A 57,671-nucleotide genomic window follows, 5' to 3' on the forward strand; every position below is an offset into this window, starting at 1 on the left:
TTGTGAATGCCGGGCTACTTGGCGCTGGAGATGCTGAACGCGTCCGCCAGGAAGTCCTTAGAGCACCTATCAGGTTCGGTTGCGGAGTCTTCGCCAGCAGATGAGGGCGGCGGCGAGGTCGAGGAGTCCTTGGTGGATGTCGGTGCGTCGTTCCCAGCGGGTGGCGAGGCGGCGATACTGGTGCAGCAGGGCCAGGGATTGTTCGACGATCCATCGCCCTGTCACCTTGTCGTGGGTGCCGCGGCGGGGGATGTAGCCCGGTGATACGCCGTTGCCGCAGTTCGTCATACACGCGCGGATAGTCGTAGCCCTTGTCCGCGATCAGTGCCTTGATCCGGTGGCGAGGCCGACCCGTTCTGCCGCGCAGCGGCCGGACCCGGTCGAGCAACTCCGGCAGCATCAGGTGGTCGTTGACGTTGGCGCCCGACAGCGCGACCGCGAGAGGTAGCCCGTTTCCGCAGGTCAGGATGTGGTGTTTCGATCCTGTCTTGCGGCGGTCGACTGGGCTCGGGCCGGTCGCGGCGCCCCTTTTTTCGCCCGCACGTGCGAGGCGTCGGCGATGACCCGGTCGAAATCGATCAACCCGGCGCTGTTGGCGTGGGCGAGCATCGCCTGGTGTATCGCCTCGAACACCCCGGCCGCTTGCCAGTCCCGCACCCGCCGCCAGCAGGTCATGCCGGACCCGAAGCCCAGCTCCTGGGGCAGGTCTTCCCACCCGATCCCGGTGAACAGCACGAACAAGATCCCCTGGAACACCAGCCGGTCGTCCATCCGCGCCGGCCCCGGCGTACCCGGCGCCCGGACCGGCAGTAGCGGTTCGATCACTGCCCACAACTCGTCATCCACGACCCACGGTGCCGCCACGACGAAACATACTGCACTGCAACAGGAGTCAACGCCACCCGGCCGAACCTGTTAGGAGCTCTTAGGCTGCTCGTGCCCGGCGCGGGTTCCGACTATGTCGGTCCTCGGTCGTAGGCTCACTGGTGCGTCGGCAACCCACAACCGGTTCGGCTCGGTGGCGGTGAAGTCGCGTTCGACCAGGTCCGGCGCCGGCATCGCCCGTGGGTCCTGCCGTGTCGATCCGAGCCGCCATTTCTTGCGCAGGAACGCGCCCTGCAGCCGCGACCGCCGCATCAACCTCTCGACCCGCTTGCGGCCGAAGTGTATGCCTCTGCGCCGCAATGTGGCATGTACTCGTGGTGACCCGTAGGTTCCGCCGGAACTGGTATGAATATCGACGATCTCGGCCAGCAATTCCTGGTCGGCGACCTGGCGGTCAGACGGCTGCTGCGCTCGCTTCTTCCACCCGTAATAGGTCGAGGGCGCGATGCCCAGGACCCGTAGCAGGAGCTCGACCGGGTGCTGACTGTTCTGTTCGACGAACCGCATGATCACCGCCGGGTCTGGCCGAGCTCCGAGGCGAAATACGCACTCGCGGAACGCAATATGTCATTGACTCGCTCCAGCTCCGCGACCTTCTTCTTCAGGGCCCGGTTCTCGGCCAGCATGTCGGTCGTCGGCTTGTCGTCGCGTTCGCCGGCATCGGCCTCGGCCTGGCGGATCCATAGCCGCAACGCCTCGTGATGCACTCCGAGCTGAGCGGCCAGTTTCCGGATCGTCGGCTTCGGGTCGGACTCCCGATACAGCCGCACTGCCCGCGCCTTCAGCTCGTCCGGGTACTTCTTCGGTGCTGCCACGAATGACTCCTTCCGGTCCTATCGGACCACAGTCAGAGCCCTCCGAGAAAGCGGGGGTTCCTCTGTGTTTGTCAAGCCGCTGGAGCGGGTTTGGTCGTAGCCTGGTCGATGGCGGGTTCCGGAAGTGACTTGTCCGAAGAGCTGGCGTGCGGGGTTGAGCTGGCCGCGCAGGATTTCGTAGTCGCCCCCGAGTGTCCTCCGGAACCCGCCCCGCTCGTGTGGCGGCGTTCGCCGGCGATCATGATGCGCCAAACATGGTCGCAGAGACGGCGTTTGAGGCAGCGCATCGCTTCCTTGTGGCTCTTGCCTTCGGCGATCTTGCCGTCGTAGTAGATCCGTCCTCTGGTGCCTGGCATGCGCACTTGGGTCAAGGCGATGGTGTGCAGGGCGTTGTTGAGCTGGCGATCGCCGTGGCGGGACAGTCGATGACGAGCTTTGTCGGCGCTGGCGATTTCGATCGGTGCGGTGCCGGTGTGGACTGCGAAGGCTCCCGCGGTGCGGAACCGTGACGCGCGGCCGGTGCGGCCCAGCAGCCGAGCCGCGACCACCGGTCCGACGCCGATCACGTCGAGAAGGCTGCTGCCGGAATCGGTGACGGTGTCTTGCATGCGCTGCTGGTTGGCCTTGAGCCGGGCGTCCAGAATCCGCACGTCGGCGACGAGGTCGCGGGCGAGTTCCTTGCGGGCGCGTTCCACCGGTGAGGACGGGCGGACCCGCAGCAACGCATCGGCGGCCTGGTTCGCGGTCAGATCGGTGGACACGCCACCGGGCAGCAACTCCCGCATCACCGCGTGCAGTTGGTTGACCGTGCGGGTGCGCTGCCTGGTCAGATTCGTGCGCCGCTCATCAAGCATGCGCAGCACGGTGCTCGCTCCCTCGGCCTCGACGGGCACCGCATCGCCGTGCAACGCCGCCACACTGGCAGCCGCGGCCGCGTCGATATTGTCGTTCTTGCGCCGCCCGCCCCGCGACAATTCCCGCACCCGTGCAGTGGCCGTGGACGGCACGTCGGTGACCTTCTCACCGTGGGCGATCAGCCATTGGGCCAGATGCCGACCCAGACCCCACGCGTTCTCCACGGCCCAGTACCGTTCGGGAAAACGTTTCGCCCACACCAGAAGCCGCCGATACTCCGGCAAGGCGGCGTCGATCCGGATCGTCTCGAGCGTCTTGTTGGTTCCCGCATTCAGCGCTGCCGCCGTATGGGTGGACTTGTGCGGGTCGACCCCGATCACCACCGTCAACCACGTCTCCTGATCCCTCGTCGGATATAGGAAGCCGCGGGCGACATTCCGGCTTTCGGCCTGTGTGTCTCACACCTCTGTTGAGTCAGGCCCGCGGCCGGTGTCGGGCCGGGGCGCAAACCCCCGGTGAGCCAGCCCGAACGGGCGGCAGGAACCTCACGAGCCAGCCCCGACTCGACACCTCCGGCAGACTACGGCCGGTGATCATCCAGCCTGCCGACCGGTGACATCCATATAAGCCGGAACCTCAGGTCTTGCGTCGCCGGTTTCTCATGGCCGTGATCCATTGGGGCTGAAGCGGTCCGGGTATTCCGAGTTCTGCGAGCTTGCGGATGTGGTGGACTTCGACGTTGCCCACGGTGCCGCAGAGTTCGCAGGTGTCCGCGAGGAGCCGGGTGAGGATCTCCTTGTGCGGGTAGTCGGCCCGGATCGGCTGGGAGTCGATGACTCTCACCGTTTTCTGCCGGTGCAGTGGTATCTCTCCGAACCGAGCGACCAGTGGTTTCCTGTTGTCGCGTTCGATGCGTGCTTCGAAGCAGGTGCGTGGCCCGTGCGGTGTCGTGATTTTGGTTTTGTGCTTGGCCGCCATCTTCGACACGGTCGAGCGGTGCTTGCCTGCCAGGGTCTTGAGCATGGAGGTCTCCATGACCCAGCGCAGTCGGTGCAGCCGATAGACGTCACCGGCGAGCAGGTAATACTGGACGATGCCCCGGTAGATGGCCCCGTAGGTGGCGACGATGGTGTGGTCGCTGCCGTTGGTCAGGGCCGCCTGTTTGGCGGGTTCGCCGCGGCGCAGGTAGGGACGGATTTGGCCTTGATCACCGCGCGTGGGACGCGAAGGGTGATCTGGCCGTTGACTCTTCGGTAACGGCCGGTCTTCTTCGTGTCGTTGTGCTGGACGGTGATCTCGTAGCCGAGGAATCGGGCCGCGCCTGTTCGGGAGTGGGTGATCAGCGTTTTCTCCTGGGACAGTTCCAGTTTGAGGTCATCACGCAGGAACTGCGCCAGGCGCTGTTTTGATTTCCTCGGCTTCGGCCTTGGGTCCGGCGAACCCGAGCAGATGATCATCTGCGTATCTGCAGTAGCGCAGCCGCCGATATCCTGGGTCGTCCGGATCGGCGATGGGCAGGCTCACCATTTGCTGTCGCAGTGTCCGGGCAGCGGCCCGGTCACCCCGTCGGCGAGCAGGTGCCAGTTGTGTCTGCAGTTTCAGGTAGGCAGGGTTTCGTGCCCGGCGGTCCCCTCGGGTGTATTCCGGGATGAGTTGCGTTTCAACGAATCTGTCCAGCTTGTGCAGGTAGAGGTTGGACAGGATCGGCGACGCGACCCCGCCCTGAGGAGCTCCCGACAGGGTGGCACCCCAATTCCAGTCCTCCAGATCTCCGGCCGTCAGCATGTTGCGCAGCAGCCGCAGGAAACGGTTGTCGTGGATCTTCTCCGACACGATCCCGATCAATATGTCGTGATCGAGCGAGCCGAAGCAGTCGGCGATGTCGCCCTCGATGAACCACGCGGTCCCGGTCCAGGTGTTGTCGATCTCCCGCAGCGCGGTGTGACAGCCTCGACCCGGACGGAACCCGTGGGACCGGTCGGAGAACGTCGGTTCGTAGTACGCCTCCAACAGCAGGCGCATCACCTCGCCGACAAGCTTGTCCGACCAGGTCGGCAGCCCCAACGGGCGGGTCTTGCCGTTCCTCTTCGGGATGTGAACTCGCCGGACCGGACGAAATCGGTAGCGCTCGTGGCGCATCGCATAGATGATGCGGTCGATCTTCGCCCGCGACATGCCGTCCACGGTTTCCGGTGTGACCCCGGCCGTCATCGCGCCCCGGTTGGCGTAGATGCGGCCGTAGGCCAGCAGATACAACTGCGGGTTGAACAGTTGCCGATACAACTCCTCGCACGGCAGATTCCGCTTGCCGCGTTCACGCAGGACACCCAGCACCGTTGCAGCGCTTTGCATTTCGCATACCTCCCGATCATCGAGTGTCCGATTCACCTGGCCCCCTTCGCCCTGCGGACGGCTTTCCCGTCCTCCCTGGCCGGGCGTTACTCCGGCGACTACTACGAGGCCTCCGTCGCCATAGGACTCGCGTCCCGTAGGCGATCCCGCGTTCGTGCGTGTCGTACGTGACAGCGTGACGTAGGCACCCCACTCATCTCCTTCAATGCCCTCGCTGGGCATCGCCCCGCACCCTGGAGGTTGCATCGGCCAACACTTCGACTCCGACACAGAGCGCGGCACCGGTTTCAGCGGTCGGTTCCGGTGGATGGGAACTTGCATCGACTGGAGATTGGGATTCAGGCAATCCAGCTTTCGCCTTATCACGCGGGTCCCTCCAAGTTCTTCCCGGCTGAACCGGGGATACGACACGCCGCTTGCGCGGCGCACATCGTCCGCTCGATCACCCAACGGTGACGGCCGAGACGTTCCCCGGACTCGATTCCCCTGCGAGCGATCCGCACCGCGATCCCACGCCGTCGGACCCACCGTCGCAGTTCCGGCTGGTCATAGGCTTTGTCCGCATGCAACTTGTCCGGTCGCCGTCGTCGCGGGCCGCGCCGCGACCGTACGGCAGGGATCGCCTTCACCAACGGCTTCAACGCCTGGGAGTCGTGAACATTCGCGCCCGACACCGCCACCGACAGCGGGATGCCCGCCCGATGGGTCAACACGTGCAACTTCGACCCCGACTTGCCACGATCCGTCGGATTCGGGCCGGTCAGATCGCCCCCTTTTTCGCTCGAACACTCGCCCCGTCGGCCACCGCCCTCGACCAGTCGATCAACCCCTGAGCCCCCAACTCGTCGAGCACCGCCCGATGCAACCGCCTCCACACCCCCGCCCGCGTCCACACCGTGAACCGGCGATGCGCCGTCGGCACCGTGACACCGAACGACGGTGGCAACATCCGCCACGCGCAACCGCTGGTCAACACGTACACCACCGCCGTGAAGACCATTCGCTGATCTACCGCGGGCACCCCGCCACCCTGTGGACGAGCAGTGAATTCCGGTAGCAGAGGCTCGACCAACTCCCTCAACTCGTCCGGCACCAACCGCAACGACAACGCATCCACAACCGACCATCATGCAGCACAACCGATCTCGGCACGCAGGCAACGAATCAGTCCCATGTGAGACACGGTCTTAGCCGGATAATGCGACGACAACGCGGTCATCGAATCCTTCTGGGGCAGAATGCAAACCGAGCTACTCAACCGGAAACGCTGGCGAACCAGGATCGAGCTGGCGAACGCAATTTTCGAGTACCTCGAGATCTTCCACAACCGTCATCGGCGCCACTCGGCCCTCGGTATGCGGACACCGATCGAATACGAGATGATGCAACCATCCGTTCAACCCGTGGCCTGAAGTCCAGAATTCTGACTCCACGAAACCGTTGGCACATCACTCGGGCAACGACGACGACCTGACCGAACTGGCGACCGAGAACGCAACCGCCGCCGTCGGCGCGGGCCGCTGCTTCATCGCCTTCCTGCTCGAGGGGCTATCCGGTCAACGTTCTGAACGCCATCCGCCGGGTCCCGAAGGCCTGCGGAATCTATTGCGCCACAGCCAATCCGGTGGAGGTCCTGATCGCCGAGACCGCCCTCGGCCGCGGCATCGTCGGCGTGGTGGACGGCCAGCCGCCCCTCGGTGTGGAGTCCGCCCAGGATCAGGCCGACCGCAGACAACTGCTCCGCACCATCGGCTACAAGCTGTGAGTCCGCCGCACCGCGCGAACCACCAGCCGCCGAGCGGAATCCCGCAATACCACGAAACCGAGCCGCCCCAAGGCCTCTCGTACTCTGACGGCGGCCTCGCTGTTGCCGGTCTTGATAATGTCCCAGATATTGTCGTTGATGCGGGCCTTCAACGCGGTCGGCGAGAGGCCGCCCGGATTCTTGATCTTGCCCACCGCCTCGTCGAAGATGGCACGCATCTCCACGATCTCACCGAACGTGCGGGTCACCAACGCGTTCGGGTTTTCCGCGACGGAGACCAGGCTGCCCCCGGTGGCGCCCGGGCGGGTTTCGGCGCCCAGATATTTGGTGCTCCGGTTGGTCGCCGGGTCCAGAAATTGATGGTTGTACACATCGAGGGCCCGGGCCCGGGCCTCCTGTGGTGAAATGCCCTTCTCCCCTACCGGACGAATCTCGTCGATGTCCTTGGTGACGGGCTTGCGCTGCAACCCGGACTTACCGTGTGGCCGGAACGGCTGGTCCGATTTGTCCAGCTGATCGATCGCCTCGTCCAGTACCTCCTGGAGATTCGGCGGCTCGCCGCCCTGGGTACCGCCCCCCGGGTGCTCCGAGATCTCCTTGTCGGTGATCCGGCTCGGGGTTTCAGGTGCGCGCGGGCTGGTGGTCGTGGGTGCTCCGGCCTTGGATGGATGCACCTTCGGCGGGGTCAGTTGGGCGACCTTGTGTGGGTCGCGGACGGCCCGCGACTCCAGCACCGCCGCGCCCTTGGTCTCCGGCACCGCCATCTTGAAGCCGCCGATATTGGTCTCGGCGACCTCCGGCAGCATCTCCGCCATGACGGTGCGCAGCTTGCCGAGCAGGACCTTGAATTTCTCGAAGATCTCGGCGGCCTTGCCGCTCATAATCTTTCCGATGGTCGCCAGCCAGTCCAGGGCCTTGCCGAGCAATCGGCCCACGGCGCGCACCATATCCACGACGCCCTCGACGGCGCGGGCGGCGATCTTGCCCGCGATCTCGGCCGCACCCTTGACGATGTTGCCGATGGCATCCGAGGCGACCAGCAGGGCGATCTCGAACAGCACCCGCCCCACGACCTTGCCGATGTCTCGGCCGAACGAGTACCAATCCTCTTCCAGGAGGGCGAGGATGTCCTTGGCGGCACCGCGCCCGAACGGCCGCACCTTCGCCAGTGCCGCCGCCTTGACCAGGTCGGCGATCCCGCTCAGCGCCTGCCAGGTCTCGCGCGGATTCTTCAGCAGGTCCGCGACGATCCCCTTCAGACCGCCGCCCTCGTCCACGATCTGCTGGATGCGCGGAACGTATTTCGCGGCCAGCTCCGGCAACGTCTGGTAGGTGAACGCGGCGACCTTGTACGGCAACGTGATCAGGGTCCACAGCGCCTCGACCAGACCCCACAGGCCCTGACCCAGACCGATGACGATGCCGACCAGATAGCCACCGGCGTACTTCGCGGCGTTCAGCGGGCCGCAGTCGTCGAACTTCTTGTCGATCCGCGCCTGCTGGTCCGGGCTCACCGAAGCCAGCCCGCCGCGCAGGCCGCGCAGGAATTCCCGCGCGATCGTCCACGACGCCGGGCCGACGACCGCCTCACCGACCCGGGTCACCAGGGCGCTGTCGAGTGCGCCGAGCGATACGTTCTTATCGGGGTCGTCCTGGTTGGCGGGCTGGCGGGCCAGCACCACCCGCCCGGAATGGGCCTGCTGCGCGACGTGGGTGAGTTCATGGGTGAGCACCTGCCGCCCCGCCCGGGTCTCCGGCGCGAATCGGCCCGCGCCGAAGACGATGTGCGGGCCGACGGTGTAGGCCGCGGCGTCGACCGCCCGCGCCGACGATTCGGCGCGCGGGCCGGTGTGCACGCGCACGCCGCTGAAGTCCGAGCCGAGCCGCGCCTGCGCATCGTGCCGCAGCCTCGCGGGCAGCGCCGCGCCCGGCTCGGAGAGCACCGCACGGACCGCGCTGTCGTCCTCCGGCCGCAGGGCCCGATGTCCGCCCTCGGATCCGTGACCGCGCGGCGATCCGTGCCCGGCGGCGGCCGTGGACGCCGCCTCGATTTCCAGCGGATCCGACGGCGTCGTCATGGTGAGCGGCACCTCCGCCAAATTCATTCCGTACCAGCCGTTCCCGTTCACCGGACCCGTCGCGGTGCGTGGATGTTCCGGCTCGGCAGCGTTTTTCGGCGACGCGCTCTTCGAGCGCCTCGCTGCGGAATAGTGCGCGTGCTCAGGCATCGGGCACATGGGGCAGTCGGTCGAACACTCGTCGGCGATCGGTGGGCGGGCCCTGGCCGAGGTCAAGGGCCAGCGCGGCGTAGTGATACCGCACGCCGTCGGGCAGGCGCGGGATCGGTCCGTCGGCGTCGTGCGGCCATTCGACATCGCCGGTCACGGTGCGCGCCGGGAAAATCCAGTGGTCGCCGGGCCGGTAGGTGGCGGTGACCTCGTTCGGGCCGACGCTCTCCCCGGGCGGCGGGGGTTCCGGAGCGGTGAACATGATCTCGACGCCGTCTTCCAGTGCGATCCAGACGTTTTCGATGATGGGCAGCGCGCCGTCCACCGCGATGGCCTGTTTGCTGGTGCCGCTGTCGGACTCGTAGCGGGTGGGTGCGCGATGATCCCAGCGGCGCAGCATCGGGTGGCGGCTCTGGTGCATTCCGCAGTCGCCGGGCGTCCGGCCGGATAGTGTGACCGTGCGGGTATCGGGGTCGATGGCGGTCACTTCCAACAGCGCGGGCATCTCCTGCACCGTGGTGAGATCGCGATCGTCGGCGACGCGAGCGGCGACGGCGTCGTCGGTGAGTTCGACCCAGTCGCCGATCTCGAGGCCCAGCTTGCCGTCGCGCCCGAGCGTCGCCAGCTGCACTTGGTTGCCGCTGACGGAGGTGATCAGGAAGACCACCGAGCCGTTCTCCCGCGACCATCTAAAGGTGGCCCCGGCCAGCGTCTTTTGTCGCCCCCGCCCGCTCGCGGTGAGCGTGGTGGCGGGCCATGCGGGCCCGCCGCTGTGCACCTCGACCCGGTAGAGCTGGTTCTCGGGGCCGCGGAACCTGGCCTCCGGAGGCAGCTGGCACGGATCGGCGTCACTGTAGACCGGTCGGCGGGCACGGGCGGTGAGCAGGCCCGGATCGGGATGCAACGCCGCGAGCCGATCCCGCAGGGCCTCATCCAGTGCCGCCGCTCGCTTGGCCGGATCATCCAGCTCCGCGCCCGGAACGCCGGGCAGCGGCAGCGGCGCCAGCTGCCACACCACCCTTGCCCGCGTCGCCGTATCCGGGCCCGGGTCGCCCAGGGCAACCTCCCGGATACGTGGCCGCTGCAGGGCGGTGACCAGCTGCTCCCAGACACGCAGATAGGCTACGAATATGCCCTCTGGAAGTTGATCTTCGGTGACGCTGGGATCGAGATAGCCGTCGGGTTGGTTCCAGTAGCTCGTCCAGGTCGTGGCGACGTCCGGATCACCGATCTCGTTCTCGACGAGCAGGCCGTCGACGTACATCCGGCCAGGACCGATCAGCAGATCGGCGGGCGTGCCGACAACCGGGGGCGCGGCACGCACATCGAATCCGGCGTGATCCTTCGGCGCGGCGGCACGGCCGACCAGATCTTCGACGACCGTGCGCAGATAGTGCAGCAGGATCTCGGCGTTCTCGTTGAAATCGGCGTCCAGCTGCACGCGGCCCTGCTGGAACAGCACCGCGGCGAAGTGGTCGGCCGCCTGGAAGGTGCGGCGGGAGAAGTCACCGTGCATCGTGGTCTCCTAGGTGACGATGAGGATGGCGGAATCGGTTCCGGCCGGGGTGTATTCGTCCAGCCGCAGGCGCAGGGTGTCCTCGCGCTGCGGCTGGAACAGGTCATGGAAGACGCCCATCTCGGAGCCGTCATCTGCGCCGCGGCGGATCTCGTCGGGACACCAGGTCGCGAGTTGGCAGTACCCGGGCGTGCCGTAGCGGATGCTGGTGAACCGCGGCACGACACGCTCGGGATCACCGGAATGCGCTGGCTCGCAATGGAACTGCGCGGACGTGCGGGAGCCCGGCGGGAGCCAGCAGAAGCGCAAGCACCCGGTCTGCCGTCGCGCGATGCGGACGTCGCCGGTGACGATCGTGTTCTCCAACAGCTCGGCCGAGTGGGCGCGCACCTCGCCGAGGATCGTGCAGCGGCGGGCGCTCACTTCGGCGAAGGCGAAACCGTCCCCGGCGCCGACGAGGGCGGGCAGGCAGTCCTCGGTGGCGTCGATGATGCTGTCGGACAACCAGATTCGATTCGGCTCGCGCCGCGCCTGGTCGGCGTCCACCACGATGGTGCCCACGATGCTGCGATCGATCTCCACGCACGCGGTGGTGTCGACGAGCTCGAGGCTGGGCTCCTCCCGATTCTCCGGGCGGCAGCGCTCGTCGAGCGTCCAGCCGGGGACCAGGGTGGTGTGCCGGACGGCGAGGGTGCCGATGCGGCCTTGCACGCGCACGCTGCGGCCGGTGACGAGCAGGCCGTCGAGGATCACCGTGGGCGGCGACTCGCAGTCGGAATCACCGGTGGGGCCGATGATCCGCAGCGCGTCGGGGCGGTTGCTGTACCAGTCGAGCAGCCGGATCACCGGGCGCGCGCCCTGCGCGGCACGCAGCGTGAGATGGTCGCCGTCGTCGAGGCGGATCTCCAGTTGCTCCTGATACGCGCCGCTGCCGACCAGTTCGATCACCGCCACGTGCGCGGCCGGGTGCTCGTCCTTGTCGGTCTGCCATTGCCGCAGCGCCTCGGTGATCTGGGCGAACCTCTGTCCCGGACCCACTCGGTACAGGTAGTCGGTCACGCGTGGACGCACCGGCCGGCGGTATTCGCCGCCGCCCAGATCGTCGGAGAAGCCGTAATGGTAGTCCACCCACACGCCGGTGCCGGGCGCGCGCCGGGCGGGAAAGGCTATGCGGCCCAGGACCGGATCGATCGCGACCTGCCCGGGCCGCGGCCGGTAGCGCCAGCCGGACAGGTCGGCGGGCACTATCGCGGACAACGGCACGACCCGGTGCTCGGTGGCCTCGTCGCCGGCCGCGGTGTAGAGGCACAGGCTCTTGCCCGGTCCGTAGTAGTCGGCCAATCGTTCGGCGAACGCGTGGCGCCGGATGAAGGCGGGCACATTCGTCTCGTCGGCGATATGGGTGGGGGCCGGTTCGCGCTCGGGCAGGGTGATCAGCGGGGTGTCGTTGCCGAGGATGCTGAAGGTGAAATGGGCGCGGGCGCGGTCCTCGCAGTAGGCCGGTGCGCCGGTGATCGCGTAGGCGCGCAGGCGCCACACGAACAGGCCGATCTCGGGAATGTTGTACCGCCCGTGTCCGCGTGGGGAATTGATGCGGCGCACATCGACGGTGTGGGCAAGGGAGTCGAACGGCCCGTCGACGCGGTCCAGGGCGTCGACCCGGTGCACATCGACCATCGTGCCCCGACCCAGCCGCCGGGCGTCGGCGCGACGGTCGCGCCCGTACAACCGGATTGCCTGCGTGACGCCCAGCAGCCGCCGGAATTCCACGGCGCGGGCAGGCCATCCGGCGGCGTCGGCCGCCAGCTCCTCCAGGAGCGCCAGGGTGCCCTTGCGCCGCCGGTTGCCGACGGCGTGGCCGACGTCGCGGCGAGCGGCGATGACGGCCAGCAGCTTGCGCGCCTCGTCCGTCGCCGTCGCCAGCGCCTCGGACAAGCCGGGCGCGGATCGGAACCCGATCAGCTCACCGAGATAGGGCAGCACCCAGTCCTGGCACGTCTCCACGAACCAGTCCTCACCCAGCTGCTCGATATCGGCCTCGAGGAGGTCGGCCTGTTCGGTGATGACGCCCAGCAGCGCGCGCAGGGCGTCGCCCTCGTCCTCGTCGCGGGATTGATAGACGCGCGGTAGCAGTTCGAACAGCCGGTCGGGTGCTCTGGTCACGAGATCCTCCGCAGGGTCAGGGCTTCCGGAACGTCGCCGGGAAGCACGGCGATCCGGGCGGGCCGAATGCCCCGGAAGACGGTCAGCGACTCGCCGCCGCCCATGTCGATGTCGTCCAGGCCCGGATTGAGGTCGGCGATCTCGGCGAGGCTCAGGCCGGACCGCAGGGCGAAATCGGTCAGCGACTCGTCGTCGCGCACCTCGACGGCGATCTCCTGGAATTCGGCCGGGGCGGCGGTGACGCGGTGCTCGACGCCGGTGAGTTCGGCGGCCAGGGCGAGCAGTTCCAGCGGGGTGACGGTACCGGGGACGCCGTGGAAGACCTCCATGTCGACGTAGTCGACGCCCGGCACGGCCTGCATGGCCGCGATCGCGCGGCTCAGACAGGCGGGCTCGCCGAAATGCCTGCGGGCGAAGGAGAATTCGTCGAGCACCGCGGCACGCACGGCCGGTTCGACCAGATCCCAGGAGTAGTCGGGCAGCACCGCGATACCCGCCCGCAGAATGAGCAGTACCAGCTCCCGCACGGCCACCCGCACCGGGACGCCGATGTCGCCGAACTCGCGCAGCGACCGCTCCAGGCTGACGATCAGCTGCGCCGACGGATCGATCGGGCCGTCGCCGATGGCCGCGACCGTCACGTGCACGACCTCGGTCCGTCCGTCGAACAGCTTGCGGGCGGCGGCCTTCGCGATGCCGGCGCGGGCCCGGGTGAAGTCCTCGTAGTCGCGCACCGACACCAGCCGATCCAGCGCCAGCATGCGCAGCGGCATGGTCGCGCGCATGTCGTCGGGGCCGTCGCCGTCGGTGCCGCCCACCGCCGCAACGGGATTGGTGACCGCGTTCACCCCGAGTGGGCGGCCGGCCAGCTGGGCGATTTGCTCGGCCGCCGCATTGCCGGAGCGGCCCGCGCCGACCCGGAAGGTCGCGGTGACGTTGTCGACGCCGGTCGCGGGACGGGCCCCGTGCACGCCGCCGCCGAAGCGGACGGTGACCGATTTGTCGACGGCGATGTCGGTGGCGTACACGCGGTCGGTCGCCGCGCTGGTGATCAGCGATTCCGTTGCGTGCCAGCGCAGTCCGCCGACCGATACCGACAGCGTGTCGTCGAAGCCCGCCGGATTGTTCGCGGGCTGCGCGGTGAGCGGGGTGGCGGCCGAGATCTGCCGGATCGGGAAGGACTGCCCCGCCACGGTCGCATCGCCCGCGCCGAGCACCTCGCGGCGGGTCTCACCCTGATTCGCCTCGGCCACATTGCCGTAGACGGTGACGGTGTCGCGGCGGTACCGGTAGGCCAGCTCTCCCGACAGTTCCAGCACCGTGCGCAGGGCCGCGCCGGGCTGGTTCGGGTTCACCCGCTGCCGGGCACCCGCCAGCATGGTCACCTCCGCGGCGCGGACACCGCTGGTGTAGGGCACATCGGTGCGCTCACCCGCGACGATGAGCAGGCGGCCGGGTTGCAGGCCCTGATAGACCTGTCCCAGTTCGATTTCCGCGCCCGCGATGTCGTGGGTGATGGGGTCGCCGAGCGGTGTGAGCGCCTCGCCCTGCGCCCACACCGCGGTACCAGGGATCGGACCGTCGACCAGATCGACGCACTTGTCCTTCCACGAATCGGTGCCCGCCACGGTCAACACCGTGCACGGAATCGACACCGGCGCCACAGCATTGCCGGGCACGGGCTCGGTGCGCACCGTTTGCACCACGTCGGTGACCTGGTGTGCTTCGGTCCGTAACCCGATCAGCCTACCGTTCGGGTCGCAGTCCGCCAGCGTGACGACCACCCAGCTGCCCACCAGGATCTGGTCGTAGACCGTGTCCAGCCACACCTCGGCGACCGGATGTTCGGCGGGTCCCGTCGCCACGGTCGCCTTCGTGCGCAGCACCTGCAGTCCGACCAGTTCGGTTGGGGCCGTGAGTTGTTGACGCGCCCAGGCGCGGTGCAGATTCGGGGCCAAGCGGCGATCCGCGGCGATCAGCAGCTTGGAATGTAGGTCCGCATCCGGCCGGAACTGATCGGCGGTCGCGGCGGCGACGTCGCGGGGCTTACGCGGCGGCCGTGACGGATCGCGGCGCAGCCACGGCAGCACCGGGGTGAGCGCGGCCAGCGCCGCACCCGCGTCACAGTCTCGTTCGCGGTCGGAGCAGTCCTCGCCGTCGGATGCGATCGCGTGACCTTCGGCGAAGCCCGCCCGGTCGCCCCCGCAGCCCGGGCACAGCGTCTCGTAGGCCATCCATCGGGTGGTGGCGAGTTCGCCGGGTAGCTGTCGATCGGCCTGCCGGAGCAGTTCGGCGACGACCCGGCCGGTCTCGATCACCTGCTGTACGAAGTCGGCGAACCAGTCGACGACCGCGCACGAGTCGCGCACCGCGGCAAAGGCTTTCGCCTCCGCCAGACGGTCGATCAAGTGGAGCGGCAGGCTGGTGCCGTCCAGATCATCCAGCGCGTCCTGCAACGGCTCCAGGTATTGCCGGTCGGCGTCGGCCGCCGACTTCGCCACCGGCTTCGCGCCGCGCGCCGCTTTCACGGCCTCGCTCAGCGCCACGATCGCGGCGGCCAGCGCGTCGTCGGGTGACTCCAGCGTCACCACCGTGCGGTCGGCCAGGAAATCCGGTTCGCTGCGTTGGACCACCCGCACCGAGGTGTCGGGTGTGGAACCGAACAGGAACAGCAAACGGTCGCCCGCCTTCAGATTCGCCGTGGTGCCCGCGATGTAAACGGTCTGCTTGGTGCGGACATCGTTCGGCAGACTGCTGGGCGGATCCTTCGGAGCGTGGTAGGCGATGTCCACCGGCCGGGTGAGCGCGGGCGCCAGGCTGTTCCATTCCGCGCGCGCCGAGAGCTCCTCGACCGTCTCGAAGGTCTGCGGCAGCTCGTCCTGCTTCGCGACGCTGCGCGCGCCGGAACCGATCGGAATCACCGTGGCCGCACCGGGATCGAGCGTGAACGCGAGATACGTGCTCGCGCCCAGAGCCGGTCGGGCACGGTAGCCGACCAGGCGGCCGAGCTGGGTGAGCGAATACGGCTCGGTCGCCGTCCGCAGATAACCCTCGTTGGCGATCCGTTCCTGATAGAAGGTCAGCACGTCACCGAGCACCGCGAAGCAGTCCAGCAGCGCGATCGCGGGATCGTCGGATTCGCGGGTGGTCAACCGGTTCAACTCCGGTCGGCTCGACAACCGGGCGAGCAGGGATTCCCGGAAGCTGCCGTAGGTGCCGACCCGATAGCTCACGGCGGGCAACCCCGGCCGGTTGTAGGACACCACCGGGGTGCGCGCCCGCACACCGTCGCAGCAGTTGCCGCAGTCACAGCCACCCGCGCACCTCATCGCCCACCTACCAGGTTCAGCCGCAGCCGGCCGTGCTCCGGCCGCGTGGGATCGTTGTCCAACCGGGCCACCTCCAGCGGCCCCAGCGGCAGCACGCCGGTGTCCAGCGCGGTGCCGAGCGGCCCGAAAAGCCGCTCCGCCGTCGTGATCTCGGCGCTGCGCACGCCCGGCACCGCGACCACGGCCGCGACGATCCGGCTGAGCCGAATCGGCGTGCCGAAGCGCAGACCCTCGGGATCGAAGAACCCGCCGGGCCCCGCACCGAGCACCCGCAGCGCGGCCGCGCGGACGTGGCCCGCGAAATGGTCCGGTGCGACATCGATGCACAGCACCAGATCCAGCGGCACCGTGACCGCGCTCGACACCGCCAGATCGTGGCCGATGCGCCGATACCGGTGCAGCGCCGCGCGCACGTCGTCGAGCAACCAGGACGGCGCGACCGCCGCACCGAACGGCAGCACGCCGACCTGGGCCTCGTACCAGCTGCCGGTCCACCGCAGATCGGCCGCGGCCGCCCGCACGCCGGGTACCGTCGCGGCCACGGCGGCGTAGTCGGCGGCGGTGACGGCGCGCCGCTGTCGCAGGCGGGCCTCGTGCGGCGCCTGCATGCGCACATCCGCGACCGGCTCCGGATCGGTTCCGCTCGTCGCGGCGATCGGGTTGCGCACCTTGACGATTCCCGTGTCGTCGACGTCTGTCAGCACGCGGTCGATCGCCTCGGCCCCGACATTGCCCGCGCGGCCGTTGCCGACGCGGTAGGTGACGGTCGTGTGCGGTTCGTCGATTCGCGGCGGCCGGTCCAGCGGCTCGAACGCCGCCCCGTTGCGGCCGTCGCCGAACCGCAGGATCAGGTAGCCGTCGTCGTCGGTCTCGCCGACGAAATGCCGGTCGTCCGGGCCGCTGTCGAGCAGATCGCGTCGGGGCCACCACGTGTCGCCCCACCGGTCGACCACAGTGACCACGGGCAGCGCCGCGCGAGGATCGACGGTCAGCGCCGCGGCGGCCGAGCCGTGGAACGCCGGATTGTCCGGGTCGATCGCCCGCCCCTCGGCATCGCCCCAGTGCTCCCGGATCTCCCACCCCTGCTTGTCCGCGGAGAGCAGGTAGCCGCCGCGGGCCCGATGCACCAGGTGATCGAGACGGGCGAGCTTGCCCGCCAGCAGTTCGTCGAATCGGGCCGACAGCAGCGTCAGCGCGGGTGCGGGCGCTTCGCTCAGCGGCACCCGGCGCAGCGTCTGGGCACCGAATATGGTGGCGAGATAGGCGATGTCGGCATCGTCCAGTTCGCCGTGGACCGCCTTGTCGCGCAGCGCGCGCAGCCGCAACCGCACCCGCCCCGGCAGTCCGCGCAGCCAGCGGGCCTGCTCGGCAGCCACCACGGCGGGCGCCGGGAACGGCGCGGCCTGCGTGACGGGGAATTGCTGCAGCCGAGGCCGGAATCGAATCACGAGCGGCGGATAGTGCGGCCGGTGTGCCGGTTTCGTGACGTCGGTACAGCCGAAGCAGGGCGTATCGGGACAGCCCGGCTCGTCGGAGTCGACGACCGGCACCTCGGGCCGTTCGGTGACCGTGGTGCCGCCGTGCTCGACCAGCACGACATTGCCGCGGGCCACCGCGACGGTCAGATCACAGCAGTTCGGTCCGCCAATGCTGTTGATACACAAGGGGAATCGCAACGCGTCGGCCCGTGCCCAGGTCACCTCCAGCAAGGCGACGCCGTAGAGTTCGTCGGTGGTCTCGGTCACCGAGATCAACCGGACGGCCTGCCGGTGGGTGCGATCCGCGTCGGCCGCCAGACCCGTCTTGGGGCCGACCAGCTCCTCGAGGATCAACACGTCCCCCGGCACCAGCCGCAGCCGGCGGGGTGCGGCCTGCTCACCGACCCGCCAACCGTCGACCAGGGTGGCCGAGGTCGCACCGATCGGCAGGCAGCACTCGTGCTCGCCCCAGGTCCACAGCTCGATCCGGTTGTGCGCCCGGCGCAAGGCCAGCTCTCCCGGCCCGATCGGCCGATAGGTCTGTGCGCCCGCGGCGAACCGCAGATCGGCGGGCTCGAGCCGCGCATCGTGGGACACCTCGACCCACACCCAGGCCCGGGCCGCGCAGCCGTCGTGCATCACGTAGTCGGCCAGCCGCGCGTGCCGGCGCACCGAGCTGCGCAGCCGCGCGGTGTCCAGATAGGCCTCGGTCGCCGCGGCATCCTGCCGGTAGCTGAGCCGATCCCCTTCGTAGGCAAGCAGTTCCACGAGCGCGATGCCGATATCGGGGACGTGCCGCTCGGTCCACCGCGGCATGATCAGGCTCATGCGTTCCAGCAGCAGCTGCCGGAAGCTCGCGTAATCCTTGGCCAGATAGTCGATCGCCACCGCGGGCTCCGGCTCGGGCGGGCACTGACATGCCGGTGCGCAATCGAGGTCGTCGCAGCCTGTGACGAAGCGGAATTCGGCGCTGGTGTAGCGGGAATCGAAGCCCCACAGCCCGACGACCCGCAACCGATAGGTGGACAGGTCGCCCACCCGATCCACATGCAGTCGAACGCTTCCCGCGAGTTCCGGATCCTCGCAGGCAACCGGATCGACACCCACGACCCGAATCCCGGTGACCTGCACACCCCCCTCGATACGGAAGTTGCGCGGGGCCGGATCCTCGGGAGCCGGACCGAAGAACAGCACGGTCAACTCGTGCCGATCCACACCGACGTCCACCGAGTCGATGCCGTTGTGTCCGTGCGCACGTACCGCCGCGCGGCGGCGCTCGTCCGAGCAGGCAACGGGCGCGTTCATGCTGTGTCCATCGGCGGCATACGCGGACCCTCCGTGGTTACGCGAGCTGCCGCCTCCGGGCCTGACGCTCATGCTCGCACCTCGCCGGCACTCGGCGCGAGCATGCGCGTGCGCGCGCTGTGTTCGATGATTCGCTCGCTCATGCCGCACTCCCTTCGATGACATCGGTGCGCCGCGCCCCGGTGGCGAGCAGCACGTACTCGATCTCGACGCGCAGCGTGGAGTCCTCGGCCGTGACCGTCAGCCGCTGCACGGTGATGACGTCGCCGAGCCAGCGCATCAGCGCACCCTCGGCCGAAACCTGCACGGCCGCGGCCAATTCCGGGCTGTTGGGCTCGAACACCAGATCCAGCAGGCCGCAGCCGAACTCGGGCCGGTTCACCCGCTCTCCCGGCCGGGTGAACAGCAGCTGCTCGATCATCTGCCGCACGTGGTCGGGGTAGTCCGCGGTCGCGGTGCCGCCGCGGGCGTCGAGGGCGAAGGGAAAGGCGATGTCCACGGCGATCACATCCCCATGACCTGGATCTGGACGGTCATCAATATCGGCGGGCCGGGGGTGGCCGAGCCGAGGCAGGTGCCGTTGCCCGGTCCGGGCGGCGGAGTCGACTGCAGCAGAACGGGTTTGCCGCCGATCAGCGTCGTGCCCACATTGAGCCATTGCACCTTGGTGCACGGCGGGGCCGAGCCGGTCAGCGAGCAGCCCGTCACCAGCAGCTGATCCGCCGCCGTCGCGACCGGTTTACCCGCGATCAGCGCCAGCGGCGGTCCGGCGGGCACGAAGCTCACCTTGCCGCCGTGCGGGCACGTCATCTGCGTCCCGAAATCCACTACGAAGCCAGGCATTGTCCACCCCCTTCACGGAGCGATGGTGACGGTCTTGCCGTTGATCAGAATTCCGGCGGCGGTGATCGTGATCGACGCGCCGGCCGGACCGGCCGAGAGCACGATGCCGACCTCGCTGATCTTGATCGAGGGCCCGCCGGGAGCCTTGATCTGCAACTGGATGCCGCCGGTCGGGCCGGGCGCGTCGGTGATCAGCAGGCTGTTCTGCAGCGAGGTCCCCATGACGACCTTGGGCACCCCGGGCGGCACGGCGGCGGCGATGGGTTTGATCTGATCGAGATCGCTCGGCCAGAACCCAGTCCACTTGGCGCGGTCGATGTCGCCGTCGGTGAACTGCACCACGACGCCGTCGTTGATCTTCGGCACCACCACCATGCCCGGGATCGCGGTCACCGGCTCGCACCAGATGCACGGGTCGCCGCCGAGCACGTCCTGCACCCGCACCATGATCCGATTGCCACCGGTGAGGTCGACGTTGTTCACCACGACGCCCCGGTAGATGTGCGGGAACTTCTTGGCATCCGTTGTCATGTCAGCACCTTCGGGATCAGGGGACCGAAACCGTCGCGGGTGAGGGTGAAACTCTGCTTGTATTCACCGCGTTTGATGTCATGGGTGACGCTGGAGACGTAATACCGTCCGTCGTAATTGATCCCGGCGCCACGCACGCCGACCAGGCTGCGGGACTTCAGCACATGGCCGTAGCGCAGCACGTCGAGCCTGCCCTGGGCGGTCACCGCGTCGGCGCCGCGCGTCGATTGGCTCAACCCGCGCAAGGCGATGTCGGTGATCGGCCGATCGTCGACATCGGGCAGCGGCTGCTCGCGCAGCGCGATCGCCGGACGCGGAGCCAGCGGCGGACGCAGCAGCGAAATGTCCGGAATCGGCACGGAGATACCAAGTTTGGTGTTCGGCTCGGTGAAGCGAATGGTGTACTGCGTGCGCGTTAGGCCGTCGAAGCCGAACGACAGCGATTCGACATTCGTCGCCGTGTCGCTGTTCACGGTCAGGGCAGGCTGCACGATTCCGGCCCTGGCCTCCGGACCCCAGTACGCGGTGCTCACCCCCGGCACGGGGCCCGGAATCAGGAAGAACGAATACCCGGCCTCCGACGCCAGGGCCTGCACGTACTCCAGATCGGTGCCCGACTGGACGGGAATGCTCTGCAGCGGATTGGGCACGCTGACGATCACCGGCGGCACGACGGCCGGAATGATTCCGTAGCGCGCGTATTTCAGCATGATCAGCATGACCCGCACGTTGAACGGCATGGCCGGATAGCACTCGTGCTCGTGCCGCAGATCCATCAGCAGCGTCAGGTCCTCGCCGGTGACGGTCAGCGTCGACTGCCCGGGGGTCTCCGACGGCCCCCATTCGTGCCGGGTGACGACCCCGTCGATCAGCACCTGCGGCAGCCCTCCGAGAAGCCCGACGACCACCACGCGGGCGGGCGGGTCGAGCAGTCCGGTCGGCAGCAGGGTGTCGGTGATGATCGAGTTCTTGCTCACCGCGAACGACAGCTGGAAACCGCTGCGCTGGCCGGCGCTGGTGGTGACCTGGACCGACTGCAGCGCATCGATGAGCTCGCGGGGCACGGGCAGCGGCACGACGGCGCCCATCAGCAGCTGCACCCGCAGGCTCTTACCCATGCCCGCCACCGCCCCCCACGTCGGCGACCAGACCACCCGCCGGGACCTGCGGCGGCAGCGTCACCCGCAGGATGCGGCCGGGCCGCGCGGTCAGCTCGTCCGGGTCGTCGGCCCCGTTGCCGTCGGCGAGCCGCCACCACTGCTCGGCGTCGCCGTACACCGCGAACGCGACGAGATCCGGCCGCTGCGCGGGCCGCACGGTGTAGCTGCCGATCTGGGCGAGATCCTCGGGGTGCGGCAGAATGCGGCGGCGCACGTAGGTGATCTCACGACCGTCCGGGGTGTGGTGGACGGCGGTCGGAATGCCTTGGTAGCGACTGGTTGCGGAGAACACGTCATACCCCTAGATCGAGGACACGCCGAGCGTGCCGAGTGCGGAGTCGACCGGTTGCGCGAAGCGCTCCTTCTGCGACTGGTAGGCCAGATACAGCAGCCCGCCCTTGTGCCGATAACCCAGATCGTCGACGGTCAGGACGCGCACCCCGATGCTCACCTTGGCGCGGATCGGCGCGAGCGCCTGATCGAACTCCTCCTCGGTCACCGTGAAATCGGTGATTCGCACGGGCACAACACGATTGGGCCCGAGGACGAGCACGGTCAGCGCCGACTCCACCGGCGCGATCTCCAGCGTGCCCTGCCCGGCCAGCTGGTCCTCCTCCCGCAGCTGCGCCACGGTGGGATACATGCTCAGCTCCAGGGCCGAGAGCACCGGGTGCAGGCCGTCGGGATACTTGCCGGCGGCGTCGGCCGCGTCGAATTCGGCGTCGAACTTCAGCGTTTCGTGCGGCGGGCCCTTCAACCGCAGCGCCTCCAGCCGATCCCCCGGCTCGTTGCCGATGCCCTGGGGTTGCAGGGTTCGGGTGAGCGTGTCCGGATTGAATTGGAACGGAATGGTTTTCCTCGGCCGCCCGGTATCGGGTTCGACGAGGACGAAGCCGCCGCGCACCGGTTTCGCGCGCCCTGGGAAGCCGCTCATCGATCTCTCCGTTCCAGATACGCCGCCGCGGCCCGCGCGAGCGGCGCGATCGCGGCGGTACGGACGACGCCGCGCAGCCGCTCGTGCCGCCGCAGCAACTCCGCCGGCGGCGGTGACATCCGGTAGTACAGCCACACGAATGCGCGTCCCGCCACGTGCGGGCGTAGCATGCGGTCGCGAAATGCACGCAGCACCACCACTTCCGGCGCCGTCGGCGAGCCGTAGCAGGCGGTCGCGATGAAGCAGTCGCCGCCTCGGGCCGAGGCCGGATCCTCCTTGCTCGCCATCTGCAGATCCGGGTAGCTGAGCGAGAACGAGATCAAGCGCTCGGAGCTGCCCAGATAGACTTCGCGCGCCACGGAGCCCCAGCTGCGGGAGGCCTCCGTGACAGTCACCTTCTCGATGCGGTTGCCGGTGATCACCACGCTTTTCAGGTCCATTCCCATATAGGCGGTGCCCCCGCCCAATTGGCCCGACACGTCGGTCTGATACCGCACCAGCAGGGTGATGTTGACGTAGGTCGCGGCCTTCGCCGCGGCGAGCCGGTCGATGGTCGCCCGCTGCGACTCGATCAGTTTGTCGATGCGGCCCTGCTGCTTGCCCAGGTCGCGGGTGAACGCCTCGGCGTTCTTCTCGTCGAGAATGTCCTGGACGTAATGCTGCACGACGAGCTGCCCGATCACCTCCACCACCGCGGCACCGACCGCGAGGCCGGCACCCGCGCCGGCCCCGCCGCCGGTGCGCCCCGGTCCCGGCCGCACTGTGGGGCTCGGTACCACCTTGGGTGCGACCTTCGGCGCGGGCGCATGGGGTTCCCCGGCATGCGGCGCGGCCACTTTCGGCGCCGCCTTGGGCACCGCGGGTTTGGCGGGGGCCGGTTTCGCGGGCACCTTCGCCGGTGGCAGGGCGTTGAGATCGCGGAACTCGACGCCCTGACCGGCGAGACGGGCTGTCACACCCGTCGACCGGCCGCCGACATTGGTGACGATGAGGCGGACCGTCTTCGGTAGCTTCTGCCCGTCCGCCAATGCCTTTCGCGCCGCGGCAAGTTCGGTGCGGATCTCGGCGATGCGCGGCACGTCGTCGAAGTCCTTGGAATTGATGCGGTTGATCAAGCCGTCCAGATTCTGGCCCAGGTTCTTGGTCAGCGCGCTGGCGCTGGCCACATTCCCTTCGCGCTGCAGCGACTTGTTGTCCAGAATGTGGATCTCCAGCGCGCCCTTGGTCTGCACGGCCACGCCGTCGAATCCGGAGGCGGTGATGCCGTGGCCCGCGGATCCGCTGGGCCCCTCGAGGAACATCCAGCCGTCCTCGGCGCGATATCCGGTGAATCCCATGCCCTGTTCGCCGGCGTGCCCGCGGGCGTGCGCGGGCGGCACAGGCGTGCCGCCCGGCTGGCGGCGCACGATCGGTGCGGTGGCGGCGCGCATCGTGTCGCCCGGCGACGACTCCGCCGGATCGTCTCGCCCGCCGACCCGCAGGTCGCCGAAGTCCGCGCCGGACAGTGGGCGCTGCTCGGTGGTGTGCCCGAGCTCGTGTTCCAGCAGCCGCTCGGATTCCGCTGTACCGCTGTGGTATTCGCCTGCGGCGAAGACGATGTCCTTACCGGCGGTGTAGGCCCGGGCATCGATGGCGCGGGCGGAGTCGGCCGCCCCGGGGTCGGTGTGCACGCGGACCGCGCTGAAGTCGCGCCCGAACCGGTTCTCCATCCGCGACCGCTCATCGGCCGCCAGGGGCCGTCCCGGACGCGCGAGCGCATCACCGACGGCATCGGGTGGCGCGTCGTGATCTCGGCTGACCGGCGGGCGAACCGTCGGCACATGGTCCGCGGAGTGCGGTCCCGGATACCCGGCCGTCATCGCCCGCTCCGTTCGCCGCCCAGCGGCCCCGCGCACACCGAAAAGCCGCTCATCGGTCCCTCCGTTCCAGACACGCCGCCGCGGCCCGCGCGAGCGGCGCGATCAGAGCGACGCGAACGAACCCGCGGAGCCGTTCGTGCCGCCGCAGCCCGGCCGCGATCGGCGGCGACAGCCGGTAGTAGCGGGGCGATCATCGGCGCGGCGGACCGCTCGGTTCGCTGCGGGCGGCAGTGCTGGTGCTGGGCCTCGGTCATCTCGCTCACGCTCCCAACCAGATTCGAGTGGCGGCGAACGTCGGGCCGTACCGATCGCAGGCCGTCATCGCCCGCTCCGTTCGCCGCCCAGCAGCCCCGCGCACACCGATCGGGCGATGACTCCGCCCCATCCGACCGCATCGGCGGCGGTCTCGGTGGACCGCACCGTGATTCGGCGCCGTGCGCCCGCCCGCCACGTCGCTGCGGGGGTCGCCGCGAGCAGCAGGGCCAGCTCGGCCCGCACGGCCTCCCGCACCGCCGCCGTACTTGAGCCCGAGATACCGTGCCGCACACTGTCGTCCAGCACGAGCCGGTCGATCTGCACCTCGATGGTCATGATGCGCTCCCCTCCTCCAGCACGGCCGCGGCCCTGGAGTCGCCCGATATTCCCCTGACCCCGAGATCGCCCGACACCGCCCCGCCCCCGAGGTCCGCGACGAAGTCGCGGTCGCGGATCGGCAGTTCGAGCTTCTCGAATTCCGACCGTGCCGCCGACAGTGCCTCGCGCATGGTGATGTCCGAGCCGCGGGCCGCGGCGAGGAAGGCCGCGTTGACGGCGATATTGCGCGCCATGCCGCCGCTGACCGGCAGCCGGGCCAGCCGGTCGAAGTCCAGGCCCGCCACGGGCGAGCCGCCGGGAAACGACCTCTCCCAGATGGCCTTTCGCTGTTCGACGCCGGGGAAGGGGAATTCCACGATAAACCGCAGCCGGCGCAGGAATGCTGGATCCAGGGCGCCCCGCAGGTTGGTGGCCAGGATCGCCAGGCCGCGGTAGGTCTCCATGCGCTGCAGCAGATAGTTGATCTGGATGTTGGCGTAACGGTCGTGGGAGTCCTTCACCTCGCTGCGCCGGCCGTAGTAGGTGTCGGCCTCGTCGAAGAACAGGATCGATCCGCCGCTCTCGGCGGCATCGAACACGCGGCGCAGCTTCTTCTCGGTCTCGCCGATGTATTTGTCCACGACCTCGGATGGATCGATCCGGTAGAGATCCAGGTTCAGTTGCGCCGCAAGCACTTCGGCGGCCATCGTCTTGCCGGTGCCGCTCGGCCCGGAGAACAGCACGCTCACCCCGAGACCACGGTTGATGCGGGCCCCGAATCCCCAGTCCTCGTAGACGGTGGTCCGGTGCGACACCTGGTCGGTGATCTGGTGCAGCAGCGCCAGCACCGACTCCGGCAGCACGATGTCGTCCCAGCCGACCCGGGGTTCCAGCCGCTGCGCCAGCGCGTCCATCCGCGGCCGGGTTCGCGCGCGGCAGGACCGCCACGCTGCGCCGGCATCGCCCTCGACGGTGCGGGCCAGCTCGCGGATATCGTTGTCCTGCAACGCGAACTGAGCCGACAGCGCGTCGATGACGCCGGGATCGGTGGCGGGCAGCAGGGATTCACGCCAGGCCGCCGCGCGCTCGGAGGGCGTCGGTGGGGCCACGTCCAGCACCAGTGTGCGGCGTCCCGCCCCCGACCAGCTCTCCCGGGTCGCCAGCGCACACCGTCCACCCAGACGAGACAGGAAGCGCTCGATGGGCGGATGATCCGGGCCGGTCTCGTCGACCTCCTGCGCGTCCAGATACAGCGTCAGCGGCGCGAGCGCGGCCTCGCGATCCCACAGCCGGGCCAGGTCGTCGAGTTCGACCGGCGCAGTGGGCAGCAGCGCGGCGGGCAGCCGATACGCGAGGAGCCCGGTGTCGGCGGCCGCCTGCGCGGCGAGCAGCTGTTTGGCGGCCGGATCTACCCCCGCCAGCTGGACGACCGGCGTGGCCTCCGCGGCCCCGCGCCACTGTCGGGCGAGTTCGTCGGCGACCAGCCGCTGCGACGGCGGCAGCGGATGCGTCGCGGGCTCCAGCCCGGTGACCAGGGGTGCCAGTCGGTTGTCGAGATGGTCGAGTCCCTTGAGGTAGTTGACGATTCGCTCGTCGACGCGCAGGCCGGCGGTGACGATGCCCTCGCCCGCGCGCTGGGCGATCTCCACCAGCCGCCACAGTCGCAGCCCGGACCGCGGCGACACCGCCTCCCACGCCGGGTTCGGCAGGACGGCCAGGGCCAGACCGAATGTCGGGCACCGCAGCTGCCCGTCACCGTGCGCGCGGGCGCACAGGGGACCCGCCGCCGGGTCGAGTTCCACGGCCGCGCACAGCAGCACCGTGTCCCGTTCGAACCGCGACAGCCCGAGCCGCCGCGCCAACTGCGCCAGGGCGGGCGGCGGCGAGATGTCCTCGGCCGCCGCCACATCCGCCGCGGCGGTGGCGATCCGATCCTCGATCTCCCGGCCGGCCGCGTCGTCGTCCCGGCCGCGCCACCCGCCCCACCCGCGCCTGGGCTGTTCCCTGGCACCGGCACGCTCGTCGAGCCGACGGCACAGCAGCAGCCTGATCCAGGCCAGCGACGCCGCCAGGAATCGGCCGTTGGCGGTTTCCCATTCGTCGCGATCGAGGGTCTCGCTCATCACGTCACCGTCAGGGTTTGGGCCGGGTCGAAGCGCGGCTTGGGCTGTGAGCGATCCACCAGGAGGCTGTCCACGCCCGCGATCCGCAGCCGCAGCAGATACTCCCCCGGCTGCGCGTCGGTGATCACGAATATCAGTGCCGTTCCAGTGATCGGCGTGGCGGTGCCGGTCCGCTGCTCGGGCACCGCGCGGCCGTCGACGAGGAGCAACACCGGTTGGCCGGACCGGACGGGCGGATCGCAGGTGAGGTGGACCGTTGCCGTACCGGCCGGGTCGCGGGCCACGCTCATCGGCAGCGGGCTGCTGATCCGCGGTGCGACACCGAGTGGTATGGCATTGGTGGTCGTCGAGACCGATTGTCCGGCAACGGTATCGGTGAGTTCGAGAGCCACCGACCACAGGCCCGCCGGGACTCCCGCGGCCGGTAGGACGAATCCGACCTCGGTGGCGGCGACCTGCGATGCCGAGACAACGACAGGATCGGGCAGCAGCGGGTGCACGAGCTGCGCCTCGACCGTCGCCGCCGCGAGGTTCGCGCCGTGCAGCACGACGGTATCGCCGGGCCGCGCGGCGATCTGGCCGTTCGGCGGTGCGGCGGCATCCAGCCGCGGGAAGGGCGAGGCCACGTCGCCGCGCACGACCGGTCCCTCGTCGGCGGCGCCGCGCTCGAGCACCGGCACCGGGGTGCGCGGCGGGCGCCTGCTGTCGATGAGCACCGCACGCACCTCGAACGCCGCCGAGAGCCGGTACGGCGCTTGAAAGGCCGACCACAGCGAATAGATGTCGCCCTCGGCCAGCGGCTGCCAGGTGATCCGGATCCGGTCCAGCTGCGCCGCGACATTGCTGAACGGGCCGGAGTCGGTGAGCCTGGCGGGGCTGAGCAGCGTCTGCTCGTGCACGGCGCGCACGGCCAGGCCGAGCACCCGATGCGCATCGGGATCCTTGCCGCCCTGGATGTACGGGGTGATCAGGTAGTGCAACACCAGCGGCAGGGGTGGATCGCCTGACTCCCCCGGCCGCAGATCGAGCGGATCCTCGTTGCGCAGCGCGGCGTCCACCTCGGTGCGGTAGAGGAACAGATTGCATTGCAGCGGTTCGATATCCGTGCGCACCTCGTGCGGCGGCTGCGCGATCACCTTCACCCCGCCACCGAAGCCCTGGCCGGTGTCGTTGACGGCATCGTCGATGAGCTGCAGCAGCGTCTTGGTGACCGCCTCGATGGCGCGCGCGTCGCTCATGATCGCGCCCCGCTGAGGCTCGTCGCGATCATGCGCGGCCGCGCGCTGTGTCGAATGATTCGCTCGCTGCGCTCGCTCATGGCCGATCACCCCCGTCACGATCGCGCAGATAGTCGTCGAGGCTCAGGTTCGGACGCCGCGGCGGGTCGCTCCGGCGGGTCGGCTCGGTGGCCGCGGCGACGGAGCGGATCTCCACTCGGCCGATGCTGATCCGCACCTCGGGCTCGGGCGCGCGACCGGCTCGGGTGGCCGCGGCCCGGCGCGTCACCGGCGCGGCCGAGGCGGCGAGCGGTGCAGGCGATGAAACAGGTTGATTACGACGTGGTTTCGCATGCACGGCCGGAACCGTCTCGGATGGCCTCGGCGGCGACGGCACCGTCGGAGCGTCGAGCGGTGTGTGCGGCGGTGGCTGCTCGCGTGATTGCGGTTGCGTCGTTGGTTCTCGCGTGGTCACCGGCCGAGCGAGCCCGGGGCGCACCTGCTCGACGGTCCGCGGCGGACGCTCGTCGGGCCGGAGCTCGTGCTCAATGACCCGGATCGGACGCGGACGATCGGCGGGCAGGGGCTCGCGCATCTCCACGACCCGGACCGGCCGCGGATCTCGCCCGGGCGCGCCCACCGATTCGGTTGCGGCGCCGACCGGTTCGTCTCGCGAGGTATCGGTGAACGTCCCCATCTCCAGCGGTTCGTCGCCCCGCCGCACCGGCAGCGGCTCGAACAGCGCGGGGATCAACGGCCGGATGGCCGCAGTCCCACCGCGGCCCAGCAGTCGATCGACGAAATCGGTCATGACGCCGCCATGTCCAGGTAGCGCCGCCGCCGGGCCGGGCCGACGGCCAAGACCTCGGCCTCCGACCAGCCGTACGCCGAGGCCAGGGCGTGCACCTCGGACAGCAGGCGATGCGCGTGCGCGTCCAGCTCGGCCCAGAGGAATCCGCTGATCTCGAACGGCGCCGACCATTCGTGTCCGCAGACGGCACAATCGAGTTCGACCGTCACATCGGCCTGCGTGTCCAGCGCCGCCACCGCCGCCACGATCGCGCCCGGCTCGCCGTCGGTCACCGTGGCCGGATCGATGGTGCACCGGCGCAACAGATCTCGACGCGGATCCGCGGAATTCGCCACGGCCAGCAGATCTGCGGAGGTGATCGCCCGGCACGGCACGTCCGTCGGCTGGGTCTCGGCGCGGTCGCGGCGCAGCTCCGCGGCGGTCAATGCCAGCTCCAGCTCAGCCGCACAGCCGGGACACTGCACCACACAGTCGAATCCGCCGCCGAGCCAGCGCTCGCGCAGGGCATGGGCGAACTCGTCACGACGGCCGATGCTCAGATCCGTGACGGTGCGCGCGTCGGCCCCACCGGCGACCGCCAGCACCAGCGCCCGCCCGATCGGGCCCTGCCCGGCCGCCGATTCCCAGATCGAGAGCAGCTCGGCCTCGCTGTACCCGGACATCGCATCACGCCGGATCGGTGAAGGAGACATCGGCGGGCTCGGGCAGGTCCTCGCGCACCCAGCCCTCGTTCTCGAGCCGGATGTGCTGGATCGCCACGGCATTGGCATTGGCGTCCAGGTCGGAGACCGGCGCCCATTCCGACACCCAGCAGTTGAACACCTGATACGACAGCACCTTCTGGCCCGCCTCGTTGAACACGTCGACGATCAGGTCCTGGCGGAAGTCCTGCAGCGAGGTCTCCAGCCCACCTGCCGCATTGGTGAAGCTCCACACCCGATTCGCCCACCGCTCGAACGCCTTGTCGGTGGTGACGCCGCGCTCCAGCACGATCGGGTCGTACTCGGTGCGGCCCGGCAGCTTCGTGCTGGTGGCCGGATCGCCGCCGGCGCGGTGCTTGATCACCTCGGTGGTCCGTTTGAATCCGGTCACCTTGCTCACGCCGAGCATGTACTCGTTGCCGCCGCTGAACTTCACCCGGAAACGGAAGTTCTTGAACGGGTCCCGCCGCTTGGTCTTGCCCTCGGCCATGACTTCAACGTCCTTCCCTGCGCCTAGACCTGGATCTGGCCGGCCAGCTGCTGAATGTGGATGATCACGAACTCCGCCGGCTTCAGCGGCGCGAAACCGACCAGGATATTGACGATTCCGCGATCGATGTCGTTCTGCGCATTGTTCGAGCTGTCGCACTTGACCAGGTACGCCTGCTGCGGCGTCCGGCCCTGGAACGCACCCTGCCGGAACAGGTTGTTCATGAACGCGCCGACATTGAGCCGGATCGACGACCACAGCGGCTCGTCGTTCGGTTCGAACACCACCCACTGTGTCCCGCGGTACAGGCTCTCCTCGATGAACAGCGCCAGCCGCCGCACCGGGAGGTACTTCCACTGATCGGCGAGCCGATCCGCGCCGCGCATGGTGCGCGCGCCCCAGGACACCGGGCCGATCACCGGGAACGACCGAAGGCAGTTGATGCCCAGCGGATTCAGGATGCCATTCTGCAGGTCGGTCATCTTCAACGGCTGCTCGCCGCCGAGCGCGTCGACGCCGTTGAGCGAGGCCTCGATGCCCGCGGGAGCCTTCCACACGCCCCGCTGCACATCGGTGCGCGCCCAGATACCGGCCACCACGCCACACGGCGGGAACTTCTCGACCGCGCCGCCGTGCAACGGATTTCCGGCGCGCACATTCGGGAAGTAGATCGCAGCGTTCTTGGCGGGATCGCCGGTGAGATGGGACGCCTTGGCCGGAGCGGCCGCGTCCTGCACCGTCTCCCATTCGTCCGGCGGGTCGACGATGAACATCGCCCGACGCTCGCCACACAGATTCAGGGCGGCGGTTTGGACGGTCTTCACTCCCGCCGCACCCTCGGCTATCCCGAGCAGCCCGGGGAGACAGAGCATGTTGAAGATATCGGTCTTGCGCAGCTGATACAGGCCGGTGGTCGAATTGTCGCCGAGGTAGTCGGCCTGGCCGGCCCCCGTACCGTCGGTCCCGCTTCCGGCGGGCGGTTCGGAATACCAGCCGTCCGGCGCGTCACCGCCCTTGCCCTCGGTGAAGGGGTCCGTCCCCGCGTCCAGCGCCTTGTGCGCCGTCGGCCTGGTGGTGGCGTTACCGTCGAGGACCACCAGCCGCGACCCGTTCACCACGTTGGCGAGGTAGCGCGGGGCGGTCTTGACGATGCTGACGTTCAGGTACGTCTCCTGCACCCCGGTCTTCGCATCCCGAATGGTCAGGTTGTACAGGTTGGTGTCGGCCGGATCCTTCGTGTCGTGGTCGACGCGCATCTGCAGCTTGTTGCCCCAGGCGCCGGCGCTGGCCGCCTTCAGCTTCGGGCCGCCCGCCAGCTGGACGGCGGCCTCAGCGCCGTTGCCCGCGAGCCGGACGACCTCCGCCTCGCTGCCGCCGTTGAGATAGAACTGGTAGACGGCCTGGCTCATCGGGCTCTGCTCGTGCAACCCGCCGAAGATCTGGTTGTAGTCGTCGAAACTCGTGATGCGCACCGGATCGGTGGGGCCGCGCGGCGCCCAGCCCACGAAGGCCGCGATCGACGTCGGCACCCCGACGATGGTGCGGACGGCGCTGGGCAGTTCGTCGATGTACACACCGGGATAGGTGGGACTCACTGGCATGGCGGATTCTCCTCTGCTGACGCCGTGACGGCATGGATCGTGTCGACGAGGGTGTCGATGGACGGGGTGCCCAGGGCCGTCCGGTGTGGCCACAGCCGCCAGACGGCGCTGTCGCGCCCGTCGTCGGTGATTGCGATGACCGGAAATCCGCCTGTGGCGCCGAACAATTCGGGTTGCCGGTCGAGCATCGCGTCGTCGTCGAGCTGCCAGACCACCACGTCGGGCGCGAGCCGGCGCAACCGCTGCGAAAGCCGCGGCAGATCGTGTGCCGGGGCGTCCTCGACCACGGTCACATCGGTGCGGGCACGCAGGCCGCGACGGATCAGACCGCCGATGATTCCGGAGCATGCGACCAGCGCCACCGTGGTCACGGTCCTGTCGTTCATCTGAGCCTCGTAACCGGCGTCGCCACCGACGCCACCGCATTCAGTAACCCGCGGCGTCCGGCCCGGCACAATGAATCCCCCGGGTCTGTCTTCCTCTGAACCCGGTCCGGATCCGGTCGACGCCCGGGATGGTCCGACCGGTCATCGATCGATCGATTCGCCTACAGCGCAAGAAGATTCGGCAGCGGATCCGAGGGAGATCGTCAGCCCGACAGATAATCGGCGATCTCGGCGCGCTGTGCCGCGCCGAGCTTCTCCAGAATGTTGTGGACATGGTTCTTGACCGTGCACAGCTCGATGCCGAGCCGCTCGGCGATCGCGCGGTTGCTGAGCCCGAGCGCGACCTGGTCGGCGACCTCCTGCTCCCGGCTGGTCAGGCGAAATCGGCCGGTATCGGGCCGATGGTTGTCCGCGAGCCGGGCGACCCGGCGCATCAGCACGCCGGTGATCACCGGCGAACACAGCAGCTCGCCCCGCACCGCGTGCCGCACCGCAGCGATCAGATCGTCGAGCGTGCCCTCGCGCGATACGTAGCCCACGATCCCGGCCTCCGCGCAGGCGATCACCGACTGCTCGGTCTCGGGCAGCGCGAGCGCCACAACATTCACACCGGGCAACTCCCGGGTGAATACCCGCGCCGCGGCCTCGCTGCTCACCGCCGACATGTCGAGCAGCACCACCTGCGCGCCGATCCGCCGGGCCGCCTCGATGCCCTCGACCGCCAGCGCGCACGCGCACACCTCGCCCACGTCGTCGAGCGCCTCGAGGACCGCTGCGACGCCGTCGCGGTACAGCCGGATCGGCGACACGATGACGATGCGCAACGCGACCGGGTCCAGCCCTCGAACGACTACTCCGCCATCGAATCCGCCCGGCACGGGCGTGCCGGGCACGGACTGGTGGATCATCGTGTACTCCTTCGACACCGGCCACGTGGAGTCTCTCGTGCTTGCCAGTGAGACCACCCCACACATGCTGTTATAGCAATCGTCGATCTTGCGTGGGGGGAGGCACGAGAGTAGTCGACTACTCAAATTTCCGACCGATGCGACAACAGCGCTGCGGAGCAAATCCGCAGTTGCCGGGGTCTATTTCAGACTGGGGGCCAATATGCCCGGGCGTGGTCGCCGACATACAAGACGGCCGAGCTTACCGCCGGGCCGCTGCGCGGCGATCGCTACTCCGGTCGGGCGGTCGAGCACGACCACCCGGCCGTCCCAGGTGCCCGCGTGGACCACGGTCTCGGTGGTCAAGGCGGTGCATCGCGGGCGCATTCGGCGCGGACGTGCAGCCCGCCACCCCGTGCGGGATCGTCGAGAGGGCTTGTGCCCGGCAGGTAGCCGACGCCGGTCTCCCACACGGGCACGGCCGGGTTGCACACCCGGGTGTTGAACGCGCGCACCGTGCCATCGATCGACGCGACATAGACCATATGCCCCGGACGGCCGGGCTGGTCACCGGGGGCGGACCCGGTTCGCATGCGCCGCCGGGTATGTGCGAAAAATCTGCCAGAGCGGGGGTTCGCAGGTGCCGATTGCGGGCGATGCCTCATGGTTTAAGTAGGCGTGGGTTGGGGCGACACCGCTGCGGCCGACAGCCGTCACAACTCAAGTTCTGCTTCGATCACTAGCTGACCGCGCGACAACGGCAGGTCGTTCCGTTCACATGTTCGCTGCGCCCTGTCGAGGGCACGAACCTGCGACGACGGTAACCAGCGCAGGTACACGACCGCCCCGTCGCACCGGCCAAACAGAATCCAGGACCCAAAACGGGGGGTAAACGCGGGGCCTGGCCCAAAAAACAAGTCAGGCCCGGTCGTAGACCGGGCCTGACCTGCTATTTCTGTGGAGCTAAGGGGACTCGAACCCCTGACCCCCACACTGCCAGTGTGGTGCGCTACCAGCTGCGCCATAGCCCCTGGTCGGTTGCGCTCCGGGCTTCCCCGCCGCGCCTGAATGAAGTTACACCAACGGTGTGTCGGCCACCAAATCGCCTCGATTCGGGGGTGACAGACGAGGGGTGATGTGGTTAGTATCGAACATGTGTTCGAAGTCAGTTCGGTTTTGAGGACGTCGGCGGTAGCCGGTTGGACGCTCGGAACGGATAGAGCAGATGGGGTTGCTGGTTTGTCCAGTCCGAGTGTCCGGCGGGTGGGCTGTGGGCGTGGTCAGCGCTCGCGCCGAGTACGGCTGCGCTGATCGCGGTGCGTGCGACCGGCCGGACCGGCGGCGGGATATCGAGGGGCCGAAGGGGTTCGCGGCGGGGAACGGTGAGACATCTCGAGGCGCGGTCTAGGGACAGGGGGCCGGATCGCGTTGTCGAGTGCGCGGGCCGGGCGGCGGCAGGTGGAGCCGTTGCCCGGCCCCAGGCCAACCGAAGAACTCGGCGGGCGGCGATCTCGGGGGCTGGGGATGTCGGATCGCACCGTCGAGTGGGCCGGGGCGTCGATTTGGTGGAGTCGGCGTACCCGGCCCGTCCGTTCGCGGGGGCCGACTGGACGGCAGGGAGCCGGATCGCATCACAGCAGTGTGTCCGCACCCGGCGTCAGCGGCCGGGCAACTGATCAATCGGTGAGCGAGACCACCCAGTTCTCGTCATCGGTGTCGACTCTGGTCGTGCCGTCGAAGACGGCGGGGGTGGCCGCGGAGCCGCCCAGCGCCTCGCCGAGCGCCGCCGTCTGCGCCATGGCGGTGGTGCGGGCGAAGTCGACCTTGGCGCCGCTCGCGATGCATTGCCGCACAGCTTCGGCGGCTCCGGCATCGGCGGCGATCGCGGCGAGTTCCTCGTTGCTCAGGTCGGCATTACCTTCGCCGGGTCGCTTGGTGGTGAACAGTTCGGTGTGGAACTTGGAGTAGACCGGGCCCGAACCCGCTTCGGCCACACACTGGTTCGCCGCGACGGCGCGGGTCGAGTAGTCCTTGCTCCGCGAACGGCCGTCCAGGAAATTCACCAGGCGATAGCGCACCGCCAACGTGCCCTCATCGATCTTCTGCGCGATCTCCTGGCCGTAGATGCGCTCCAGGCTGCCACAGCCGGGGCACAGCGGGTCCTCGAAGATGTCGATGGTCTTCTTCGCGTCCGGGCGACCGAGCAGAATCGAGCCGTTCTGTTCGAGCAGCGAGTGCACCGCCGGGTCGCGCACCGACCCGTAGCCGTCGTTGCGGACGGCCGCTTCGTCACGACCCCATCGGATCGCCGCGATGACGATCAGCACGATCAGCGCAAGAGCGACCGCACCCAGCGCATAGGTGGTCGTACTGGACATCGGCCGCGGTGTGTACTTCGAACGCGATTCGCTCACATCGACACTTTGCCGCAATCAGCCACTCGGCCCGCCGCCGGGCCACGCATCCGAGATGTGGCGGCCGTCCCCGCGCTCCGACAGGACGCCATTTCAACGACCCGAAGCCGGGCCTCGTTCGGACGGCTTACGGAGTCTGCGAACCTAGGACAGAAGCACGGAAGGCACTTCACTCGCCACCGGACGGACGACGCCGACCGAACGCGACCGCCCCTGGCACCCATCGCGGTCGATTCAGCGCGCGCGGCGGCTACGTCCCCCGGCCGCGCGAACGCGACCGCCCCTGACACCCCTCGCCGCCCATTCAGCGCGTACGGCGTCTCCGTTGCTCCGGTCCACGAACCCGACCGCCCCCGACACCCATCACGAGCGACTCAGCGCGTACGGCGACTACGCCGCTCCGGTCGCCTAGGTTTGCGGCGGGACATCGGTCGACCCGCAGGGCTGGAGGATCCCTCTTCGTCCGAGTCGACCACTGCGGCGGTGCCCGGCGCGGTCCTCATCTGCCTGGAATCGGCAGCCGTACCGCAGCGATTACCTGCCACGGCCGAGGAACGGCCCGTCAGCCCGTCAGACGCTTCTACTGCTCCGACGACACCACCCGCCACCGATCCCGGCTGATCAGTCACCGCACGCGAACCCTCCGTGCCCCCGTGACGATCACCCGCCACCTCGGAATCGGCCACGACCGGCACCGGACTGTCGGCCACCGGCGCGGCGGACACCTCGCTCACCGCACGGTCGATCCGAGCCGGTAGGCGCACGGTGTCGTCGGTACCGGCGAAACGTTCGGATGGCGCCTCCGCATGCACGGGAACCCGCCGCAGCGGTTCGGGAACGACGGCCCAGACGAGCGCCGCGACAGCGAGCAGGGCGCCGGTCACGCCGAGCGCGAGTCCGTAGGACACCTGCTGGGCCAGGGCGCCCACGGCGACCGGCCCGATGACGGTGCCGAGGTCGGCGGCCATCTGGAAACCGGCCAGAACCGGCCCGCCGCGCGCCTTGGGTCCGATGATGTCGGCGACGGCGGCCTGCTGGGTGGGCGTGAACATCCCGGAACCGAGCCCGGCGACGAACGAGGTGGCGAGCAGCCAGGGCAGGTCGGTCGCCAGACCGAGCCCCGCGGTCCCCGCCGCACACACCAGTGATCCGACTATCACGAACGGTTTGCGCCCCCACCGGTCGGACAAGCGGCCCGAGGCGAACAGCACCGCGACGTTGCCCGCGGCGAACACAGTCAGCGCGACACCCGCCATGCCCGGCGATTGGTGCAGCACCTCGACGACGAGCAGCGGCACCAGCGCCATCCGGACACCGAACACGGCCGCGCCGTTGGCGAAGTTCGACAGCAGCACCGCCCGGTACTCCGGCCGCGCCCAGCCCTCCCGGAACGACATCATGCGCACGCCGCCGACCGGTTCCGGCGCGGCCAGTTCCGAATTCCGCAGACTCAGGTACACCACGACGCTGACGACGAGCAACGCGATCGCGTAGATCACGAACGGCCAGCGCAGCCCGAGCCCGGACAGCCCGCCGCCCACCAGCGGCCCGCTCACCGAGCCCACCAGGAAGCTGGTCGACCACAACCCGGAGACCCGGCCGCGCTGTTCGGGCGGCGACATCCGGATGACCAGCGCCAAAGACGACACGGTGAACATGGTGGATCCGATACCGCCCAGCGAGCGCAACACCATGAGCTGCCAATAGCTCTGAGCCAGCGCGCTGGCGCCGGTGGACAGCGCGACGATCAGCAGCCCGCCGAGATAGACCGAGCGCTCTCCCAGCCGCTGCACCAGCCGCCCGCTCACCGGCGCGAACAGCAAACGCATCAGGGCGAACGCGGAAACGATCGCCGAGGCGGCCGCCACGCCGACGCCGAAGCCGCGCGCGAACTGCGGCAGCACCGGGGCGACCAAACCGAACCCGATGGCGATGACGAACGCGCCCCCGACCAGCACCCAGATCTCGGTGGGCAGGGGCTTGGCTCTACCGGTCACCGGACAGCGCCTGTCCCACCAATTCCTCCGCGGCCGCCTGCACCTCGACGAGGTGCTCGGCGCCGTGGAACGACTCCGCGTAGATCTTGTACTTGTCCTCGGTGCCGGAGGGGCGGGCGGCGAACCACGCGTTCTCCGTGGTCACCTTGAGGCCGCCCAGCGGCGCCCCGTTGCCCCGCGCCCTGGTGAGCACGGCGGTGACCGGCTCTCCGGCGACCTCCTTCGTGGTGATCATGTCCGGAGTCAACTTCGCGAGCAGCTCTTTCTGTTCCCCGGTGGCGGGTGCGTCGATCCGCGCGTATGCGGGGCTGCCGTAGCGGCGTTCGAGTTCGACGTAGCGCGCCGACGGGCTCTGCCCGGTGACCGCGGCTATCTCGGCGGCGAGCAGCGCGAGCAGGATGCCGTCCTTGTCGGTGGTCCAGACGGTGCCGTCCATCCGCAGGAACGACGCCCCCGCGCTCTCCTCGCCGCCGAATGCCAGGCTGCCGCTGAACAATCCGGGAACGAAGAACTTGAAGCCGACGGGCACCTCGTGCACGTCGCGGCCGAGCACGGAGACCACCCGGTCGATCATGGACGAGGTCACCGCGGTCTTGCCGATCTTGGTCAGCGCGTCCCACCCCATCCGGTTGGCGACCAGGTATTCGATGGCGACCGCCAGGAAGTGGTTCGGATTCATCAGCCCGCCGTCGGGCGTGACGATGCCGTGCCGGTCGGCGTCGGCGTCGTTGCCGGTGGAGATGTCGTAGTCGTCCTTGATCGCGATCAGCGATGCCATCGCGTAGCGGGAGGAAGGGTCCATCCGGATCTTGCCGTCGCTGTCGAGCGTCATGAACCGCCAGGTGGGATCCACGAACGGATTGACCACCTCGAGTTCGAGGTCGTAGCGCTGGCCGATCTCCTCCCAGTAGTCGACGCTGGCGCCGCCCATCGGATCGGCGCCGAGCCGGATGCCCGCGCCGCGGATCGCGTCCAGGTTCAGCACGTTGGGCAGGTCGTCGATGTAGTGGTCGAGGTAGTCGTAGCGTTCCACGCCGGTGGCCAGCGCACGCTCGAGCGTGGTGCGCTTGACCTCGGTGAGCCCGTCGCGCAGCAGTTCGTTCGCGCGGGCGGCGATGGCGTCGGTGGCCGTGTTGTCGGCCGGGCCGCCGTGCGGCGGATTGTATTTGAAGCCGCCGTCACGGGGCGGGTTGTGCGACGGGGTGACCACGATGCCGTCGGCCTGGTGCTTGGCGCCGCCCCGATTGTGGCGCAGCACAGCGTGACTCAGCGCGGGCGTGGGGGTGTAGCGGTCGCGGGCGTCGATCACCGCGGTCACGTCGTTGGCGGCGAGCACCTCGAGCGCGGTGGTCCAGGCGGGCTCGGACAGGGCGTGGGTGTCCCTGGCCAGGTAGACCGGACCGGTGATGCCCCGGGTGGCGCGGTATTCCACGATCGACTGGGTGATCGCGAGGATGTGCGCCTCGTTGAAGGCGCCGTCCAGGCTCGAGCCGCGATGTCCCGACGTTCCGAACGCCACCCGCTGGGCTGGTTCCCGCGCATCCGGAACGCGGCTGTAATACGCCGTCACCAGGTGGGCGATGTCTTCCAGGTCGGTGGGACGTGCGGGACGCCCGGCTCGATCGTGGGCCATGCTCGGGTCTCCCTTCCGTATCGGCTGCGCCCGGCTCGTCATCAGGATCATGTCCCCGACCACCCGGTCACCGCCGACCCCACGGCCACGTCGTTCACGTCGGCCACCCGCCGGAACCTCTCGTAGCCGCACATGCTGAACGTGGTCGGCACGGTGTGGAAACCTGCTTCCGCGGCGGCGAGCGACCGATCGCCCGCCGACACGCCGCTCAGATCGCCGAGCCGCGCCGAACCGACAATGGTAACGGCCGCCGTGCGCGGTGGCATCGGCGAGGCGAAATCGCCTGGCGCCGCTCGCCCTACGGGGGATCCGGCGCCGGCGTCGCACCGGCCACGCGGTCGTCTCATCGCTCACCTTCCTGCCACTGGTCCACCTGCGACAACGTGACGTTGACCGAGGTGAACAGTTCGGCATTCCGCTCGACGAAGACGCGCAGGCGTTCCGGCTCGTCGACCAGCACCAGCATCAACGGAAGATGGACGGCGACATCCAGGAGCCGGGTGGTGTGGACCTGCGCGGACGCGCCGTAGCCCTCGATGCCGCGCCACACGCCGGCGCCCGCCAGGCCGGTGTCCCTGGCCCGGCGCACGACCTCGTGATAGAGGGGCGTGTGCCGCCACTTGTCGTCCTCGTCGAGCAGCACGGTGAGCCGTGCGGCGGGCCGCCATCGGCCCGCCGTGGCAGCACCCGCTTGCGAACCACTCATCGCCTGACCCCCTTCCGTCGTGCCGTTCCCGTCGATCGCCGAGCCGAACCAGGTGTCCACCGTGCCATGCCCGCGCCGGGCCCCGACGTCCCGGCCACGCCACCGCCACTCCCCGAGGCGGACGAGCGCGGGGAGCACCGCGCCCGGTCCGAGGAGTCTACGAACCTCGCGGGTGGGGTGGAGAGGGTGGTGCGACCGCCGGGTACGCCGATGCCGAAAAGGGTATGCAGCAGTCCCTTGGCTACCCATACCGCGGCGGCCGGAATCATCGAGATTCCGATTGCAAAGCATCCCATGACTTTTACCGCGTCGGTCGGACCGGGGACCGTTCACGTCTGCACGAGACCGGATCGAGCGAGATGCCGACGGCGTTCGACACAGCCCGCCACATCCGACTTCGTCGTATTTTGCACCAGAAATGGTGATCAGGGAGCGCTTTGCGGTGCGCGGCGAACGGGCACCGCGGGACTTGGCCGATGCCGGGCCGCACGGCATACAACCCAATTCGGGCCACCGCGCAGGGTGCGGAGATTCACCTGGCGCTGAGATTCGACCGTTCGAGCGCACGGCCTTTGGCAATCGCACAGCCACAGGTCCGGCGGCCTACCTGTCGAGTAGGTGGTCCCGCGCGGGCGAACGGAATTGCGCGGCTGGTGATCCGACGACGACGGCCGCCGTTCCCGCGCGAGGCGCGGGAACGGCGGCCGCTGTGTCCGGAACCGGATCGGCGGTGCCCCCCTCGGGTCAGTGAGCGAGGACCGGCTCTCCCTCGGAAGGCGCCGGCGTCGTGCTCGGCATGAGCACCGCGGTGAGGATGCCGCCCGCCACGAAGATCGCCGTGGCCCACCAGAAACTGGTCGTGTAGCTCTCGATCGCGGACTGGGCGATGGTGAGCGGGTCCGGTTTGCGGGCGGACAGGTAGTCGGTCGCCGCGGAGGCCGCGATGGTGCTCAGCAGCGCCGTGCCGATCGACCCGCCGACCTGCTGACTGGTGTTGATCATGGCCGAGGCCACACCCGCGTCCTCGTGCTGCACGCCCGATGTCGCACCCTGGAAGGCGACCGACATCGCACCGCCGAGGCCCAGACCCAGCAGGATCAGTGCGGGCAGGATGTGGGTGGCGTAGCCGGTGTCCAAGCCGATTCGAGTCAGCCAGGCCATACCCGCGGCCGCGATCAGGAAGCCGCCGCTGACCACGATCTTCGGACCGAGCTTCGGCAGCAGCAACGACGGGGCGGTGGTCGAGGAGACCACCATGGCCGCCACCATCGGCAAGAACGCCACGCCGGTCATGATCGGCGAGTAGCCCAGGGTCAGCTGCAGGTAGTAGGTGAGGAACAGGAAGATCGCGAACATCCCGATGCCCATGACGAAGACCGTCAGGTAGGACGTGCCGCGCATCCGGTCGAGCACGATCCGCATCGGAAGCAGCGGGTGCGCGACCCGGGTCTCCAGCCAGGCGAACACCGCGATCAGCGCCGCGCCGCCGAGCAGGAACGCGAGGGTGACGCCGTTGGTCCACCCGTCCGATTCCGCGTGCGAGAACCCGTAGACGATGCCGAACAGGCCCGCGGTGACCACGACCGTGCCGGGAATGTCGAGCTTGGGCCGCTCGGTGCTCGCGTGCTTGGCCAGCAGCAGCACCGCACCGACCAGGGCGACGGCCGCGAAGGCCAGGTTCACGAACATCACCCAGCGCCACGACGCCCATTCGGTGAGCGCACCGCCGAGCAGCAGGCCGATCGCGCCACCGGTGCCGGCGACGGCGCCGAAGATGCCGAACGCCTTCGCCCGCTCGGACGGCTCGGTGAAGGTCACGGTGAGCAGCGAGAGGGCGGCGGGCGCCAGCAGCGCGCCGAAGACGCCCTGCCCGACCCGGGCCGCGACGAGCATCTCGAAACTGGTGGCCGCGCCACCGACGGCGGAGGCGACCGCGAAGCCGACCAAGCCGACGATGAAGGTGTTGCGCCTGCCGAACAGGTCGCTGAGGCGCCCGCCCAGCAGCAGCAGGCTGCCGAACGCCAGTGCGTAGCCGGTGACCACCCAGGAGCGGTCGCCGTCGCTGAAGCCGAGGTCCTGCTGCGCCGCGGGCAGCGCGATGTTCACGACGGTCGCGTCGAGCACGACCATGAGCTGGGCGACACCGAGGACGGCGAGCACCCACCAGCGCAGCGCGTGCGAGCCGCGCCTGCCGCTTCCCGTCTGCTCGGGGGCTGGGGCCCCACGGTCGATCGCGGTAGTCATTTGTCCCCTTTGTCTCGAGCATTGATCCGGAGGCGTTGCCTCCGGTTAATTCAAGAACCTACCACGATAACGGAGACAACGCCTCCGGTTAATCCCGGAACTTGATAGAATGAGGATGTGAATCACGCCACGGTCGCCTCCCCAACCCGGCGCCTGCGGGCCGATGCCGCGCGCAACCAGCAGCGGATCATCGCCGCGGCACGGGAACTGTTCGCCGATCACGGACTCGAGATCACCCTCGACGACGTGGCCGAGCGGGCAGGCGTGGGCGTCGGGACGGTCTACCGCCGCTTCGCGAACAAGAAGGAACTGATCGTCGAGGTCTTCGACCAGAACCTGAACGATTTCGCCGACGCGGCCGACGCCGCCTACCGGCACCCCGATCCCTGGTTCGGACTCGTCGAGTTCTTCGACTACGCGTGTCGGCACATGGCCACCAATCGAGGCTTCAGCGAAGTGATGCTCGAACTCGAGGACGGCGAGACCGACCGGTTCACGGTCGTGCGCGATCGCATCAAGCCCACCGTGACCGCCATCTGCGCCCGAGCGCGCGACGCGGGCGTCCTCGCCGACGGCATCGAGCCCTCGGACTTCTTCGCGCTCGTGCACATGGTCGACGGCCTCGCCGAGTTCGCCAGGCCGGTCAATCCCGACGTGTGGCAGCGGTATATGGCCATCATGTTGAACGGTGTGCGCGGCGACGGCACGCCACGCCAGCATCTGGTCGTCCCGCCACTGACCGACGACGAGGTCGAGCACGCCAAGCAGCACCTGACCTGCGGCTGGCGCAAGCGGTAGCGAAATCGAACCGTAAGTAGCGCGCGTCACGTTCGCTCCCGTAAAGTTGGTCACATGACCAATTCGTGGGTGAACTGGGCCGGCGATCAACAGTGCGCGCCTGCGATCCTCGCCACACCGCACTCCGTCGAGGAAGTGGCCGACCTGCTGGCCGAGGCCGAAGCCGACGGCCGGACCGTCCGCGTGGCGGGCACCGGCCATTCGTTCACCGACGCCGTCCTGACCGACGGCACGCTGCTGAGCCTGGCGAAGCTGAACCGTGTGCTCGACGTCGACCGAACGGGCGGCCTGGTCCGGGTGGAGGCGGGCATCAGCCTCAACGCCGCCAGCACCGCCCTGCACGAGCACGGCCTCGCCTTTCCCAACCTGGGCGACATCGACGTGCAGACCGTCGCGGGCGCCACCGCCACCGCCACCCACGGCACCGGCGCGGCCTTGCAGAACCTGTCCGCCGCAGTGCACTCGGTCGAGTTGCTGTTGGCCGACGGAAGCCGGGTCGAACTGAACGAGCACACCGATCCCGACGGCTGGCGAGCGGCGCGGGTCGGCATCGGTGCGCTGGGGGTCGTCACCGCCATGACGCTGCGGATGGTGCCGTCTTTCGTACTGGAGGGCATCGAACGACCGATCCCGGTGGAGGAGGTGCTCGCCGACCTGGATTCGTTCGTCGACGGCAACGAGCACTTCGAGTTCTACATGTTCGCGCACAGCGCATTGGCCATGACCAAGCGCAACAACCGCGTGGCCCTGCCGGAGCAGCCGCGCGGCAAGGCGGTGGACTGGTTCGCCGACATCCTCATGTCCAATCACCTGTTCGACGCGCTGTGCCGATTGAGTCGCCGACAGCCGCGCCTGGTCCCCCTCATCCAGCGCAGCGCCGCCTACGCGGGCAGCTACCGGCGCCAAGTGGACCGCTCCTACCGGGTGTTCGCCTCGCCACGCCTGATCCGCTTCACCGAGATGGAGTACGCCATCCCGCGTGAGCACTCCGTCGACGCGATCCGCGAGATCAAAGAACTGACCGCTCGCTTCGACACCCCGATGCCCATCGAGGTGCGGTGGGTCGCGCCCGACGACGCGTTCCTCTCTCCCGCGGGCGGCCGCGAGACCTGCTACATCGCGGTGCACCAATACCGCGGGATGGACTTCGAGCCGTACTTCCGGGCCTGCGAAGCGGTTTTCGACCGCTACCAGGGGCGACCGCACTGGGGCAAGCGCCACTTCCAGACCGCCGCGACGCTGCGCGAGCGCTACCCCGACTGGGATCGGTTCGCCGAGGTGCGGCGGCGCTTCGACCCGAAAGGGCGTTTCGCCAACCCCTACCTGGACCGGGTGCTCGGCCCGGTCGGCTGAGCTCGATCCACCGGCGACATCACGCCGTGCCGGTCACCCGGCGAGCAGTTCCGCGACCAAGCGGGGCACCGCCGTGCCGATGGGTTCGCGAATGATCTCGGTGGCCATGGCGTCGTACGGAGTCGGCTCGGCGTTCACGATGACCAGGTCGGCGCCACTCTGCACCGCGATCGAGCACATCGACGCGGCAGGCTCCACCTGCAACGACGTTCCGACGGCCAGGAAGATGTCGCTCGTCTCCGCGGTCAGCGCGGCCTTGGTCATGGTGCGGCGGTCCATCTGCTGACCGAACATGACGGTGGCCGCCTTGAGGATGCCACCGCAGCCCGGGCACGGCGGGTCGGGTTCGCCCGCGGCCACCCGCTCCAAGGTGGCCGCCATCGAGGTCTGGTAGTCGCATTCGATGCAGACCACTTCGAACATGTTGCCGTGGATCTCGATCACCCGTTCCGGCGAGGACCCCGCCCGCTGATGGAGCCGGTCGATGTTCTGCGTGATGATGGTGACCGCCCGCCCCGCCCGCTCCAGGTCGGCGAGGGCGTTGTGCGCGGCGTTCGGCACCGCCTGCCAAGCCGGATTGTCCCGCCGCGCGAGCCAGGCGCGTTCCCGTAGGGCGGCATCGGCCACATAGCTCTGATATGTCGACAGCAGTTCGGCGATCGGGTCTTTCGTCCACACCCCGCGCGGGCCGCGGAAATCGGGAATCCCGGAATCGGTGGAGATGCCCGCGCCCGTGAGCACTCCGATCCGGCCGCTACGACTGCGCCACTCGGTCGTCATATCCGCACAGCCTAGGCGGCGACGAACCCGCCACGACGGATAGACGATGAGAGATTGTTATTGTTATCATCTCATTGTATGACTTCGGCCGATCAAGGGAGATCACGATGACCGCGTCCGTCGCACGCGAAACCACCGGCGCGCGAACGCTGCCGCCCCGCCGCCCGATCGAACCGGGCACGCAGATGTGGGACCAGACCGGACTGGTCACCTTCTCCCTCACCGCGGGTTCGGCCTTCCTTCTGCAGACCATGGAGCCGACCATCTCCGCGGTGGTGGACGAGTACTCCACCTTCCGCACCGATCCGATGGGCCGCGCCATGCGCAGCCTGGCGTCGGTGATGATGTGGGTCTACGGCGGCGAGGAGGCGCTCGCCGAGGCCGACCGGCTGCGCGAGCTGCACGCGTCGCTGAACACCACCGATGCCAACGGCGTCCGGCACACCGCGCTGTCCAGCGGTCCGTGGGCCTGGGTGCTGCACACCGGCACGTTCGCCTTCACCGAGAGCGCCAAGTACTTCGCCAAGCGGCCGCTCACCGAGGCGGACAAGGAGGCGTACTTCCAGGAGACGTTGCAGCTGTTGCGCAATTTCTCGGTGGCGCCCAAGGAGATCCCCGCGAACTACGCCGAGTTCGAGAAGTTCTTCGACGAGACCGTCGCGAATCATCTGGTCGCCACCGACACCGCGCGCGATTACCTGCGGGTGATCCGCTCCGTCGCTCCGCCGAAGCAGCTCCCGCGTGCGCTGCATCCCGCGTGGAAGGCGGCCGTGGCGCCGATCGGCTGGCTCCAGTACTTCGTGACAGTGGGCACCACGCCCGAGGTCGCGCGGCAGAAGCTGGGACTGACCTGGACCGCGGCCGACGAACGCAAGCTGCGCGTGCTCGGCTGGCTCATCGCGCGACTGATCCCGCTGCTGCCGGAGCGGTTGCGCTATTTCCCGATCGCCTACGAAGCACGCCGCCTCGAACGCGACCGGCAGCGGCTGCGCAAGATGATCGACCTGCGTCCGATCTGACCCGTTCCGCGCGAGCCGCCGGCCGGCGGAGTGCCGTCAGGCCATCCATTCCGCTGAATATCGCCACACCCCGGTCGACCCATGTCGACCGGGGTTGCGCGGGTTGAAGGCCGAAACGTCAGCACACACCGGACGCGCCTCGCAAGTGCCGAACTTCCGCAAGTGGCAGTCGCTCCGCCGGTCCCGACCGCGCGCTTCCGACGGAGCGTTCCCGTACGTCCCGGTAGGCGGGCACCCCGAGCTACCGTCCAGTCCACTCCGGCACCGCGGCACCCACCGGGGCCGCAAGAGCTGTGCCGCAATGGATTCGAGCCGCTGACCTGCGCCGCTCGCCCGCGCGTGCACGCGAGAGCACGGCGCGCCGTAACGATTCACGGCACGCTGGTATACGTATCTCGTACGCTACGACAGCGTTTCGGCTCACCGCAGCCGGACCGCCGGCACACTCATGCTCCACCTTGCACATCGAAAGGCACTCTCCATGTCCCACAAGCCCAGTGTGCTGTTCGTCTGCGTGCACAACGCGGGCCGCTCGCAAATGGCCGCCGGGTTTCTCACCGCCCTCGCGGGTGACCGGTTCGACGTGCGGTCGGCGGGCAGCGCGCCTGCCGAGACACTCAACGCCATCGTGGTCGACGCCATGGCCGAAATCGGCATCGACATCTCCGGCCGCACCCCCAAACCGCTCACCATGGACGCGATCGGCATCTCCGACGTGGTGGTCACGATGGGCGCGGGCGACGCCTGCCCGTTCTTCCCCGGCATCAGCTACCGCGACTGGATGCTGCCGGATCCAGCGGACCAGACCATCGACGTGGTGCGCACCATTCGCGACCGCATCCGCATCCTGGTGGAGAACCTGATCGCCGAACTCGTCCCGGCGCCGGCACGCTGAGCGCTGTCCGATTCGTTCAAGACGGCTCGGCGTAGCGCTGCCTACGCTGCGGATATGACACCACAACTCGACGTCATCGGCATCGTCGTCAGTGACATGGTTGCCTCGGTGGCCTTCTATCGCCGCCTCGGGCTCGACTTCCCGGCTGGGTCCGAACAGGAAGGGCACGCCGAGGCGGCCTTGGCCGGCGGTTTGCGGCTCACGCTCGACACCGAAGCCGTCATCGCGTCGTTCCACACCGGGTGGACGCCGCCGACTGCCGCGGGTCGGCTCGGGATCGCCTTCCGGTGCGCCGATCCCGCTGAAGTCGACGCCGTGTACACCGAACTCGTGGACGCGGGGTACCACGGCGAGCTGAAGCCATGGGACGCCTTCTGGGGGCAGCGCTACGCCGTTGTGCTCGACCCCGACGGCAACGGAGTCGACCTGTACGCCGCGCTGCCCACCGGCGCCGAATAGCCCGGCAAGAGCACGCTAGGACCGGGCGAGCAACTCTCCCATCGAGATTCCCGCCAGTGCGCGCACCTCGCGGGACAGGTGCGCTTGGTCCGCGAACCCCGCCAGCGTCGCGGTGTCGGCGAGCGGCACGCCGCTGCGTGCGGCGGCCAGTGCGCGTTGCATGCGCAGCACCCTGGCCAGAGTCTTGGGGCCGTAGCCGAAAGCGTGCACGCAGCGCCGGTGCAGGGTGCGCTCGCCGAGCCCCGCCGCCTCGGCGACCGCCGCCACCGGCCGACCGGACTCCAGCGCGCCGACCACCCGCCGCAGCAGCGGATCGGCCGGTTCGGCGTCGGCGGCGCGCCGCAGCACGATTCCTTCGAGCGCCGCCGCCGGGTCGTCGGCGTCCGCCAGCCGTCCGACCAGCGACCGGACCGTCGCGGACGGCCACAGCTGGGTGAGATCGACCCGCTGATCGCGTAACTCGCGGGCGGAGACGCCGAGCAACGCGGGCGCGGTGCCCGGGAAGAATCGGACGCCGATGTACCGACCGCCCGGCGACACCCCGGGGTGGTGGGCGCGGGTATCCGGCCCCGCGACGATCAGCCGACCGGACATCCAGATCAGATCCATGCACCCGTCGGGCAGCACGGGCAGCACCGGCAGCGCCGGCAGCGCCGGGCCACGGCCATCGACGGTCTTGGTCCACAGCACGGCGCCCTCGTACCGCGATGGCCGCTCGCGATAGGCGGCGACCTCGTTCACGCCGCCGACGCTACTCTGGATCACCGACAGGCCGCGCGTGCCGTCTACTCGGCCACTGATACCGGCCATCGGCGGACAATTCCGGTGCGCGACCACTGCACCCGCCTGATGGTGTTGCAAGCACGGCCGTCCCGGGCCTACCGGCTGGTCGCCGTGCGCGGGCTCTTCGGCGGAGGGAGGGTCAGCGCTGTGGCGGTGCGATCGGAACGATTCCGCGCGGCACCACCCGCAGGTACGGATCGCGATGAGCCGCAGCGATCTTCGATTCCGGATCTTTGCACGCGACGGTGACGTCACCGTTCGGCGCGGAGGAAAACGTCCATACCGTCACCCACTCCGCTCCGCCGATCGTCTCCGCCTTCTTCGCATCCGATGAACGCAGATCTTCGTTCCGCCCGGAACTATCGGTCACCGTGCAGCGAATGGCGTTGGCGGCCTGCCCCCACGCCGCGGGCGCCTTGATATCGAGCACCGCATCGGCGGGTACAGGGACTTTCTTCGCTTCGCCCAGCAAAATCCGGAGCCCGCCGTCCGCCGCTTCCTCGTCTTGCGCCTCGCTCGTCGTCGCCGGAGCGCTCGGGGCCGCGGCGGCACTCGGCGACGTCGATTCCCCGCTCGCCGACGAGTCGTCGGAACACCCGGCCACGGTGGCGGCGACCAGCGCGGGGATCGCCATCCAGCTCAGTTTCACAGTCAGACCTCTCGTCGTGCCCACTCACCGGTCGATTGGTTCGGATCAGCCAGGCACTGAGCATGACAACGAGGAAGAAGAAAATCTTGGATACACGCCGAGAAATCGGCAATCCGACCGCAATTCCCTGAAAGCGCCCCGCAGAGAAAGAAATCAGGTTCGATTACCGATCCCCTCGATCGGATCACAGATCATGTCCGGGCAATCGGCGTGCGGCCGAATGGTTCCCGTATCGCGGCGTGCCGGTGCGGCATCGGCTGGCTAGGATCGCACCCGTTGTCCGCCGTAAACCGGCCACTGGGAGGGCCCGATGACTTCGCCCGTGACGTTCGAGCCGATCGATCTCGCGCTCTCCGACGGCGTCGCCGACGCGTACTTCGCGCACCCGGACGACGGAGCGCGCCATCCCGGCGTGCTCTTCTTCATGGACGCCTTCGGCTTGCGCCCGTGGTTGGCCGAGATGGTGCGAACGATCGCCGGGCACGGTTACACGGTGCTGGCGCCGAACCTGTTCTACCGCTCCGGCCGCGCGCCGGTGCTGCCCATGCCGCAGCTGAGCGACCCGGACGCGCGCGACGCGTTCTTCGCCGCGCTCGGCCCGCTGCGCGCGGCGCTCACTCCGCAGAAGGCAATCGAGGACGCGGACGCATACCTGGACTGGCTCGCGGGCTCGCGGTTCGTCACGCCCGGACCGCTGGCCACGACCGGCTACTGCCTGGGCGGAAGGCTCGCACTGCGCACGGCGGCGGCCTTCGGCGATCGGGTAGCGGCGGCGGCCGGCTTCCACGGCGGCGGGCTCGCCGACGACCGCCCGGACAGCCCGCACCACGAAGCGGCGGGCATCACCGCGGAACTGTTCGTCGCCCACGCCGACCAGGACCCGTCCATGCCGCCCGAGCAGATCGCACGCCTCGAAGCCGCCTTGGACACCGCGGGCGTCCGGTACACCTCGGTGGTCTATCCCGGCGCGCAGCACGGCTTCACGATGCGTGACACCGCCGTTTTCCACGAGGACGCCTACGAGCGGCACCTGCGCGACCTGTTCGCCCTGCTCGACCGATCACTTCGCGCGACGGCGGAATGAATCTCGAATCATCCGATGTTTCGACCTACGGCGGCATCCGGTCCTACGCCGGGCCCGGCTTCGCGCAGCCCCGGTCAGCGGCCGATTCGGAGAGGCATTGCCCCTCGAACCGACGGGTCCGGATAGTGTGTCGGTAGGCGATCATCTGGAGGGCCACCATGGCGAACGTGTCGTGGGCAGCGGAACGCGACAGCGGATCGGGTCCGGGTCGTGGCTGACGGACCGGGCACCTCGGGCTCGCGCACGCTGCGCGCGGCCACGCTCAGCGGCTACCGGGAAGCCGCCTTCACCACCACGCCCGCGGCGCGCACCGCGCTGATCATCGCGGCGCTGCTGATCGCGGTAGTTCTGGCCTACGAGTCCGATGCCACCTCCCAGGACGGCGTCGACCACGGCTGGTTCGCCGCCCTCGCGCTGTCCGGCCTGTTCGTCGCCCGCGGGCTGCACCTGCGCCGGCCGATCACCCTCCCGCACCTCACGGCCGCGGCGCTGGTGCTGGTTCTCGCCCACCTCGCCTACCGCGCCGAGCATCCCGGCGCGGGCTTCGTCCTGCTCGCCGCCGCCGGCTTCGTCCTGGTGCTGCCGTTGGCGAGCAAACCGCAGCCCGAACAGGCGTATCGCGTGGCCGAACTGGTCGGCCGCACCGAGGGCGACCCGCTGGCGCCGTTCGCCCTGCATTCCGCCAAGACCTACTTCTTCGACTCGTCCTCGACCGCCGCCATCGGCTACCGCACCCGCTTCGGCGTCGCCGTGGTGGCGGGCGATCCGATCGGCGACCGCGCGGCGTTCCCCGAGCTGATCACGGCGTTCTCCGAATTCGCGGTCGACCACGGCTGGCGCGTCGCCGTGCTGGGCGCGAGCCCGGAACTGGCCGAGCTGTGGCGGCTGCGGGCGCTGGAGCACCGCGGATTGCGCGCGGTCCCGATCGGGCGCGACGTCGTGCTCGACGTGAACGAGTTCAACCTGGTCGGCCGCAAGTTCCGCAACCTGCGCCAAGCCGTGAGCCGCACCAAGAACTTCGGCGTCAACACCGAGGTGGTGGCCGAATCCGCGCTCTCCGAGGCGCGGCGGCGGGAACTGCTCGCCATCGTCGACGAATGGGAACGCGGCAGGCAGTCCCGCGGTTTCTCGATGATCCTGGACCATCTGCTGGACGGACGGAACCCGAACATGCTGGTGGTCATCGCCACCCAGGAGGACGGCAGCCCGGCGGGCTTCCAGCGCTACGGCATCTCCGGGCGTGGACGTGAACTGAGTCTCGACGTGCCGTGGCGGCGCAAGGACGCGCCCAACGGCCTGGACGAACGCATGATCGTCGATCTGGTCGATTACGCCGCCGCGCACGGCATCCGCCGGATCTCGCTGGCTTTCGCCCCGTTCCCGGAACTGTTCGCCGAGAAGCGGAAATCCCGCACGACACAGGCGGGCCTGTACCTGCTGGCGCATCTGGGCGATCCGCTGATCAGGCTGGAATCGCTCTACCGTTTCCTGCGCAAGTTCCACGCGCTGTCGGATGAGCGCTACGTGCTGGTCCGCTGGCGCGAGGTGCTCGTCGCCGCCGCGGCGCTGCTCACCCTCGAGTTCGCCCCGCACCGCCGCGAGTACTGAGCAGCCGCATGGAACTGACACACAGCGACGTGAAGGCCGCCGCCGAACGAGTAGCAGGGCTGGTCAGGCCGGTCGCCGTGGCGCAGGCCGACCATACGGGCGAGCTGTGGTTCGCGCTGGAGTTCCTTCAGCACACCGGCAGCTTCAAAGCCCGCGGCGCGCTGAATTTCCTGCTCACGCATCGGGAGAACGGCACGCTTTCCCCGGTGGGCGTGACGATCGCCTCGGGCGGCAACGCCGGACTCGCCTGTGCGTGGGCGGCTCGCAGTCAGGGCGTTCCCGCCACGGTGTTCCTGCCGACCACCGCGCCGCGCGTCAAAGTAGAGCGCCTCGCCTCCTACGGCGCCGACGTCCGTCTGGTGGGCACCCAATACGCCGACGCGCTGGCGGCCAGCCGCGATTTCGCCGACGCCACCGGCGCCCTGCTCTCGCACGCCTATGACAACCCCCTCATCGCCGGGGGCGCGGGCACCCTGATGACGGAGATCCACGAGCGGATTCCGGATCTCGACACCGTCGTGGTCGCCGTAGGTGGAGGCGGATTGTTCTCGGGCGTCGCCACCGCCGCCGCCCACTACGGCGTCCGCACCGTTGCCGTGGAGCCCGCCCGTTGCCGCGCGCTGCATGCCGCGATCGCGGCCGGAGAAGTCGTCGACGTCGAGGTCGACTCGGTCGCCGCCGACTCGCTCGGCGCCCGGCGGGTCGCGGAGATGGCGCTGACGGCCGCACAGCGCTACGAGGTGGACTCGGTGCTCGTCGACGACGCCGCGATCGTCGCCGCTCGCCGTGGCCTGTGGGACGAACGGCGACTCGCAGTCGAGCACGGTGCGGCGACCGCCTTGGCGGCGGTACTCGGCGAGGAGCCCGCATTCCGGCCCGCACCAGGCGAGCGGGTGTGCGTGGTGCTGTGCGGCGCGAACACCGATCCGTCGGATCTGGCCAGGTAGGACCGGCCGCCACGCCGTGTGACGGCTCGTCGGCGTATTTCCGACGAATCGGACGACACGGCGTTAGGCTCGCTGTCGTCTTCGATCCCGACGGAAGGCACAGCATGGCGCATACGTCACACATGGTTCCCATCGGCACCCCGCTACCGGACTTTTCCCTTCCCGATCTCGACCAGCGGATCTACTCCCGGGACGATTTCGTGGACGGGCCGGGTCTGTTGGTCGTCTTCGCCTGCAACCACTGCCCCTACGTCAAGCACATCGAGGCGGCGCTCGGCGAACTGGTCGACTCGCTGCCGTCCATGCCGACCGTGGCGATCTGCACCAACGACGCGTCCGCCTACCCGGACGACGCGCCGTTGCGGCTGCGTGACCAGGCGATCCGCGCGGGGTGGACCTTTCCCTACCTCGTCGACGAAGCCCAGGACGTGGGCCGGGCATTCCGCGCCGCCTGCACCCCCGACTTCTTCCTCTACGACGCGAACCTCGAACTCGCCTACCGCGGCGCGTTCGACGAATCGACGCCCGGCAACGGGAAACCACTGACCGGAGACGACTTGCGCACGGCCGTCGAAGCCGTGCTCGCGGGCGGGCCCGCCCCGGAACCGCACCGGCCGAGCATGGGGTGCTCGATCAAGTGGCGAGACGCCTGAGTCCCTTCCCGCGTTCGCGCACCCGCCGGACGGCGGCGCGCCATGCCAGCTGCGGCACGGCGGCCGACAACCTGGCGAACTCCCCGAGGTTGTCCGGCTCGATCACGGTACGGGCCTGCTGCGCGGTGGCGGCGAGCCGGACCGCGCGCGACGCCTTGCCGACGTGGCCTGCGTCGTAGGGCGGCTGCGGGTCGTATTCGATGATCAGCTGAGCCGTTTCGGCCTGCTCCGCGCCGAAGGTCTCCCCCACCAGCCACAGGGCCAGGTCGATGCCCGCGGAGACCCCCGCGGCCGTGACGATCTTTCCGTCGCGCACGATCCGTTCGCCAGGTCTCGCGTCGGCTCCGAGTCCGCGCAACGCGGACTGGGCCAGCCAGTGCGTCGTGGCGGGCCGTCCGTTCAACAGTCCGGCGGCGGCCAGCACCAGCGAACCCGTGCACACCGACGTCGTCCAGCGGGTGCCCCGGTGCGCGCTGCGCAGCCAGGCCAGCAGCGCGTCGTCGACCGCCGCCGCCGCCGAGCCGGGACCACCGGGCACGAGCAGGATGTCCGGTGCGGGCGTCTCGTCGAACGAATGCGTGGCGCCCAGCACGAGCACCCCGCTGTCGGTGGTGATCGGCCCCGGCTCGTGCCAGACGAATCGGATCTCCGCGCCCGGCGCGAAACGCAGCACCTCGTACGGGCCGATCGCGTCGAGCGCGGTCATCCCCGGATAGGTCACGATCGCGATCCGCACCGCCTTGCCCGCTACGCGCCCTTCGGATCCGGTCATCGTCGACCCCGTTCGCCGAAACTCTGTGAGACGAGAAGAGAACCAGCGTTTCATTGCGCCGAACCGGTGTCAATCACCGCCGAGAGCGCCATGATGTGCGGAGCAACCCCGCTGTGTTCCGGAGGAAAGGACTACCGGTGACCAATCCAGGCGACTCGGGCTCGGTCGCGCGTCGTTATGTCGAGGCGATCGGTGCGCAGGACTGGCAGACCGTCGCGGACTGCTGGCGGCCCGGCGCGCGCGACGCGTTCGTCGGCGTAGCCGATCTGCGCGCTCCGGACGAGATCGTGGCCTTCTTCCGCGACGTGCATGCCGCGGTCCCCGACCTGACCGTGCACATCCTCTCGGTCACCGCGCAGGACGAGCGCGCCGTCGTGCACTGGCGGATGCAGGGCCGGTTCGACGGCACCGTGCCCCTGATCGGGCTGGCGCCGAACGGAAGGCGGCTCGACCTCCTCGGCACCGACGTGTTCGTCGTGCGCGAGGGGCTGATCGAGTCGAACACCGCGATCGTCAACGGGCTCGACCTCGCGCGACAGCTCGCCGTCCTGCCCCCGCAGCATTCGATCGCCGAGCGAGTGCTGTTCGGGCTCGCCAATTCGATTGCCCCACTCGGCAAAGCGATCCGCGCGAGGAACCGTTCCGGACGATGATCCGATGCTGCCGAACCGGCCGCGGTGAGGGACACTGTTCCCGACACCGGGGATGGAAAGGGGTGGGACGTTGGCGACGATCGTCCTCGTACACGGCATCGCGCAGGAACAGGAATCGGCCGACACCTTGGAGGCGCGCTGGTTGCCCGGACTCGCGGGCGGGGTACGCAACCACGGCGCACCCGAGCTCGCGGATCGATTGTGGCGCAATGGTTCCCCCGGCGACTTGTCGACCCGCATGGCCTTCTACGGCAACAAGTTCCTGGTCGAAGGGTCGCAGGGCGCCGGAACCGAACTCGACGACGCGCAACTGGACCTGATGGAGCAGCTCGCCGCCGAATGGCTGGCGACCGCCGCGGCGCACGCGGGCGACGAGCGTGACCGGGCGACCGCCCGCCGCCTCGGCACCGCCCCACCGCCGGACGCGGTGGCGCAGGGGCCGCAGGCGAGCCTGCGGCCCGCGCTCAACGCGCTGATGCGGTTGCGGTGGTTCGCGCCGTTCGGTTTCGGGTTGGCGCAGAAGTTCGTCATCCGCGCCCTGTCCCAGGTCGCCCGCTACTTCACCGACGACGACGTGCGCGAGTACGCCCAGCGGCAGGTGCTCGACCAGATCGGTCCCGACACCCGCCTGGTCGTCGCGCATTCCCTCGGCAGCGTGGTGGCCTACGAGGCGCTGCACCGCACCGACCATCCGGTCACCCTGCTGACCATGGGATCGCCGCTCGGCCTGCGCACGGTCGTCTACGACCGGCTGCGCCCGCAGCCGAGCGCCGTGCCGAAATCGGTGACGGGCTGGCACAACCTGGTGGACGAGGACGATCTCGTCGCGGCGCACCTGGACCTCACGCCGTTCTTCCCGCCCTGCCCCGGTGGCGCCGTCGTTCCGGTCACCGCGCAGTACTTCGACAACGGCGCGTCGCCGCACGACTCGACCAGCTATCTGATCAAGGCGGTCACCGGCGGCATCGTCGCGCAAGCGCTCGGCCACTAGCGGCTCTCGAATTCCGCTGCGAGCGCGATTGTTTCACCGCTCGCGCGGACCCGGCGGTCGCGCCGGAGCAGGTACACCGCGAGTGCCACGCCCAGGCCGGTGAGTGCCGCGCCGACCAGGTAGAGCGACCGCAGACCCGGCCCGTCGCCGAGGACCCAGCCGCCGATCCGGCCCGCGCCCGCCGCGGCGAGCTGGAATCCCGACGCGTTCACCGCGACGGCCAGGGTCGGCGCGGCCGTGGCCGCGGCGATCACCCGGGTCTGCATACCCGGGATGATCGCGAAGGCCAGTGCACCGAGCGCGAAGATCAGCGGTGCCACGAGGATGCGGACGTCGCCCGCCGTCCAGAGCAGCACCAGCACGATGGCGAGCGCGGCGAGCAGCGCGGTCACCGAGGGCAGCAGCGCCCGGTCGGCGAGTCTGCCGCCGAGCTGGGTGCCGACCACCGCGCCGAAGCCGTAGACCAGCAGCAGGATCGGCACCGCCCCCGCGGGAAAGCCGCCGACCTCGGTGAGCAGCGGCGTGATGTAGGTGAAGACCATGACCACGCCGATATTTCCGACGGCGGTGAGCGCCAGCGCCCAGAGCACGTCACGATCGGTGAACACGCGCAGTTCCCGCCCGGCCGAAACGGCGGCCGATCCCGGTGAGTCCGGCATGAAGCGCAGCACCAGGGGAAGCGCCAGCGCCGCGCACAGCGCCACAGCCGCGAAAGTCGCTCGCCAGTCCAGGCTCTGACCGATGGCCGCGCCCAGCGGCGTTCCGAGCACGATGCCCAGATTCATCCCGAGGGCCACGCGCGCCACGGCCGCGGCTTCGGATCCTGGCCGAGCGGTCGACACGGCCGTGGCGATCGCGACCGCGAAGAAGGTGGCGACGACCGAGCCCGCCGCACAGCGCGTCACCAGCAGCACAACGTAATTCGGCGCGAGAGCCGAACCCGTGTTCGCCAGTATCGACACCAGTATCAACCCGATGACCAACGGCTTGCGCGCCACCCGCGCGGTCAGCACGGTGACCACCGGACCGCCGACGATCATGCCCACCGCGTACGCCGTCACCAGCGCGCCCGCCGCGGCCACCGAGACGGCCATGCCGTCCGCGACGTCGGGCAGTATGCCCGCGATCACGAATTCGCCGGTGGTCAGGCTGAACACGACCAACATGAGAGAGAACACCGCGGACCGCATCACACGCCTTCCAGATAGTTCTAACTGTAATGATTTGAACTAGAACTATCACAGTTCGAATCGAAGGCGCTAGACTCGGAGCAATGACGCGGCAGCCGGACCCCGTGGTGGACACCGAACTCGACCGCGACGTGTGCAAGCTGGTGCACCAGTTCACCCACCGGCTCGACGTGCACGTCCGCCGCGTCGCCGAGCAACTCGACCTCACCCCTTCGCAAGTGATCGCCCTGCGCGAACTGTCCGAGGCGATCACCGCCAGGGAGCTGGCGGCGCGAATGTCGTGCGAGCCGTCCAACGCGACCTTCGTGCTGGACCGGCTCGAGCAGCAGGGCTTGGTCCGCCGCGAGCCGCATCCCACGGACCGGCGCGCGAAACAGATCGTGCTGACACCGGCCGGTCAGCGGCGGCGCGACGACGCGCTCGAATTGCTCGGCGCGAACTCACCGCTGATCGCACTGAACGAAGCGCAGCAGGAGGCCCTGCGCGACCTCCTGCTCACCATGGCCGCCGATACCGAGAGCTGATCGAGGCCCGCCCTGCGCGGTTACCGAACACTCTGCGACAGATGAGCTTTCGCGTCCTCGTAGTCTCCCGCGGGGGCCGCCTCGTCGCGGGTGTAGACCAGGTGCAGCACGCCGGTGTCGAAGGTCCGCGAGGACAGCAGGCGCAGCGGAACCGTGGGCGCGCCGTCCTGGAACAAGCGGTCGCCCTTGCCGACCGCGATCGGGTGCACCAGCAGGTGCAGTTCGTCCAACAGCCCGGCGGCCAGCAGCTGACGGACGACCGAGACCGAGCCGCTCATGCCGATGTCCCCGCCCGGTTCGTTCTTCAACGCCGTCACCGCTTCGAGCAGGTCGCCGCGAAGCACTTCGGAATTGCGCCAGGTGAAGTCGAGATCCTGGCGCGTCACCACGATCTTGCGCGCGTCGCCCAACTTCTTCGCGAACGCCGCGTCCGCATCGCCCGCCGCTTCGCGCTCCGGCCACGCGCCCGCGAAGCTGTCATAGGTCTTGCGGCCGAGCAGCAGGGTGTCGGCGGCGCCGAGCTGGGCATCGACCGCCGCGCCCATGGCGTCGTCGAAGTACGGGAAGTGCCAGTCCTGCGGGTCCTCGATGACGCCGTCGAGGGCGATGAACAGACCTGCGGTGATTTTCCTCATGTGCGTTGCTCCTGGATCAGGTGACGGTTGCTGTCGCTTGATCCGACGGGGCGGCGCGCGAGAACTCATCGGTGGGC

Annotated in this window: 50 protein-coding genes, 1 tRNA gene and 5 pseudogenes; 14 read left to right on the plus strand and 42 right to left on the minus strand. The window is 69.1% G+C overall.

Annotation, left to right across the window (positions count from 1 at the left end; all coding sequences use genetic code 11):
- Window positions 1–69 precede the first annotated feature (69 nt).
- The 7 genes and pseudogenes from IU450_RS13200 to IU450_RS13225 all read right to left on the minus strand — a co-directional run.
- Window positions 70–864 (minus strand): annotated as a pseudogene (locus tag IU450_RS13200) (IS5 family transposase).
- Window positions 865–915: 51 nt separating this feature from the next.
- The gene (locus IU450_RS13205; protein ID WP_195150103.1) at window positions 916–1,392 is read right to left on the minus strand and encodes an IS3 family transposase; all 477 of its coding nucleotides are present in this window, start codon (window positions 1,390–1,392) and stop codon (window positions 916–918) included.
- 2 nt (window positions 1,393–1,394) lie between these two features.
- Complete coding sequence (locus IU450_RS13210) at window positions 1,395–1,700, minus strand: transposase (protein ID WP_195150104.1); 306 nt, start codon at window positions 1,698–1,700, stop codon at window positions 1,395–1,397.
- Between the two features lie 71 nt (window positions 1,701–1,771).
- The gene (locus tag IU450_RS13215) at window positions 1,772–2,938 is read right to left on the minus strand and encodes an IS110 family transposase (protein ID WP_195150441.1); all 1,167 of its coding nucleotides are present in this window, start codon (window positions 2,936–2,938) and stop codon (window positions 1,772–1,774) included.
- 253 nt (window positions 2,939–3,191) lie between these two features.
- On the minus strand, window positions 3,192–3,866 hold the full coding sequence (locus tag IU450_RS39670; RefSeq protein WP_324197679.1) for a group II intron reverse transcriptase/maturase: 675 nt from the start codon (window positions 3,864–3,866) through the stop codon (window positions 3,192–3,194).
- 66 nt (window positions 3,867–3,932) lie between these two features.
- Window positions 3,933–5,129, minus strand: a complete 1,197-nt coding sequence (locus IU450_RS39675) for a reverse transcriptase/maturase family protein (RefSeq protein ID WP_228834530.1) — start codon at window positions 5,127–5,129, stop codon at window positions 3,933–3,935.
- Between the two features lie 148 nt (window positions 5,130–5,277).
- Window positions 5,278–6,000, minus strand: a pseudogene (locus tag IU450_RS13225) (IS5 family transposase); the annotation flags it as partial.
- Between the two features lie 112 nt (window positions 6,001–6,112).
- Here IU450_RS13225 and IU450_RS13230 point away from each other — a divergent pair.
- Window positions 6,113–6,319, plus strand: a pseudogene (locus IU450_RS13230) (IS3 family transposase); the annotation flags it as partial.
- Between the two features lie 28 nt (window positions 6,320–6,347).
- Window positions 6,348–6,672: pseudogene (locus tag IU450_RS13235) on the plus strand (adenosine-specific kinase); the annotation flags it as partial.
- Here IU450_RS13235 and IU450_RS13240 read toward each other — a convergent pair.
- From IU450_RS13240 to IU450_RS13370, 29 genes and pseudogenes are all read right to left on the minus strand, one after another.
- Window positions 6,660–8,750: a DUF4157 domain-containing protein gene (locus IU450_RS13240; RefSeq protein ID WP_228834531.1), complete on the minus strand. Its 2,091-nt coding sequence runs from the start codon at window positions 8,748–8,750 to the stop codon at window positions 6,660–6,662. The pseudogene IU450_RS13235 and the gene IU450_RS13240 overlap by 13 nt on opposite strands.
- Before the next feature lie 142 nt (window positions 8,751–8,892).
- Entirely contained in the window at window positions 8,893–10,416 is a 1,524-nt protein-coding gene (locus tag IU450_RS40575) for a DUF6519 domain-containing protein (RefSeq protein WP_267470545.1), read from the minus strand.
- 9 nt (window positions 10,417–10,425) lie between these two features.
- Window positions 10,426–12,579: a hypothetical protein gene (locus IU450_RS13245; protein WP_195150107.1), complete on the minus strand. Its 2,154-nt coding sequence runs from the start codon at window positions 12,577–12,579 to the stop codon at window positions 10,426–10,428.
- The gene (locus tag IU450_RS13250; RefSeq protein WP_195150108.1) at window positions 12,576–15,908 is read right to left on the minus strand and encodes a putative baseplate assembly protein; all 3,333 of its coding nucleotides are present in this window, start codon (window positions 15,906–15,908) and stop codon (window positions 12,576–12,578) included. The genes IU450_RS13245 and IU450_RS13250 overlap by 4 nt, the downstream gene beginning before the upstream one ends.
- On the minus strand, window positions 15,905–18,691 hold the full coding sequence (locus IU450_RS13255; RefSeq protein WP_195150109.1) for a putative baseplate assembly protein: 2,787 nt from the start codon (window positions 18,689–18,691) through the stop codon (window positions 15,905–15,907). The genes IU450_RS13250 and IU450_RS13255 overlap by 4 nt, the downstream gene beginning before the upstream one ends.
- A gap of 139 nt (window positions 18,692–18,830) precedes the next feature.
- Complete coding sequence (locus tag IU450_RS40580) at window positions 18,831–19,199, minus strand: GPW/gp25 family protein (RefSeq protein ID WP_324197656.1); 369 nt, start codon at window positions 19,197–19,199, stop codon at window positions 18,831–18,833.
- Window positions 19,196–19,534 carry a hypothetical protein gene (locus tag IU450_RS39700; protein ID WP_228834532.1) on the minus strand — a complete coding sequence of 113 codons (339 nt, stop codon included), beginning with the start codon at window positions 19,532–19,534 and terminating at the stop codon, window positions 19,196–19,198. The genes IU450_RS40580 and IU450_RS39700 overlap by 4 nt, the downstream gene beginning before the upstream one ends.
- Before the next feature lie 12 nt (window positions 19,535–19,546).
- Window positions 19,547–20,065, minus strand: a complete 519-nt coding sequence (locus IU450_RS13265) for a phage baseplate assembly protein V (protein ID WP_195150111.1) — start codon at window positions 20,063–20,065, stop codon at window positions 19,547–19,549.
- Window positions 20,062–21,183 (minus strand): hypothetical protein, encoded by a 1,122-nt coding sequence (locus IU450_RS13270; RefSeq protein WP_195150112.1) that lies wholly within the window; start codon window positions 21,181–21,183, stop codon window positions 20,062–20,064. Before IU450_RS13270 ends, IU450_RS13265 begins: the two co-directional genes overlap by 4 nt.
- A complete protein-coding gene (locus IU450_RS13275) occupies window positions 21,176–21,517 on the minus strand; it encodes a LysM domain-containing protein (protein ID WP_195150113.1) in 342 nt (113 codons plus the stop codon). The genes IU450_RS13270 and IU450_RS13275 overlap by 8 nt, the downstream gene beginning before the upstream one ends.
- 9 nt (window positions 21,518–21,526) lie before the next feature.
- A complete protein-coding gene (locus IU450_RS13280) occupies window positions 21,527–22,159 on the minus strand; it encodes a hypothetical protein (protein WP_195150114.1) in 633 nt (210 codons plus the stop codon).
- Complete coding sequence (locus IU450_RS13285) at window positions 22,156–24,018, minus strand: DUF4157 domain-containing protein (RefSeq protein ID WP_195150115.1); 1,863 nt, start codon at window positions 24,016–24,018, stop codon at window positions 22,156–22,158. The genes IU450_RS13280 and IU450_RS13285 overlap by 4 nt, the downstream gene beginning before the upstream one ends.
- A gap of 318 nt (window positions 24,019–24,336) precedes the next feature.
- Window positions 24,337–24,609, minus strand: coding sequence for a hypothetical protein (locus IU450_RS13290; protein ID WP_195150116.1), 273 nt, complete (start codon window positions 24,607–24,609; stop codon window positions 24,337–24,339).
- Window positions 24,606–26,714, minus strand: a complete 2,109-nt coding sequence (locus IU450_RS13295; protein ID WP_195150117.1) for an ATP-binding protein — start codon at window positions 26,712–26,714, stop codon at window positions 24,606–24,608. The genes IU450_RS13290 and IU450_RS13295 overlap by 4 nt, the downstream gene beginning before the upstream one ends.
- On the minus strand, window positions 26,714–27,952 hold the full coding sequence (locus tag IU450_RS13300; RefSeq protein WP_195150118.1) for a DUF4255 domain-containing protein: 1,239 nt from the start codon (window positions 27,950–27,952) through the stop codon (window positions 26,714–26,716). Before IU450_RS13300 ends, IU450_RS13295 begins: the two co-directional genes overlap by 1 nt.
- Before the next feature lie 76 nt (window positions 27,953–28,028).
- A complete protein-coding gene (locus IU450_RS13305; protein ID WP_195150119.1) occupies window positions 28,029–28,742 on the minus strand; it encodes a hypothetical protein in 714 nt (237 codons plus the stop codon).
- Window positions 28,739–29,404 (minus strand): hypothetical protein, encoded by a 666-nt coding sequence (locus IU450_RS13310; RefSeq protein ID WP_195150120.1) that lies wholly within the window; start codon window positions 29,402–29,404, stop codon window positions 28,739–28,741. Before IU450_RS13310 ends, IU450_RS13305 begins: the two co-directional genes overlap by 4 nt.
- 4 nt (window positions 29,405–29,408) lie before the next feature.
- Window positions 29,409–29,933 carry a phage tail protein gene (locus IU450_RS13315; protein WP_195150121.1) on the minus strand — a complete coding sequence of 175 codons (525 nt, stop codon included), beginning with the start codon at window positions 29,931–29,933 and terminating at the stop codon, window positions 29,409–29,411.
- Window positions 29,934–29,956: 23 nt separating this feature from the next.
- Window positions 29,957–31,534: a phage tail sheath family protein gene (locus tag IU450_RS13320; protein WP_195150122.1), complete on the minus strand. Its 1,578-nt coding sequence runs from the start codon at window positions 31,532–31,534 to the stop codon at window positions 29,957–29,959.
- Entirely contained in the window at window positions 31,525–31,920 is a 396-nt protein-coding gene (locus tag IU450_RS13325; RefSeq protein WP_195150123.1) for a hypothetical protein, read from the minus strand. The genes IU450_RS13320 and IU450_RS13325 overlap by 10 nt, the downstream gene beginning before the upstream one ends.
- 203 nt (window positions 31,921–32,123) lie before the next feature.
- Window positions 32,124–32,828 (minus strand): LuxR C-terminal-related transcriptional regulator, encoded by a 705-nt coding sequence (locus tag IU450_RS13330; protein ID WP_195150124.1) that lies wholly within the window; start codon window positions 32,826–32,828, stop codon window positions 32,124–32,126.
- 341 nt (window positions 32,829–33,169) lie between these two features.
- On the minus strand, window positions 33,170–33,400 hold the full coding sequence (locus IU450_RS13335) for a hypothetical protein (protein WP_195150125.1): 231 nt from the start codon (window positions 33,398–33,400) through the stop codon (window positions 33,170–33,172).
- A gap of 365 nt (window positions 33,401–33,765) precedes the next feature.
- Window positions 33,766–33,838: transfer RNA gene (locus tag IU450_RS13340), tRNA-Ala, on the minus strand.
- A 645-nt stretch (window positions 33,839–34,483) separates the two neighbouring features.
- A complete protein-coding gene (locus IU450_RS13345) occupies window positions 34,484–35,185 on the minus strand; it encodes a DsbA family protein (RefSeq protein ID WP_195150126.1) in 702 nt (233 codons plus the stop codon).
- Between the two features lie 844 nt (window positions 35,186–36,029).
- A pseudogene (locus tag IU450_RS13350) lies at window positions 36,030–37,218 on the minus strand (MFS transporter); the annotation flags it as partial.
- Window positions 37,208–38,851 carry a phosphoglucomutase (alpha-D-glucose-1,6-bisphosphate-dependent) gene (pgm, locus tag IU450_RS13355; RefSeq protein WP_195150127.1) on the minus strand — a complete coding sequence of 548 codons (1,644 nt, stop codon included), beginning with the start codon at window positions 38,849–38,851 and terminating at the stop codon, window positions 37,208–37,210. The gene pgm and the pseudogene IU450_RS13350, both read right to left, overlap by 11 nt.
- Before the next feature lie 47 nt (window positions 38,852–38,898).
- Complete coding sequence (locus tag IU450_RS13360) at window positions 38,899–39,117, minus strand: hypothetical protein (protein ID WP_195150128.1); 219 nt, start codon at window positions 39,115–39,117, stop codon at window positions 38,899–38,901.
- A gap of 77 nt (window positions 39,118–39,194) precedes the next feature.
- Entirely contained in the window at window positions 39,195–39,557 is a 363-nt protein-coding gene (locus tag IU450_RS13365; RefSeq protein ID WP_195150129.1) for a DUF190 domain-containing protein, read from the minus strand.
- A gap of 744 nt (window positions 39,558–40,301) precedes the next feature.
- Window positions 40,302–41,801 carry an MFS transporter gene (locus IU450_RS13370; protein WP_195150130.1) on the minus strand — a complete coding sequence of 500 codons (1,500 nt, stop codon included), beginning with the start codon at window positions 41,799–41,801 and terminating at the stop codon, window positions 40,302–40,304.
- 117 nt (window positions 41,802–41,918) lie between these two features.
- Here IU450_RS13370 and IU450_RS13375 point away from each other — a divergent pair, with 117 nt between their 5' ends.
- Window positions 41,919–42,599 (plus strand): TetR/AcrR family transcriptional regulator, encoded by a 681-nt coding sequence (locus IU450_RS13375; RefSeq protein WP_195150131.1) that lies wholly within the window; start codon window positions 41,919–41,921, stop codon window positions 42,597–42,599.
- Between the two features lie 54 nt (window positions 42,600–42,653).
- Window positions 42,654–43,952, plus strand: a complete 1,299-nt coding sequence (locus tag IU450_RS13380; protein WP_195150132.1) for a D-arabinono-1,4-lactone oxidase — start codon at window positions 42,654–42,656, stop codon at window positions 43,950–43,952.
- A gap of 33 nt (window positions 43,953–43,985) precedes the next feature.
- On the opposite strand, the gene IU450_RS13385 is transcribed toward IU450_RS13380, so the two are convergent.
- The gene (locus tag IU450_RS13385; RefSeq protein WP_195150133.1) at window positions 43,986–44,732 is read right to left on the minus strand and encodes an SIR2 family NAD-dependent protein deacylase; all 747 of its coding nucleotides are present in this window, start codon (window positions 44,730–44,732) and stop codon (window positions 43,986–43,988) included.
- A gap of 107 nt (window positions 44,733–44,839) precedes the next feature.
- Here IU450_RS13385 and IU450_RS13390 point away from each other — a divergent pair, with 107 nt between their 5' ends.
- The 3 genes from IU450_RS13390 to IU450_RS13400 all read left to right on the plus strand — a co-directional run bounded on the left by IU450_RS13390 (window position 44,840) and on the right by IU450_RS13400 (window position 47,105).
- Window positions 44,840–45,751, plus strand: coding sequence for an oxygenase MpaB family protein (locus tag IU450_RS13390; protein ID WP_195150134.1), 912 nt, complete (start codon window positions 44,840–44,842; stop codon window positions 45,749–45,751).
- A 481-nt stretch (window positions 45,752–46,232) separates the two neighbouring features.
- Window positions 46,233–46,646: an arsenate reductase ArsC gene (locus IU450_RS13395; protein ID WP_195150135.1), complete on the plus strand. Its 414-nt coding sequence runs from the start codon at window positions 46,233–46,235 to the stop codon at window positions 46,644–46,646.
- Between the two features lie 54 nt (window positions 46,647–46,700).
- Window positions 46,701–47,105, plus strand: a complete 405-nt coding sequence (locus IU450_RS13400) for a VOC family protein (protein ID WP_195150136.1) — start codon at window positions 46,701–46,703, stop codon at window positions 47,103–47,105.
- Between the two features lie 15 nt (window positions 47,106–47,120).
- Here the strand turns inward: IU450_RS13400 and IU450_RS13405 are convergent, their stop codons facing one another.
- Both IU450_RS13405 and IU450_RS13410 read right to left on the minus strand, forming a co-directional pair.
- Window positions 47,121–47,915 carry a helix-turn-helix transcriptional regulator gene (locus IU450_RS13405; protein WP_195150137.1) on the minus strand — a complete coding sequence of 265 codons (795 nt, stop codon included), beginning with the start codon at window positions 47,913–47,915 and terminating at the stop codon, window positions 47,121–47,123.
- A 112-nt stretch (window positions 47,916–48,027) separates the two neighbouring features.
- Window positions 48,028–48,537 carry a hypothetical protein gene (locus IU450_RS13410; protein WP_195150138.1) on the minus strand — a complete coding sequence of 170 codons (510 nt, stop codon included), beginning with the start codon at window positions 48,535–48,537 and terminating at the stop codon, window positions 48,028–48,030.
- Between the two features lie 310 nt (window positions 48,538–48,847).
- On the opposite strand from IU450_RS13410, the gene IU450_RS13415 reads away from it, so the two are divergent.
- The 4 genes from IU450_RS13415 (at window position 48,848) to IU450_RS13430 (ending at window position 52,829) form a co-directional block, all read left to right on the plus strand.
- Window positions 48,848–49,621, plus strand: a complete 774-nt coding sequence (locus IU450_RS13415) for a dienelactone hydrolase family protein (protein WP_195150139.1) — start codon at window positions 48,848–48,850, stop codon at window positions 49,619–49,621.
- Between the two features lie 210 nt (window positions 49,622–49,831).
- Window positions 49,832–51,229 (plus strand): bifunctional lysylphosphatidylglycerol flippase/synthetase MprF, encoded by a 1,398-nt coding sequence (locus tag IU450_RS13420; RefSeq protein ID WP_324197657.1) that lies wholly within the window; start codon window positions 49,832–49,834, stop codon window positions 51,227–51,229.
- An 8-nt stretch (window positions 51,230–51,237) separates the two neighbouring features.
- Complete coding sequence (locus IU450_RS13425; RefSeq protein ID WP_195150140.1) at window positions 51,238–52,176, plus strand: threonine/serine dehydratase; 939 nt, start codon at window positions 51,238–51,240, stop codon at window positions 52,174–52,176.
- A 104-nt stretch (window positions 52,177–52,280) separates the two neighbouring features.
- On the plus strand, window positions 52,281–52,829 hold the full coding sequence (locus IU450_RS13430; protein ID WP_195150141.1) for a thioredoxin family protein: 549 nt from the start codon (window positions 52,281–52,283) through the stop codon (window positions 52,827–52,829).
- On the opposite strand, the gene IU450_RS13435 is transcribed toward IU450_RS13430, so the two are convergent.
- On the minus strand, window positions 52,810–53,601 hold the full coding sequence (locus tag IU450_RS13435) for a DJ-1/PfpI family protein (RefSeq protein ID WP_195150142.1): 792 nt from the start codon (window positions 53,599–53,601) through the stop codon (window positions 52,810–52,812). The genes IU450_RS13430 and IU450_RS13435 overlap by 20 nt on opposite strands.
- 137 nt (window positions 53,602–53,738) lie before the next feature.
- On the opposite strand from IU450_RS13435, the gene IU450_RS13440 reads away from it, so the two are divergent.
- Both IU450_RS13440 and IU450_RS13445 read left to right on the plus strand, forming a co-directional pair.
- Complete coding sequence (locus IU450_RS13440; protein ID WP_195150143.1) at window positions 53,739–54,254, plus strand: ester cyclase; 516 nt, start codon at window positions 53,739–53,741, stop codon at window positions 54,252–54,254.
- 70 nt (window positions 54,255–54,324) lie between these two features.
- Window positions 54,325–55,245, plus strand: a complete 921-nt coding sequence (locus IU450_RS13445; protein WP_195150144.1) for a hypothetical protein — start codon at window positions 54,325–54,327, stop codon at window positions 55,243–55,245.
- Here the strand turns inward: IU450_RS13445 and IU450_RS13450 are convergent.
- On the minus strand, window positions 55,242–56,411 hold the full coding sequence (locus IU450_RS13450) for an MFS transporter (protein WP_228834534.1): 1,170 nt from the start codon (window positions 56,409–56,411) through the stop codon (window positions 55,242–55,244). The genes IU450_RS13445 and IU450_RS13450 overlap by 4 nt on opposite strands.
- A 107-nt stretch (window positions 56,412–56,518) precedes the next feature.
- On the opposite strand from IU450_RS13450, the gene IU450_RS13455 reads away from it, so the two are divergent.
- Complete coding sequence (locus IU450_RS13455) at window positions 56,519–56,959, plus strand: MarR family winged helix-turn-helix transcriptional regulator (RefSeq protein WP_195096677.1); 441 nt, start codon at window positions 56,519–56,521, stop codon at window positions 56,957–56,959.
- A 20-nt stretch (window positions 56,960–56,979) separates the two neighbouring features.
- Here the strand turns inward: IU450_RS13455 and IU450_RS13460 are convergent, their stop codons facing one another.
- Entirely contained in the window at window positions 56,980–57,594 is a 615-nt protein-coding gene (locus IU450_RS13460) for a dihydrofolate reductase family protein (protein ID WP_195150146.1), read from the minus strand.
- Between the last annotated feature and the right edge of the window lie 77 nt (window positions 57,595–57,671).

This window comes from Nocardia abscessus (genome assembly GCF_015477775.1).
Taxonomy (GTDB): domain Bacteria; phylum Actinomycetota; class Actinomycetes; order Mycobacteriales; family Mycobacteriaceae; genus Nocardia; species Nocardia abscessus_A.

Coding starts and splice junctions, on each gene's coding strand:
- IU450_RS13205 (WP_195150103.1), bottom strand. CDS start 1,392: ATGCGGTTCGTCGAACAGAACAGTCAGCACCCGGTCGAGCTCCTGCTA.
- IU450_RS39675 (WP_228834530.1), bottom strand. CDS start 5,129: ATGCCCAGCGAGGGCATTGAAGGAGATGAGTGGGGTGCCTACGTCACG.
- IU450_RS13240 (WP_228834531.1), bottom strand. CDS start 8,750: ATGACGACGCCGTCGGATCCGCTGGAAATCGAGGCGGCGTCCACGGCC.
- IU450_RS40575 (WP_267470545.1), bottom strand. CDS start 10,416: ATGCACGGTGACTTCTCCCGCCGCACCTTCCAGGCGGCCGACCACTTC.
- IU450_RS13250 (WP_195150108.1), bottom strand. CDS start 15,908: ATGAGGTGCGCGGGTGGCTGTGACTGCGGCAACTGCTGCGACGGTGTG.
- IU450_RS13255 (WP_195150109.1), bottom strand. CDS start 18,691: ATGAACGCGCCCGTTGCCTGCTCGGACGAGCGCCGCCGCGCGGCGGTA.
- IU450_RS39700 (WP_228834532.1), bottom strand. CDS start 19,534: ATGCCTGGCTTCGTAGTGGATTTCGGGACGCAGATGACGTGCCCGCAC.
- IU450_RS13265 (WP_195150111.1), bottom strand. CDS start 20,065: ATGACAACGGATGCCAAGAAGTTCCCGCACATCTACCGGGGCGTCGTG.
- IU450_RS13270 (WP_195150112.1), bottom strand. CDS start 21,183: ATGGGTAAGAGCCTGCGGGTGCAGCTGCTGATGGGCGCCGTCGTGCCG.
- IU450_RS13280 (WP_195150114.1), bottom strand. CDS start 22,159: ATGAGCGGCTTCCCAGGGCGCGCGAAACCGGTGCGCGGCGGCTTCGTC.
- IU450_RS13285 (WP_195150115.1), bottom strand. CDS start 24,018: ATGACGGCCGGGTATCCGGGACCGCACTCCGCGGACCATGTGCCGACG.
- IU450_RS13290 (WP_195150116.1), bottom strand. CDS start 24,609: ATGACCATCGAGGTGCAGATCGACCGGCTCGTGCTGGACGACAGTGTG.
- IU450_RS13295 (WP_195150117.1), bottom strand. CDS start 26,714: ATGAGCGAGACCCTCGATCGCGACGAATGGGAAACCGCCAACGGCCGA.
- IU450_RS13300 (WP_195150118.1), bottom strand. CDS start 27,952: ATGAGCGACGCGCGCGCCATCGAGGCGGTCACCAAGACGCTGCTGCAG.
- IU450_RS13305 (WP_195150119.1), bottom strand. CDS start 28,742: ATGACCGATTTCGTCGATCGACTGCTGGGCCGCGGTGGGACTGCGGCC.
- IU450_RS13310 (WP_195150120.1), bottom strand. CDS start 29,404: ATGTCCGGGTACAGCGAGGCCGAGCTGCTCTCGATCTGGGAATCGGCG.
- IU450_RS13315 (WP_195150121.1), bottom strand. CDS start 29,933: ATGGCCGAGGGCAAGACCAAGCGGCGGGACCCGTTCAAGAACTTCCGT.
- IU450_RS13320 (WP_195150122.1), bottom strand. CDS start 31,534: ATGCCAGTGAGTCCCACCTATCCCGGTGTGTACATCGACGAACTGCCC.
- IU450_RS13325 (WP_195150123.1), bottom strand. CDS start 31,920: ATGAACGACAGGACCGTGACCACGGTGGCGCTGGTCGCATGCTCCGGA.
- IU450_RS13330 (WP_195150124.1), bottom strand. CDS start 32,828: ATGATCCACCAGTCCGTGCCCGGCACGCCCGTGCCGGGCGGATTCGAT.
- IU450_RS13335 (WP_195150125.1), bottom strand. CDS start 33,400: ATGCGAACCGGGTCCGCCCCCGGTGACCAGCCCGGCCGTCCGGGGCAT.
- IU450_RS13345 (WP_195150126.1), bottom strand. CDS start 35,185: ATGTCCAGTACGACCACCTATGCGCTGGGTGCGGTCGCTCTTGCGCTG.
- pgm (WP_195150127.1), bottom strand. CDS start 38,851: ATGGCCCACGATCGAGCCGGGCGTCCCGCACGTCCCACCGACCTGGAA.
- IU450_RS13360 (WP_195150128.1), bottom strand. CDS start 39,117: ATGCCACCGCGCACGGCGGCCGTTACCATTGTCGGTTCGGCGCGGCTC.
- IU450_RS13365 (WP_195150129.1), bottom strand. CDS start 39,557: ATGAGTGGTTCGCAAGCGGGTGCTGCCACGGCGGGCCGATGGCGGCCC.
- IU450_RS13370 (WP_195150130.1), bottom strand. CDS start 41,801: ATGACTACCGCGATCGACCGTGGGGCCCCAGCCCCCGAGCAGACGGGA.
- IU450_RS13380 (WP_195150132.1), top strand. CDS start 42,654: ATGACCAATTCGTGGGTGAACTGGGCCGGCGATCAACAGTGCGCGCCT.
- IU450_RS13385 (WP_195150133.1), bottom strand. CDS start 44,732: ATGACGACCGAGTGGCGCAGTCGTAGCGGCCGGATCGGAGTGCTCACG.
- IU450_RS13390 (WP_195150134.1), top strand. CDS start 44,840: ATGACCGCGTCCGTCGCACGCGAAACCACCGGCGCGCGAACGCTGCCG.
- IU450_RS13395 (WP_195150135.1), top strand. CDS start 46,233: ATGTCCCACAAGCCCAGTGTGCTGTTCGTCTGCGTGCACAACGCGGGC.
- IU450_RS13400 (WP_195150136.1), top strand. CDS start 46,701: ATGACACCACAACTCGACGTCATCGGCATCGTCGTCAGTGACATGGTT.
- IU450_RS13405 (WP_195150137.1), bottom strand. CDS start 47,915: ATGGCCGGTATCAGTGGCCGAGTAGACGGCACGCGCGGCCTGTCGGTG.
- IU450_RS13415 (WP_195150139.1), top strand. CDS start 48,848: ATGACTTCGCCCGTGACGTTCGAGCCGATCGATCTCGCGCTCTCCGAC.
- IU450_RS13425 (WP_195150140.1), top strand. CDS start 51,238: ATGGAACTGACACACAGCGACGTGAAGGCCGCCGCCGAACGAGTAGCA.
- IU450_RS13430 (WP_195150141.1), top strand. CDS start 52,281: ATGGCGCATACGTCACACATGGTTCCCATCGGCACCCCGCTACCGGAC.
- IU450_RS13435 (WP_195150142.1), bottom strand. CDS start 53,601: ATGACCGGATCCGAAGGGCGCGTAGCGGGCAAGGCGGTGCGGATCGCG.
- IU450_RS13450 (WP_228834534.1), bottom strand. CDS start 56,411: ATGTTGGTCGTGTTCAGCCTGACCACCGGCGAATTCGTGATCGCGGGC.
- IU450_RS13455 (WP_195096677.1), top strand. CDS start 56,519: ATGACGCGGCAGCCGGACCCCGTGGTGGACACCGAACTCGACCGCGAC.
- IU450_RS13460 (WP_195150146.1), bottom strand. CDS start 57,594: ATGAGGAAAATCACCGCAGGTCTGTTCATCGCCCTCGACGGCGTCATC.